Annotated in this window: 56 protein-coding genes, 1 pseudogene and 1 riboswitch (2 of these 58 running past the window's edge); of the genes and pseudogenes, 37 read left to right on the top strand and 20 right to left on the bottom strand. The window is 41.9% G+C overall.

Annotated features, from left to right (window positions below):
• Positions 1-1,997, top strand: the 3' portion of a protein-coding gene (gene sbcC / locus ACSBQP_RS07530; protein ID WP_435028295.1) for an exonuclease subunit SbcC. Its footprint begins 1,399 nt before the window's first position; 1,997 of the gene's 3,396 nt are visible here — the last part of the coding sequence; the start codon falls outside the window, past its left edge; it ends in the stop codon at positions 1,995-1,997.
• Positions 1,998-2,014: 17 nt separating this feature from the next.
• Positions 2,015-2,314, top strand: a complete 300-nt coding sequence (locus tag ACSBQP_RS07525) for a hypothetical protein (RefSeq protein WP_017360217.1) — start codon at positions 2,015-2,017, stop codon at positions 2,312-2,314.
• A gap of 47 nt (positions 2,315-2,361) precedes the next feature.
• Here ACSBQP_RS07525 and ACSBQP_RS07520 read toward each other — a convergent pair whose 3' ends face one another.
• The 8 genes from ACSBQP_RS07520 to ACSBQP_RS07485 all read right to left on the bottom strand — a co-directional run bounded on the left by ACSBQP_RS07520 (position 2,362) and on the right by ACSBQP_RS07485 (position 5,831).
• Positions 2,362-2,580, bottom strand: a complete 219-nt coding sequence (locus ACSBQP_RS07520; RefSeq protein ID WP_003211468.1) for a spore germination protein — start codon at positions 2,578-2,580, stop codon at positions 2,362-2,364.
• A gap of 22 nt (positions 2,581-2,602) precedes the next feature.
• Positions 2,603-3,037, bottom strand: coding sequence for a spore germination protein GerPE (locus tag ACSBQP_RS07515; RefSeq protein WP_024720023.1), 435 nt, complete (start codon positions 3,035-3,037; stop codon positions 2,603-2,605).
• Positions 3,037-3,213 carry a germination protein GerPD gene (locus ACSBQP_RS07510; protein ID WP_003210893.1) on the bottom strand — a complete coding sequence of 59 codons (177 nt, stop codon included), beginning with the start codon at positions 3,211-3,213 and terminating at the stop codon, positions 3,037-3,039. The genes ACSBQP_RS07515 and ACSBQP_RS07510 overlap by 1 nt, the downstream gene beginning before the upstream one ends.
• Complete coding sequence (locus ACSBQP_RS07505; protein WP_008348607.1) at positions 3,210-3,824, bottom strand: spore germination protein GerPC; 615 nt, start codon at positions 3,822-3,824, stop codon at positions 3,210-3,212. The genes ACSBQP_RS07510 and ACSBQP_RS07505 overlap by 4 nt, the downstream gene beginning before the upstream one ends.
• A 31-nt stretch (positions 3,825-3,855) precedes the next feature.
• On the bottom strand, positions 3,856-4,089 hold the full coding sequence (locus ACSBQP_RS07500) for a spore germination protein GerPB (protein WP_003210877.1): 234 nt from the start codon (positions 4,087-4,089) through the stop codon (positions 3,856-3,858).
• A gap of 14 nt (positions 4,090-4,103) precedes the next feature.
• The gene (locus tag ACSBQP_RS07495; RefSeq protein WP_003211745.1) at positions 4,104-4,325 is read right to left on the bottom strand and encodes a spore germination protein; all 222 of its coding nucleotides are present in this window, start codon (positions 4,323-4,325) and stop codon (positions 4,104-4,106) included.
• Between the two features lie 127 nt (positions 4,326-4,452).
• Positions 4,453-4,614: an aspartyl-phosphate phosphatase Spo0E family protein gene (locus tag ACSBQP_RS07490; protein WP_008348605.1), complete on the bottom strand. Its 162-nt coding sequence runs from the start codon at positions 4,612-4,614 to the stop codon at positions 4,453-4,455.
• A 122-nt stretch (positions 4,615-4,736) separates the two neighbouring features.
• On the bottom strand, positions 4,737-5,831 hold the full coding sequence (locus tag ACSBQP_RS07485; RefSeq protein ID WP_435028294.1) for a CotH kinase family protein: 1,095 nt from the start codon (positions 5,829-5,831) through the stop codon (positions 4,737-4,739).
• Between the two features lie 203 nt (positions 5,832-6,034).
• On the opposite strand from ACSBQP_RS07485, the pseudogene ACSBQP_RS07480 reads away from it, so the two are divergent.
• The 4 genes and pseudogenes from ACSBQP_RS07480 to ACSBQP_RS07465 form a co-directional block, all read left to right on the top strand.
• A pseudogene (locus ACSBQP_RS07480) lies at positions 6,035-6,514 on the top strand (CotG/ExsB N-terminal domain-containing protein); the annotation flags it as partial.
• On the top strand, positions 6,399-6,686 hold the full coding sequence (locus ACSBQP_RS07475) for a hypothetical protein (protein WP_370648321.1): 288 nt from the start codon (positions 6,399-6,401) through the stop codon (positions 6,684-6,686). The pseudogene ACSBQP_RS07480 and the gene ACSBQP_RS07475, both read left to right, overlap by 116 nt.
• 18 nt (positions 6,687-6,704) lie before the next feature.
• Positions 6,705-7,610 (top strand): fumarylacetoacetate hydrolase family protein, encoded by a 906-nt coding sequence (locus ACSBQP_RS07470; protein ID WP_099496425.1) that lies wholly within the window; start codon positions 6,705-6,707, stop codon positions 7,608-7,610.
• Between the two features lie 91 nt (positions 7,611-7,701).
• On the top strand, positions 7,702-8,070 hold the full coding sequence (locus ACSBQP_RS07465) for a YisL family protein (RefSeq protein ID WP_007499115.1): 369 nt from the start codon (positions 7,702-7,704) through the stop codon (positions 8,068-8,070).
• 38 nt (positions 8,071-8,108) lie between these two features.
• Here the strand turns inward: ACSBQP_RS07465 and ACSBQP_RS07460 are convergent, their stop codons facing one another.
• Positions 8,109-8,636, bottom strand: coding sequence for a DUF2777 family protein (locus ACSBQP_RS07460; RefSeq protein WP_025207116.1), 528 nt, complete (start codon positions 8,634-8,636; stop codon positions 8,109-8,111).
• 156 nt (positions 8,637-8,792) lie between these two features.
• On the opposite strand from ACSBQP_RS07460, the gene asnB reads away from it, so the two are divergent.
• The 4 genes from asnB (at position 8,793) to ACSBQP_RS07440 (ending at position 14,603) form a co-directional block, all read left to right on the top strand.
• Entirely contained in the window at positions 8,793-10,634 is a 1,842-nt protein-coding gene (gene asnB / locus ACSBQP_RS07455) for an asparagine synthase (glutamine-hydrolyzing) (RefSeq protein WP_024720029.1), read from the top strand.
• Positions 10,635-10,781: 147 nt separating this feature from the next.
• The gene (locus ACSBQP_RS07450) at positions 10,782-12,299 is read left to right on the top strand and encodes a phytoene desaturase family protein (protein ID WP_058213991.1); all 1,518 of its coding nucleotides are present in this window, start codon (positions 10,782-10,784) and stop codon (positions 12,297-12,299) included.
• Positions 12,296-13,771, top strand: coding sequence for a phytoene desaturase family protein (locus ACSBQP_RS07445; protein ID WP_435028293.1), 1,476 nt, complete (start codon positions 12,296-12,298; stop codon positions 13,769-13,771). Before ACSBQP_RS07450 ends, ACSBQP_RS07445 begins: the two co-directional genes overlap by 4 nt.
• Entirely contained in the window at positions 13,764-14,603 is an 840-nt protein-coding gene (locus tag ACSBQP_RS07440) for a phytoene/squalene synthase family protein (RefSeq protein WP_435028292.1), read from the top strand. The genes ACSBQP_RS07445 and ACSBQP_RS07440 overlap by 8 nt, the downstream gene beginning before the upstream one ends.
• Positions 14,604-14,847: 244 nt before the next feature.
• Here the strand turns inward: ACSBQP_RS07440 and ACSBQP_RS07435 are convergent, their stop codons facing one another.
• A complete protein-coding gene (locus ACSBQP_RS07435; RefSeq protein ID WP_046343142.1) occupies positions 14,848-16,224 on the bottom strand; it encodes an MATE family efflux transporter in 1,377 nt (458 codons plus the stop codon).
• Positions 16,225-16,337: 113 nt separating this feature from the next.
• On the opposite strand from ACSBQP_RS07435, the gene ACSBQP_RS07430 reads away from it, so the two are divergent.
• The 3 genes from ACSBQP_RS07430 to ACSBQP_RS07420 all read left to right on the top strand — a co-directional run bounded on the left by ACSBQP_RS07430 (position 16,338) and on the right by ACSBQP_RS07420 (position 18,118).
• Positions 16,338-17,204, top strand: coding sequence for an AraC family transcriptional regulator (locus ACSBQP_RS07430; RefSeq protein ID WP_429623841.1), 867 nt, complete (start codon positions 16,338-16,340; stop codon positions 17,202-17,204).
• Positions 17,205-17,218: 14 nt separating this feature from the next.
• Positions 17,219-17,779 (top strand): GNAT family N-acetyltransferase, encoded by a 561-nt coding sequence (locus ACSBQP_RS07425; protein WP_136944460.1) that lies wholly within the window; start codon positions 17,219-17,221, stop codon positions 17,777-17,779.
• A gap of 63 nt (positions 17,780-17,842) precedes the next feature.
• Positions 17,843-18,118, top strand: coding sequence for a hypothetical protein (locus ACSBQP_RS07420; RefSeq protein ID WP_035392471.1), 276 nt, complete (start codon positions 17,843-17,845; stop codon positions 18,116-18,118).
• A gap of 168 nt (positions 18,119-18,286) precedes the next feature.
• On the opposite strand, the gene ACSBQP_RS07415 is transcribed toward ACSBQP_RS07420, so the two are convergent.
• Entirely contained in the window at positions 18,287-18,823 is a 537-nt protein-coding gene (locus ACSBQP_RS07415) for a serine O-acetyltransferase (RefSeq protein WP_017360201.1), read from the bottom strand.
• 386 nt (positions 18,824-19,209) lie between these two features.
• Here ACSBQP_RS07415 and ACSBQP_RS07410 point away from each other — a divergent pair, with 386 nt between their 5' ends.
• From ACSBQP_RS07410 to ACSBQP_RS07385, 6 genes are read left to right on the top strand one after another with little or no spacing between them, the layout of a single operon-like run.
• Entirely contained in the window at positions 19,210-20,556 is a 1,347-nt protein-coding gene (locus ACSBQP_RS07410; RefSeq protein WP_008348573.1) for an aspartate aminotransferase family protein, read from the top strand.
• On the top strand, positions 20,543-22,039 hold the full coding sequence (locus tag ACSBQP_RS07405) for a pyridoxal phosphate-dependent decarboxylase family protein (RefSeq protein WP_435028291.1): 1,497 nt from the start codon (positions 20,543-20,545) through the stop codon (positions 22,037-22,039). The genes ACSBQP_RS07410 and ACSBQP_RS07405 overlap by 14 nt, the downstream gene beginning before the upstream one ends.
• Positions 22,036-23,817, top strand: a complete 1,782-nt coding sequence (locus tag ACSBQP_RS07400) for an IucA/IucC family protein (protein WP_435028290.1) — start codon at positions 22,036-22,038, stop codon at positions 23,815-23,817. The genes ACSBQP_RS07405 and ACSBQP_RS07400 overlap by 4 nt, the downstream gene beginning before the upstream one ends.
• Positions 23,814-24,368, top strand: coding sequence for a GNAT family N-acetyltransferase (locus ACSBQP_RS07395; RefSeq protein ID WP_008348567.1), 555 nt, complete (start codon positions 23,814-23,816; stop codon positions 24,366-24,368). The genes ACSBQP_RS07400 and ACSBQP_RS07395 overlap by 4 nt, the downstream gene beginning before the upstream one ends.
• On the top strand, positions 24,343-25,692 hold the full coding sequence (locus ACSBQP_RS07390) for a lysine N(6)-hydroxylase/L-ornithine N(5)-oxygenase family protein (protein WP_435028289.1): 1,350 nt from the start codon (positions 24,343-24,345) through the stop codon (positions 25,690-25,692). The genes ACSBQP_RS07395 and ACSBQP_RS07390 overlap by 26 nt, the downstream gene beginning before the upstream one ends.
• Positions 25,693-25,705: 13 nt before the next feature.
• A complete protein-coding gene (locus ACSBQP_RS07385) occupies positions 25,706-27,520 on the top strand; it encodes an IucA/IucC family protein (protein WP_435028288.1) in 1,815 nt (604 codons plus the stop codon).
• 45 nt (positions 27,521-27,565) lie between these two features.
• Here the strand turns inward: ACSBQP_RS07385 and ACSBQP_RS07380 are convergent, their stop codons facing one another.
• From ACSBQP_RS07380 to ACSBQP_RS07360, 5 genes are all read right to left on the bottom strand, one after another.
• The gene (locus ACSBQP_RS07380) at positions 27,566-28,423 is read right to left on the bottom strand and encodes a GNAT family N-acetyltransferase (RefSeq protein WP_435028287.1); all 858 of its coding nucleotides are present in this window, start codon (positions 28,421-28,423) and stop codon (positions 27,566-27,568) included.
• 97 nt (positions 28,424-28,520) lie between these two features.
• Positions 28,521-29,456: a hypothetical protein gene (locus ACSBQP_RS07375; protein WP_008348558.1), complete on the bottom strand. Its 936-nt coding sequence runs from the start codon at positions 29,454-29,456 to the stop codon at positions 28,521-28,523.
• A 119-nt stretch (positions 29,457-29,575) separates the two neighbouring features.
• On the bottom strand, positions 29,576-33,004 hold the full coding sequence (metH, locus tag ACSBQP_RS07370) for a methionine synthase (protein WP_435028286.1): 3,429 nt from the start codon (positions 33,002-33,004) through the stop codon (positions 29,576-29,578).
• Positions 32,988-34,829 carry a bifunctional homocysteine S-methyltransferase/methylenetetrahydrofolate reductase gene (locus tag ACSBQP_RS07365; RefSeq protein WP_099496431.1) on the bottom strand — a complete coding sequence of 614 codons (1,842 nt, stop codon included), beginning with the start codon at positions 34,827-34,829 and terminating at the stop codon, positions 32,988-32,990. Before ACSBQP_RS07365 ends, metH begins: the two co-directional genes overlap by 17 nt.
• A gap of 78 nt (positions 34,830-34,907) precedes the next feature.
• Positions 34,908-35,026: riboswitch (SAM riboswitch) on the bottom strand.
• Positions 35,027-35,107: 81 nt separating this feature from the next.
• Positions 35,108-35,599, bottom strand: coding sequence for a YajQ family cyclic di-GMP-binding protein (locus ACSBQP_RS07360; RefSeq protein ID WP_076821901.1), 492 nt, complete (start codon positions 35,597-35,599; stop codon positions 35,108-35,110).
• Positions 35,600-35,825: 226 nt separating this feature from the next.
• Here ACSBQP_RS07360 and ACSBQP_RS07355 point away from each other — a divergent pair, with 226 nt between their 5' ends.
• The 3 genes from ACSBQP_RS07355 (at position 35,826) to ACSBQP_RS07345 (ending at position 39,455) form a co-directional block, all read left to right on the top strand.
• Positions 35,826-36,674: a CvfB family protein gene (locus tag ACSBQP_RS07355; RefSeq protein WP_017360190.1), complete on the top strand. Its 849-nt coding sequence runs from the start codon at positions 35,826-35,828 to the stop codon at positions 36,672-36,674.
• A gap of 157 nt (positions 36,675-36,831) precedes the next feature.
• On the top strand, positions 36,832-37,809 hold the full coding sequence (locus ACSBQP_RS07350; RefSeq protein ID WP_435028285.1) for a BMP family lipoprotein: 978 nt from the start codon (positions 36,832-36,834) through the stop codon (positions 37,807-37,809).
• Positions 37,806-39,455 (top strand): methyl-accepting chemotaxis protein, encoded by a 1,650-nt coding sequence (locus ACSBQP_RS07345; RefSeq protein WP_435028284.1) that lies wholly within the window; start codon positions 37,806-37,808, stop codon positions 39,453-39,455. Before ACSBQP_RS07350 ends, ACSBQP_RS07345 begins: the two co-directional genes overlap by 4 nt.
• Positions 39,456-39,496: 41 nt before the next feature.
• Here the strand turns inward: ACSBQP_RS07345 and ACSBQP_RS07340 are convergent, their stop codons facing one another.
• Positions 39,497-40,354: a DegV family protein gene (locus ACSBQP_RS07340; RefSeq protein ID WP_148780246.1), complete on the bottom strand. Its 858-nt coding sequence runs from the start codon at positions 40,352-40,354 to the stop codon at positions 39,497-39,499.
• A 141-nt stretch (positions 40,355-40,495) separates the two neighbouring features.
• Here ACSBQP_RS07340 and ACSBQP_RS07335 point away from each other — a divergent pair, with 141 nt between their 5' ends.
• Together ACSBQP_RS07335 and ACSBQP_RS07330 are read left to right on the top strand one after the other, a co-directional pair.
• Complete coding sequence (locus ACSBQP_RS07335; protein ID WP_007499067.1) at positions 40,496-41,338, top strand: YitT family protein; 843 nt, start codon at positions 40,496-40,498, stop codon at positions 41,336-41,338.
• A 14-nt stretch (positions 41,339-41,352) separates the two neighbouring features.
• Complete coding sequence (locus tag ACSBQP_RS07330) at positions 41,353-41,808, top strand: BsuPI-related putative proteinase inhibitor (RefSeq protein ID WP_008348542.1); 456 nt, start codon at positions 41,353-41,355, stop codon at positions 41,806-41,808.
• 40 nt (positions 41,809-41,848) lie between these two features.
• On the opposite strand, the gene ACSBQP_RS07325 is transcribed toward ACSBQP_RS07330, so the two are convergent.
• The 3 genes from ACSBQP_RS07325 to ACSBQP_RS07315 form a co-directional block, all read right to left on the bottom strand.
• Positions 41,849-42,040, bottom strand: a complete 192-nt coding sequence (locus ACSBQP_RS07325; protein WP_008348541.1) for a DUF3813 domain-containing protein — start codon at positions 42,038-42,040, stop codon at positions 41,849-41,851.
• Complete coding sequence (locus ACSBQP_RS07320) at positions 42,037-42,189, bottom strand: hypothetical protein (RefSeq protein ID WP_008348539.1); 153 nt, start codon at positions 42,187-42,189, stop codon at positions 42,037-42,039. The genes ACSBQP_RS07325 and ACSBQP_RS07320 overlap by 4 nt, the downstream gene beginning before the upstream one ends.
• Positions 42,190-42,277: 88 nt before the next feature.
• The gene (locus ACSBQP_RS07315; RefSeq protein ID WP_079920107.1) at positions 42,278-43,090 is read right to left on the bottom strand and encodes a Cof-type HAD-IIB family hydrolase; all 813 of its coding nucleotides are present in this window, start codon (positions 43,088-43,090) and stop codon (positions 42,278-42,280) included.
• Between the two features lie 137 nt (positions 43,091-43,227).
• Here ACSBQP_RS07315 and yjfP point away from each other — a divergent pair, with 137 nt between their 5' ends.
• From yjfP to ACSBQP_RS07250, 13 genes are all read left to right on the top strand, one after another.
• Positions 43,228-44,013, top strand: coding sequence for an esterase (yjfP, locus tag ACSBQP_RS07310; RefSeq protein ID WP_138825528.1), 786 nt, complete (start codon positions 43,228-43,230; stop codon positions 44,011-44,013).
• A gap of 46 nt (positions 44,014-44,059) precedes the next feature.
• Positions 44,060-44,368 carry a metal-sulfur cluster assembly factor gene (locus ACSBQP_RS07305; RefSeq protein WP_003211530.1) on the top strand — a complete coding sequence of 103 codons (309 nt, stop codon included), beginning with the start codon at positions 44,060-44,062 and terminating at the stop codon, positions 44,366-44,368.
• 116 nt (positions 44,369-44,484) lie between these two features.
• Positions 44,485-45,930, top strand: a complete 1,446-nt coding sequence (locus ACSBQP_RS07300; protein WP_048001696.1) for an FAD-binding oxidoreductase — start codon at positions 44,485-44,487, stop codon at positions 45,928-45,930.
• Positions 45,927-46,475, top strand: coding sequence for an MFS transporter (locus ACSBQP_RS07295; protein ID WP_048001695.1), 549 nt, complete (start codon positions 45,927-45,929; stop codon positions 46,473-46,475). The genes ACSBQP_RS07300 and ACSBQP_RS07295 overlap by 4 nt, the downstream gene beginning before the upstream one ends.
• 138 nt (positions 46,476-46,613) lie before the next feature.
• Entirely contained in the window at positions 46,614-47,651 is a 1,038-nt protein-coding gene (argC, locus tag ACSBQP_RS07290) for an N-acetyl-gamma-glutamyl-phosphate reductase (RefSeq protein ID WP_048001745.1), read from the top strand.
• 20 nt (positions 47,652-47,671) lie between these two features.
• Positions 47,672-48,892 carry a bifunctional ornithine acetyltransferase/N-acetylglutamate synthase gene (gene argJ, locus ACSBQP_RS07285; RefSeq protein ID WP_007499060.1) on the top strand — a complete coding sequence of 407 codons (1,221 nt, stop codon included), beginning with the start codon at positions 47,672-47,674 and terminating at the stop codon, positions 48,890-48,892.
• 14 nt (positions 48,893-48,906) lie between these two features.
• Positions 48,907-49,683, top strand: coding sequence for an acetylglutamate kinase (gene argB / locus ACSBQP_RS07280; protein WP_017360181.1), 777 nt, complete (start codon positions 48,907-48,909; stop codon positions 49,681-49,683).
• On the top strand, positions 49,680-50,831 hold the full coding sequence (locus ACSBQP_RS07275) for an acetylornithine transaminase (protein ID WP_216099307.1): 1,152 nt from the start codon (positions 49,680-49,682) through the stop codon (positions 50,829-50,831). The genes argB and ACSBQP_RS07275 overlap by 4 nt, the downstream gene beginning before the upstream one ends.
• A 69-nt stretch (positions 50,832-50,900) precedes the next feature.
• On the top strand, positions 50,901-51,962 hold the full coding sequence (locus tag ACSBQP_RS07270; RefSeq protein ID WP_017367005.1) for a carbamoyl phosphate synthase small subunit: 1,062 nt from the start codon (positions 50,901-50,903) through the stop codon (positions 51,960-51,962).
• Positions 51,955-55,035 (top strand): carbamoyl phosphate synthase large subunit, encoded by a 3,081-nt coding sequence (locus tag ACSBQP_RS07265; RefSeq protein ID WP_435028283.1) that lies wholly within the window; start codon positions 51,955-51,957, stop codon positions 55,033-55,035. The genes ACSBQP_RS07270 and ACSBQP_RS07265 overlap by 8 nt, the downstream gene beginning before the upstream one ends.
• A complete protein-coding gene (gene argF, locus ACSBQP_RS07260; protein WP_116306708.1) occupies positions 55,032-55,982 on the top strand; it encodes an ornithine carbamoyltransferase in 951 nt (316 codons plus the stop codon). Before ACSBQP_RS07265 ends, argF begins: the two co-directional genes overlap by 4 nt.
• A gap of 103 nt (positions 55,983-56,085) precedes the next feature.
• Complete coding sequence (locus ACSBQP_RS07255) at positions 56,086-56,265, top strand: YjzC family protein (RefSeq protein ID WP_008348517.1); 180 nt, start codon at positions 56,086-56,088, stop codon at positions 56,263-56,265.
• A 169-nt stretch (positions 56,266-56,434) separates the two neighbouring features.
• Positions 56,435-57,671, top strand: partial view of an MFS transporter gene (locus ACSBQP_RS07250; protein ID WP_007499050.1) — the 5' portion only. Its footprint extends 29 nt past the window's final position; the window shows 1,237 of its 1,266 coding nt (coding positions 1-1,237); its start codon is at positions 56,435-56,437; its stop codon lies off the right edge, out of view.

Here is a 57,671-nt window from a genome sequence, read left to right as displayed (position 1 = left end):
AACAGCAAAAAGATCATCATGAAAAAATAAATCAATCGTTTCAAGCGATAGAGCAATTGTATTTTTATGTATGTGAATTTGAACGAGGTCTTACAGAATGGAGTCATAAAGAGCAGGACAAAAAACAAGAAAAATTAAAACAGCGTGATGTTGTCAGATCGGCAGAATTAAGAAAAGAATTAGCGGCAGAGCTAGTAGACGGTGAACCATGTCCTGTTTGTGGATCGATTCATCATGATCCAAAGGCTGTGATAGACAATGATCATGAAGAAACGGTTGCCCAAATTGATGAATGGATTGTAAAAATGGATAAAGAGCTCAAGCTGGCAGAGGAATATGCTAGAGACATGTTTGTTGCAAAGCAGCTGCTTGAAACGCATGCCAATCAATTAGTTAAACAGTTCTCCTTTTTATCTCAAAAAGCCCCCGATTCGGAAGTAGCTGCAGCAGTAGAAGCAGTACAGAATCCGCAGTCTTTGCACCAGCTGATTCAAGAATGGAAAGGCGTAAAACAAGATATTCAAGCAATCGAAAGCAAACGAGCTCGTTTAATGGACGTCACTTATGATCAAGCGGCAGAAATGAGCAAAGTCAAAGATCAACTGACATTTGAGCAGCAGCGCATACAAGAACTAGACATGCTGATCAAGGAGCTTCGATCTGAGCTTTCCGAACAACTGACGCAATTTGAACAGACCTTTCCTCACCTGACAATCAACCAAGTGCAGGAAATGCAGCAACAAATTGATGAAAAGGATCAACAAGCGGAAGGTTATCAAGAGCGTATTGAGAAGAGTATTTCTTTTCTAGAGGAAAAACAGCAGGCAAAAGAGCATCTGCAAACAGCCATATACGATCTAGAGAAGGAACTCGATAAGCTGGCGCATCAGCTGGGAAGCCAGCAACACCTGATCGATCAATATGAAACAGATTTACAGCGATATCCTTTAAAAGCCGCTTCTCTTTCTGATGAACTGGACGAAGTTCAACAATCTCTTGCTCATTTAAATGAAAAAGAACAGCAATCGTACGAGCAATTCAAGCATGCACAGCAATTATTTAGTGAGGCGCAAAGCCATTTCTCAAGCAGTGAACGTCAGCTCCAAGAGGCGAAGCGGCGAAAACAAGAAGCTGAGGAAGCGTGGCAAAAAGAAACAGGACCTACTCCTTTTGATCAGCCGCAGGAGATAGCACCTGCTTTAATGGATCGATCTGTACGTCTTACAGTCAAACAGGAAATTGAGGAATTTGAGGATAAAAGAAAGCAATGTGCAGCAAACTTAAAGCGAATTTCTGAACTGTTAAAAGGTGAGTCGCTGGATGAAGACGAGTGGACAGACATTCAACTAAAAAAAGAAGCGGCGGAAAAAGCGCTTGAAGAAGCGACAGCGCTGAGTGGATCTGCACAAGAGCATCTGCGAGTGATTGAAGCAAACCATCAGCGCTTTGCAAGCATTCATGAACGCCTTGAAGAACTGCAGCAAGAAATTGACCGGCTGGATAAGCTTCAAACTGTGTTTAAAGGGAATACATTTGTTGAGTTCCTAGCAGAAGAACAGCTAGAAAGTGTCAGCCGTGATGCTTCTCATCGTCTTGGGATTTTGACAAGACAAAGGTATGCCATTGAAGTCGATTCAGAGGGCGGTTTTGTGATGCGGGATGATGCCAATGGAGGTGTCAGACGTCCGGTATCCAGCTTGTCTGGGGGAGAAACTTTCCTGACGTCTTTAGCACTTGCCCTTGCTCTGTCTGCACAAATTCAGCTGAGAGGTGAGTTCCCGCTGCAATTCTTCTTCTTAGATGAAGGATTTGGTACGCTCGATCAAGACTTGTTAGATACGGTGATTACAGCATTAGAGAAGCTACAGTCTCAAAATTTGGCCGTTGGTGTGATTAGCCATGTGGAAGAATTAAAGATGAGACTGCCAAAGAAACTGATTGTCCACCCAGCAGATCCAAGCGGGAAAGGAACAACAGTCTCGATGGAATTAATGTAAAGTGAGGTGATCTCAGGATGGCAAAGCAAACGATTGGATTATGTGAGCTGTGCGGAAGACAAGAGGTCGTCCTTACGGAACATCACTTGACGCCAAGAGAAGAGGGAGGGGCCTTTCTACCGACTGCCTTCCTGTGTATCCCTTGCCATAAACAAGTACATGCTCTTTATACAAACCAGGAGCTTGCCGCACGTTTGAATACGCTGGATGCACTAAGACAAGATGAAAAGCTTGTTCCGTACATCAAATGGATTCGAAAGCAGCCGGCAAGCAAGCTGGTCAAAACAAAGAAATCAAGACAACGCAGAAAGAAATAAACATAAAAAAGCGCTCCTCTAAATGAAATGAGTGAAGAGGAGCCGCTTTATGCATTGCCTACCATATTCTGATCATTTAAGTCAGGATCCACATAGTTGGTGGCGCTAATGCCATTATTTAAAATCAAGAAATCTCCGGTATTCCCCGCTCCAGAGCCTAAAGCAGATTTTGAAGAACTTTTAGGCGAAAGATAAAATGAGTCACCGACGTTTACGACGCCCCCAGAAATCGAGTTAATGTAAATGGGTCCGACAATTGCTGGCATAATCGACATCCTTTATTCGAAGTCATATCACCATCATATGCGCAGGTAGGTCCAATTGTGAGTTTGGCGGATGTTCGTCATTGTTGCTAAATAACTCTCGAATATGCTTCACTCGCGCAACGGCATTTATTCCGCACGTAGAGCCAATTTGATAGATAGAGGAGGAAGAGACCCCTTCTACATGAATGGACGACACTTTAATGAGAGGCTTTTCATGATAAAAGGCCGTTCTAACCGCTCGTTCTGGCAGCATCAATGGGATCGGCTCATAATACACTTCAAATTCTTTTGCATCTAGGTTTTCAGCTTCATTTCCATAAAACAAACTAATGGTTCGCTGAACAGCTAACACCTTCACGTTCGGACATAGCTCTTGTGTATCACCAATTTGAACAACACTTGAAATCCCGACAGAATTCACCTTCGAGAACTTCACTTGAGATGTGCGCTTGATCATTATCGAGGGGCTAGAGGAACAAACGGTCCAATAATTAATGATTCTGGCGGTGTATCGAAAATCGATGACAGTTGTACATGGTCCGTGTCCCCGATAATAAATAGGGAAGAGGACGATACCCCAACTACTTTAATGCTTCCGGTTTCGATGTTGCGGTTGACGACTGTGAAATTCATCCGTTTTCCTCTCCTTTCGTTTCATTTGGAATATGGGCTAAAAAGTGCTCGATTGCCCGTTTGACATCATGTTTCACATATTCAGCAATTTGCTCGGAACGTTGAAGCGGGGTCATATCTTCCCTTTGTGGCAGCTGCCCCGCATAATATTTGATTCTGCTGTCTATTTGTTTTCGAATGTCCTCAATGATATGGTGTTTGTTGCTTTCATCAAGCGAGCCTTCGTATCGCTGCTCTAGTTCTTCAAGAAGCTGCGGTGCTTCTTCATTTAAGAATGCATCGACAAGCTGGCGTGTTTGATTGAAAAATTGATCAGCCATTTCTTGCTGCATCATTCCAATTCCCGGGGTTGTTGTTTGGCCCACTTCAAAATTTTGAACACTATTTGGATCAGATGGATTGAGGCCGATATTTAATGTGCCTTCCAGCCGCTCGATTTTCAGTTGATCAAATTGATAATCAATTCGTTCAATCGTTGTTGTCGGTTTATCTTTGATCATTTGCATTTCCTGCTGAAGCTCGTTAAGCCTTTTTTCAAGCATCATGATTTGCTGTGTTTGCTTTTGAATGATGCCATACATTTGTGAAGCGCTGTTTTGATAGTCATACATATGCATACACCTCCGGGGATTGCAGATGAACTTATGTTGTTGGTGACTGAAGCGGTACAAAAGGTGCCGTGCTTGCGCCCTGAGACTCTTCAATTCCTTGTGTGCCTGCTGCGGCAGGTGCTGCTTCTACGTAGCTACCAGTGTTATACAGATTGGAGAGTGCTTTGATTGATCCAGCACTGCCGATTTGCAGAACGGATGAGTTACTCACAGACTCCACACGTAAGTAATTAATTTGTATCGCTTGATTAATATAGAAGTTCAATGGATTCTCACTCCTTACAAGTTACCAACAAGCGGTTGATCAATGACATCACTATCATACGTATTTGTCACACTTTTATAGTTGCTAATGCGTAATTGATCACCAGTGTTAAAACTGCCTGCGCCGGCAAACGTTTTAACCTGACTATTTGGAGAAATGGTGATGCAATCTCCAACATGAACGACTCCGCTCGTTCCGACGGCATTTACTTTAAAGGCTCCAACAATAGCCGGCATAGCGGTGCACATCCTTTAGAAAAATAGGGCACTTCGTTTTTGGGCGTTTCACCATAGCTTATGATGGGTCTTTTAATATGTGATTGTCTTTTTGAAGAACTTTGATGAGAGGAATGAAGTGTATGGTTTACCCTTTATTCGAGCATTCTTTAGAGGTGGTTTTGATGCCTTTATTTAAGAGTGTGTCAAGCTCTTGACTGCACCTGATGGTTTCTTCGGCATTCATTCCGAATTTTTTTGCGGTCTCAATTAAATGTAATCTTTTTTGTTCAATTTCATAATTGATCATAACGGACGCCAACTCTCACATTTTTTATCAAATAGAAGGATATGGTTAGTATACCCTATTTTTCTATAAAAAAAGCTCTTTCGTCAATATGAGAACTAAAGTGACAAAATTCGAAAGTGTCTTTACAGGCGCGATGTCTCTTTTTTAATCTCAGTTTGTAAATAACGTCGTCTTTTGTTGATATACTGTCGGATTAATTCTCGCTCTGAACGCAGCATGTCTTGTCGGTTTTTCGTATATGGATCATCTCCAATTCGCTGCTCAATCGAAGCATGCCATGTCTCAATGATGGGGAGAAGCCGTTTTTCTAAAAAATGTGTATCTAGTACGTGCTGGAAAAGGGCATAATAGTCTCTTTTAAATGCAGGGATGTCTAGTAATCTAGCGGTTAATGTATTGAAACCGCTGACTGGAATATAATCAAACGCCATTTCTTCTCCGTGAATATCACGACCCCAAGTCGCATCATAATCCCAAGGCATTACTTGAAACCTTCCTTGATCATTCACATAAAGGGCATAGTTATGAACAAAGCCATCAAAATTTTGGGTACACACGACACCAATGAGCCAGCGGAAATATTGTGTCACATCAAGATACTGCTCAATCTTATTTGCAAACGTGTCGTCCCTTGCGGTGTTCAAAAAGTAAATAAATTCACTCAGCTGCTTGTCGTGTTCAGGAGTTCCCGTTTTTTTCTCATAACCGAGAAGAAGATGTTTTTTTGGCTTTTTATCAAATGAACTTAAAAGAGAGAAATTGGCGTCATCATCTACAGCATAATAAATGCCGCCACCATGCAGCTGTCGTTTTTGGAGGAACAGCTCATCTACAGATTCTATTTTTAAATATATGCCTTCTTTTCTTCCATTAATGGTCAGAAACACATGAGAAGCGGACGGGCTGAACACACCCATTTGTTCAAAGAAATAAAAAGACAGCCTGTTGCGAATGAAAGAAGGATCATTGTACTCTGCATTTAAGTGAAAAAGGGATTCGCCCTGTCTTTGCTTTGGTTTTCGATATTCAATTTGATAGGATTTTTTCTTGAGCTTTCGGATGTGTGATCCTCGGTATGAGGCATAAATATGTGACTTCGTTTGGCCGGTTTTCAGAATGGCCTCGACGGGTTCATCGTTCCATACGTCCTTTTTTAAATCCATGAGATCTTTTGGATGAATCCAGATATCCAGTTGTTTTAAAGGTTCTGTGTCCATGCGTTCATCACCCTCCTATATCTCCTCCACTATATGAAAATGAAGGAATGTCCTGTACCTGCTGGTAGGTATTCATGGAGTTTTCTAAGAAAGAGGCATTCGCCAAGAACACTTGTCTATCGAGTCTCGTAACATAAAGCAGAGAAGATAAACAGCTTTGTCTGTTTGTTTTGTCAGAGCACAGATTGGGAGGGGAATTGTTCGTGAGCACATTTGATCATTCGCATATTGAACATGCAGTTGATTCACTTCGAAGTGAGGGGCGTGATCATCACTTAGATCGTGAACCAGAATCGGGACATTCGCACAAATCATCTCGTTCTCGTCATTCAAATCGCCGTCACTGGTTCTTTGGTGGAGGAGGCTGCCGTAAGTCACATCGCAGCAAAAAAAGCCATAAAAGCTATCGTTCTAAAAAAAGCTATCGCTCTAAAAAAAGTCGCTGCTCAAAAAAAAGTGTAAAGAGCGAGAAACCATGCAAAAGTAAAAAGTCGTATAAAAGCAAAAAGTCTTGCCGCAGCAAAAAGAGTGAACCAAAAAAATCATGCCGCAGCAAACACAGATCACATCATAAGAAAAGCTGCCGCAAATCACACCGCAGCCATCGATCTAAACGTTCTCATCACCATAAACGGAGTCACTCTTGCCGAAGATGCGGGAAGAAAAAACATCATTCCCGCCATCAAGGAAATGTTGATCGTAAATGGGATCAAGGGAATATGTGGGAGTATCGACGCTACCGCTAAATGTCAGGTCTTCATTTTTGAAACCCTTTTTAAAAGAGAGTATGATAAAAAAGGGTTTTTTTTATTTCGTAGAGAAATAAAAATGAGACATCATAATGTATTGAAATGAAGATTGTGAGGGGAAAACATGAAGTTTTTTACAGGTGAGATACATAACAGATTGTTTATCGGGGTCGTCATTGATGATGAATGGGTGATGGACGTCAAAAAGGCAGAAGCAAAACTATTTGAGCTAGAAACATTGCCAAACTCTTTATCTGAATGCATCAACATGGGGGACAAGTTTGTCGAACACGTCAAACAGCTTCTTGATTGGGCGGAGAAAAAAGAAGAAGACCGCGGCTCTTATGTCTATCCGCTTTCGGACGTGACACTCCATGCACCGATTCCAAAACCAACGAAAAACATCATGTGTGTTGGGAAAAACTATCAAGATCACGTCATGGAAATGGGAAGTGCGGCAGATATTCCTAAAGACGTGATGATCTTTACAAAGGCGCCTACCTCTGTTGTAGGGCATGAAGCGGACATTCTTCTCCATGAAGATGTGACAAGTGAATTGGATTACGAAGGGGAGCTTGCCATTGTCATTGGCAAAACAGGAAAGAATATTGCTCCTGAAGAGGTCCAAGATTACATTTTCGGTTACACCATTTTAAATGATATAACCGCAAGAGATTTGCAGAAAAAACACAAACAATTTTTCATCGGAAAAAGCTTAGATACAACTTGTCCAATGGGACCTTATATCGTTCACAAGTCAGTGATCGAGGATCATGGAGCACTCCATGTGGAAACAAAGGTAAACGGAGAGGTTCGTCAGTCTGCGAGTACGGAATTAATGATCTTCCCAATTGAAGACATTGTGTCAACTCTTTCAAAAGGGATGACGCTGGAAGCGGGAGACATCATTGCAACAGGTACACCTTCTGGAGTCGGCAAAGGTTTTGAACCGCCAAAATTTTTAGCCTCAGGCGATCAGATTGAAGTAACAATTGAACCAATTGGGACGTTATCAAATCGTGTCAAATAAAGGCGTGTTGACACAGGATTGTCGCTTTGTGTTCGACTTATTTCGTGGTACGATGAGAAGGTAATTGTTCTGATAAAGGGGGAAATCACAAATGGGAACACATTTACATATTACAGCGTGGGTGCTAGGTATTATTCTATTTTTCGTTGCCTTTGCATTAGCAGGTAAAAACGATAAAGGCGCTAAAATTGTGCATATGATCGTACGCCTATTTTACTTGATTATTATTGCAACGGGTGTAGAGCTGTATGTTCGCACAGGAATGAAAATCCCGGGTTACGGGGGCGAGTATGTTGGAAAAATGATACTTGGTATTCTTGTGATTGGTTTCATGGAAATGGTCCTGGTACGCAAGAAAAAAGGAAAATCGGTGACGGGTGTATTCATTGGTTTTATCGTGGTTGCTATTGTGACCATTCTTCTCGGCTTACGTCTGCCGATCGGTTTCCATATCTTTTAAGATAAAAAGGGCATTGCTTATCAAAAGCAGTGCCCTTTTTATGTGAGATCAAACTGAGACATCAGCCGGTGACCGTCAGACGTCGTCCATTCCAATTGAACTTGATTTGCGTCCGAATGATGGTGGCATTGAAGGGCAAGTGATTGCATGTCTCCTGAAAACTGAAAAAAAGACACGCGATGAGAAGGATGGAAGGAAGAGAAGACACAATCATAGACGGAAAAGCCAAGCTGTTCTACATAGTCAATGATCTGATAAAAGACGCTTTCCGGTACGAACATGAGCAAATCAAGCCACCCTTTAGAAAGAGACGCTGTATATTGAATGCGTTCACCGCCTTTTACCTCCATCAACTTCCCATTCTCACAAAGAACGACAGACCCGAGCAATTCTCCTTTTGTCCATCGATCCTTTTCTTTCAAACAGATCATAGAACTTTGAAGGCTTTCAGGCATCATGATGTCTCCTTCTTCGTCTTCAATCAGACAATGACCGTTTTCCATCAGTAAGTATCCGTTACACCATTTTGGGTGGTTTTGCTGAAGATATGTCATGCGGTTCTCCATTCGCAAAACCTCCTTTCCTCTTTCTTTTCTTACCAAATGAAGCTTGTCCTATACACAGGAGGAAAAAAGGACAAATCAACTATCAAGGAGACGATGCATAAACTAAGAAAGGCTAAATGAGAACACTTGATGAAAAACGGATGGGAGCTGATGATGATGTGTGGAATAACAGGCTGGGCAGACTTTAAAAAGCAGCTCATCCAACAGGATCATGTAATCAATCAAATGACAGATACATTATCTAAACGAGGGCCGGATGATACAAATACGTGGAAAAGTGAGCACGTTCTTTTCGGCCATAAACGGTTAGCCGTTGTCGATGTTGAAGGCGGAAAGCAGCCGATGACATATACCCATCAACACCATGATTATACGGTGGTATACAATGGAGAACTCTATAACACAGAGGATATACGAAAAGAATTATTCAAAAGGGGGCACCGCTTTCTTGGGCATTCTGATACAGAGGTTCTTCTTCACGCCTATACAGAATGGAAGGAAGAGTGTGTGACCCATTTTAATGGAATTTTTGCATTTGTCATTTGGGATAGTGAGCGTGAATTATTATTTGCAGCGAGAGACCGGCTCGGTGTCAAGCCATTTTTCTATACAGAACGTCATCATTCCTTTTTGTTTGGCTCAGAAATCAAAGCACTTCTGGCTCATCCTGAGATGAAAGCCAAAGTCGATCATGAAGGCTTATCAGAAATTTTTGGCCTAGGGCCGTCTAGAACACCAGGGCAAGGTGTATTTAAAGGGGTGAAAGAGCTGAGACCTGCTCATGCCTTAACCTTCTCAAAAGATGGTTTGCGTGTGTGGAGGTACTGGAATGTCAAAAGTAAGCAGCATACAGATTCGCTTGATGACACCGCTCAGCACGTGAAGGAACTCTTTACGGATGCTGTTACAAGACAGCTCGTCTCTGATGTGCCTGTATGTACGTTTTTATCGGGTGGAGTGGATTCTAGTGCCATTACAGCTATTGCCGCCAAGCACTTTGAGAAAATAGGGAAAGCCCCGCTGCATACGTATTCCGTTGATTACGACGGAAATGATCAATTCTTTGAAGCAAGTCAATTCCAGCCCAATGCTGACGGGCCGTGGATTGATCGAATGACCAAAGCGTTTCAAACGAATCATCACAGCTGTATCATTGGGCAAAAAGAGCTGGCTTCTTATTTGAAAGAAGCGGTTGAAGTGCGAGATTTGCCGGGGATGGCAGATATTGATTCTTCTTTGCTATGGTTCTGCCGAGAAATTAAAAAGGATTTTGTTGTCGGTTTATCAGGTGAATGTGCAGATGAAATTTTTGGAGGTTACCCATGGTTTCACATGGCAAGCGAAACCAATGGATTTCCGTGGATGAGATCAACGGAAGCACGCATTCAGCTTCTTCAAGACTCATGGCAAAAGAAATTATCACTGAAGGAATATGCGCAAAGCAAATATGAAGAAACCGTGGCAGAAACCCCTCTTTTAGATGGGGAAACTGGAGTAGATAAAGCCCGAAGAGAACTTTTTTACTTAAATATGATTTGGTTTATGACAACACTGCTGGATCGAAAAGATCGTATGAGCATGGGTGCGAGCCTTGAGGTACGTGTACCATTCGCAGATCATCGTCTTGTTGAGTATGTATGGAATATTCCTTGGGAAATGAAAATGTATGGAAATCGGGAAAAAGGGGTTTTGAGAAAAGCATTAGAGGGAATTTTACCGAATGAAGTGCTTTATCGCAAGAAGAGCCCTTATCCGAAAACACATCATCCTGCTTATACTCAGGCGGTAAAAGAGATGTTAACAGATTGTCTCGCGCAAAAGGATTCTGTGCTTCATGAATTTTTAGATCCACATCAATTAAAACAGCTGATTGAAACAGAAGGGGCTTCTTTCCAGGTTCCTTGGTATGGTCAGTTAATGAAAGGCCCACAGCTCATTGCCCATTTGGCACAGATTCATCATTGGTTTGAAACATATCGAATTGATATAGAAGCATAACAAAGGGTCGGCTTTCTTGCACTTGTTGAAAGGAAGTCGGCTTTTTTGCTACATAACATGAGACTTTTAGAGCACATCAAAAGTTGATCTAACCGCTTCAATTTGTATAATTAACTTAAAGTGAATTAATTTGGAGGAAAAAGGATAATGAAAATCATTGTGATCGGAGCAGGACCAGGGGGACTTGCAGCAGCTATGATGTTGCAAAGCAAAGGACATGATGTTCATATATATGAAAAACAGTCCTTTGTTGGCGGACGTAACTCTAAGTTTCAACTTGGTGATTTCACGTTTGATACAGGTCCTACTTTTCTCAGTATGATTCATATTGCAGAGGAACTGTTCACCTTTGCCGGTAAAAATCTCTATGATTATATAGATGTGATTGAATTAAAAGAAATGTATAGATTAATTTTTCAAGATGAGAAGCTTGATATGATTCGAGATCGAGACGAAATGTACAAACGGCTAGAAGCCTTTGCACCTGGTGAGGGCGAGGGGTATGTACGTTTTATGAATGATACAAAACGAAAAATGGACCGCCTAACGCCGATTCTACAAAGTAAAATGGATCGTTTCCATCATTATTTGCGTCCAAAAGTCATCAAAGCACTTCCTCAGCTCTCATTAAATAAAAGCTTATATGATGTGCTGTCGGATTATTTCTCAAATGAATCAGTGAAATATGCCTTTACATTCCAATCAAAATATTTAGGGATGTCACCTTGGGAATGCCCAGGAGCGTTCTCAATTCTTTCCTTTATGGAGCATGACACAGGCGTTTATCATCCGAAAGGCGGAGTGAATCAGCTGTCAGAAGCGATGGCAAAGGCAGCTGTTGAATCTGGGGCTACCCTTCATCTATCAACTGGAGTTGACAAGTTGCTGACGGAAGGCAGGAAAGTGAAGGGCATTCGCTTAGAAACTGGTGAAGAAATACAAGCAGATGAGGTGGTCGTAAATGGTGATTTTGCACACGTGATGACAAAGCTTGTAGAGCCGGGTCTTTTAAAGAAATATAGCGAGAAGAAACTGAAAAAGAAAAAATTCTCATGTTCCACCTTTATGCTGTACCTAGGTTTAGATACGATATATGATGAGCCGCATCATACCATCGTTTTTTCCGATGACTATGCGAAGTTCGTCAAAGAGATTACGAAAACCTTTGAGCTGCCGGATGATCCATCCATTTATATTCAAAATGCAAGTGTGACAGATGATTCGCTTGCGCCAAAAGGCAAGTCCGCTCTTTATGTGTTAGCACCCGTTGCCAATAATCAAAGCGGTATTGACTGGGAAGCGCATCAAGAAGAATTTAGAGAGCTTGTGCTGGATACGCTGGAGCGGAAAACGGGCTTTAAGAATATCAGGCAGCATATTGAAGTCGAGCGGATGATCACGCCGAAGCATTGGGAAGAAGAGCTGTATGTATATGAAGGAGCTACATTTAATCTGGGTCATCAGTTGACGCAGATGATGGTACTCAGGCCGCATAATGAATTTGATGAGTTGAAACACTGCTGGCTCGTTGGTGGAGGAACCCACCCAGGCAGTGGATTGCCAACCATTTTAGAATCAGCGCGTATTACGACAAATGCGATTCTGGCAAAAGAGAAACATACGCACAAAAGAGTGCCACATCAAGAAAAGGGGAGCGCCTCATGAAAAAACATATATTGATTGCTGGCGGCGGTATTGGCGGAATGATCTCAGCCCTCTATTTAAAAAAAGCTGGACATGATGTCACCCTTGTTGAAAAAAATGAACGGCTCGGCGGGAGACTTGCTTTTGTACGTGAGAAAGGATATAAAGTAGATGAAGGTCCGACCATTGTCCTACTTCCTGATATGTTAAGAGGCATTTTACATGACGTAGGCATTGATGAAACATCTCTTGATCTCTTGCAGCTCGATCCGCTGTATACGATCCACTATCAAGATGGAACTTCCTACACGAAATACTCTGATACACGGCGACAACTAGAAGAAATCAAACGTGTATTTCCAAAGGAAGAACAGGGATATTTAACATTTATGCAAGAAATGACGGATCGGTTTCAAGAAGGGCAGGAAGCTTTTCTAGAAAAATCATTTCATGAAAAACGAACCTTTTTTACAAAAGCGAACATGAAGATTTTAATGAAATTAAAAGCATATCGAACCGTTCAAAGTTCTCTCAAAAAATATTTTTCAGATGAGCGCCTCCGAGATGCATATGCACTTCAAACCCTCTATGTCGGAGGAAATCCGTATGAAGCATCCGCCATTTATTCGCTTGTTTCATATAGTGAGCACGCACACGGAATTTACTATTTAAAAGGCGGATATGCGAGTTTAGTAGATATATTGGAGAGACAGCTCTTAAAGACGGGTGTACACATAAGAAAAAGTGAAGAAGTCGCACAATTTGAGTTTGAGGGGAAACGTGTGGTCAAGGCAAAAATAAATGATGAGCACATAGCAGCTGATGCATTTGTGATGAACGGAGATTATCCAGCGGCGTTAAAACAGCTTGGTTTAGGTGAACAAGACCGGCGTAAATACGTTCCATCCTCCGGCTGCGTGATGGTGTATCTAGGGTTAAACAAAGTATACGATGAAGCACCTGTTCATCAATTTTTCATGGGAGAACACTTTGATCAGCATATGAGAGAGGTGTTCCAAACGAAAACGATACCTCAAGATCCATCATTTTATACGTTTAATCCATCGACCATCGATCCATCCCTTGCCCCAGAAGGCAGCAGTGTCCTATATATGCTCATTCCTGTTCCATCAGGAGATCACATCAATTGGGAACAAGAGATAGACTTTGTGGATAAAATGGTGGAGCGTCTTGAGAAAAGAGGCTTTCCACAGCTGCGAGAGGCGGTTGTCTGGAAAAAGGTGAGAACACCGAATGATTCAATGCGAGAAGGATTGTTTGAAGGCGGCAGCTTTGGCCTCGCTCCTAATTTGTTTCAATCAGGTGTGTTTCGCCCACAAGTAAAGGTTGCAGATGTAGACAATCTATATGCGGTAGGTGCTTCCATCCATCCCGGCGGCGGGGTACCGATCGTGATGCAAAGTGCAAAGCTCATGGCTTCTGTACTGCTTAAAGATCTGAACAACAGAAAGGAAGTGAAGCTAAGTGGTTGATGTGCAAACAGCATTGAAAATATGTGAAGAGACCATTCAAACCCATTCAAAAACGTTTTATCGTGCCTTTTCCATGCTGCCTAAAAAGAAAAGACAGGCTGTTTGGGCTGTTTATTCTTTTTGTAGGAGAGCGGATGACATTGTAGATGAGTCTCCTTCACCAAAGGAAGAACTGACGTCTTTTCAGGAGGCATTTGATCGTTTCTTGCAAGGAGAAGTAGATCGTGATGATCCAATGTGGGTGGCGCTGGAGTATACATTTCAACAGTTTCGTATGGATGAATCCCCATTCCGTGACCTGCTGCGAGGACAGGAGATGGATTTAGAGCAGCACCGGTATGAAACGTTAGATGAACTGCTCATCTATTCCTATCATGTCGCAAGTACAGTTGGATTAATGCTGCTTCCGATCATTGCACCGCGTAAAAAAGAACAGCTAAAAGAAGCCGCGATTTCCCTTGGGATTGGCATGCAGTTGACCAATATTCTTCGAGACATTGGTGAGGATAAGGCGGAAAGGAACCGCATTTATTTGCCAAAACAAGTCATGGATCAATTTGGGTATACAGAGCAAGAATTACAAGAAGGGATCGTCAATCAAGCCTTCCAGCATGTATGGGAATATATTGCGTTTGAGGCAGAGGCGTACTATGAGGAATTTTTTGACCATCTCCATGAATTCCCACTTTATTCAAGGATACCAGTGAAAGCAGCTGCTCACTTTTATAAGGCTATTTTAGATAAAACTAGAGAAAACGAATACCGCGTCTTTACGGAGCGGTCATATATTTCAACACAAGAAAAAGCACTTATTTTAGAAGATATTACGTAATGAAAAGAAGACAAAGGGGTAAAATAAAGTTCGTTTTAGCCCTTTCAGCGTGTAGACAAACCCTCGCATTCGGTGTCAGTCCTGCGCTTCGGTGCTCACGAATGTTAAATTCGCTCCGCGCCGATGCTCGTCCTTCCTAGACTGCAAAGGTTTTCTATCACGCTGAAAAGAAGACAAAGGGCTAAAATAAAGTTCATTTTAGCCCTTTGTCAACAATCTGAAAGGACTGCACCCGCAGTCCTTTTTATGTGGAAGTAAACCGGTACTCCGTCCACACTCTTGAACGCCACCGCCTATACATGAAGATACCTCTTACCCATTCATCCACGATAAAAGAAATCCAAACCCCGATCAGGCCCATCTCAAGTTGAATGCCTAATAAATAAGCGATCGGAAGGCCGATGCCCCACATTGAAATCATCGCCATATAGACTGGAAACTTCGCGTCACCAGCTGCCCGCAAGGAGTTGATGATGACCATATTAAAAGAACGTCCAGGCTCTAAAATAATCGTCAATATGAGGAGGAGGCTCGCGATTTGAATGATCTCACTGTTGCTAGTGAAAAAAGTAAGTAAATGCGTCGATGATAAAGATAAAGCAGTAGAAGAAAGAAGTGAGATGGCAATGGCCCAGTATAAGCTTTTCATGCATCTTCGATAGGCCGCATCAAATTCTTTCGCCCCGATCAGGCGCCCAATTAAGATTTGCGTTCCTTGGCTAATGGCGGCACCAAATAACATAATGAACATCATCAAATTCTGGGTATAGACTTTTGCTGCCAGTGCTTGCGTGCCCATAAATGTGATAAACAGCGTAATAATCATTTGAGAGCCATTATAAGAAAGCTGTTCTCCAGCAGAAGGAATGCCGATTTTTAGCAGTTTTTTTAAATGCGTTCGCTGGATGTAAAACATTCGCTTGAATGAAAACTGCAATCCAATGCGGTGTCGAACAATGAGGATCATGGCTGTTAGACCGATCAACCGTGCAAATGATGTGGAAAGAGCAACACCCATGACACCTAATACAGGGAAGCCAAATGGTCCGAAGATGACCAAATAATTACCAGCAACGTTTAACAGATTCATACCGATGGTGACATACATCGTATCTCTCGTGAATCCATAGCTTTTTAAAATAGCACTATAGGTCATAATGAGCGCCTGAATAAAAGAAAGCAGGCCGACAATCTGTAAAAAGACGGTTGCATCTGGCATGAGCTCGCTTGATAATCCCATCATATGCAGGATGGGCACAGCTAACACAAACATAAGAAGACTGATCACAAAGCTAATGAGGAAGTTGGTGCCTAGTGATACATAGGCAACTTGGGTCGCTTCCTGCTTGCGGCCCGCTCCTAAAAGCTGCGCAATGACAATCGTCGTCCCAGTCGTAATGAAGCTGAACATCACAATCAATAGATTTAATAGCTGATTGCTTACCCCTACTGCGGCAACACTATTGTCAGAATACTGGCTGAGCATCAGTGTATCTGCGCTGCCCATCAGCATATATAAAGAGATTTCGATAAAAATAGGCCAAGTTAATGCAAATAATGAAGGGTGGGATTTTTCACTTTTGGCTTGAACCTTTTGTATTGTTAGTGCTTGTGGTTTCATCACATCGCCTTCTTTCGTATAAATCCGATTTATAGTGTACCTTGCATCGACTATAATAAGAAGAGATGAAACCGAAACTTATTGGAGAAATCCGACTTCATAAGGGGATGAATATGGGTCCGTTTATTACATTTACTGTACCGCCATTTCCAGTCTATATTGCTTCAGGCAAAGGTGTATTCCATCCAGGAGAACGACATATCTCCAGAATTTTCACCGTATTTGATCTTCTTTATGTCACGAAAGGGGAACTATGGATCACAGAAGACGAGGTGCCTCATCACGTAAAAGAGGGAGAATATATCATCTTATCACCGGGACTTGCCCATGGTGGACATGTGCCATGCAAAGAAAAAACACTTTACGAGTGGCTGCATTTCTCAATTGATCCATTTGAGTTTACAGATCGGCCGAGAGAACACTGGTTTGACATGAAGCAAAATCAAGCCACTTTTGAAAAAGCAGCAAGCTATGAATTTCGTCTGCCCCGAAAAGGAAAAGTGAAAGGGGGAAGCGTGCTACAGAAGCATCTTTTAGCGATGCGCGCTTTAAATGATGATGCGTCTGAACTTCAGCTCAAAAAGCAGCTTCAATTTGAGGAAATGCTCATCCATTTACAAAAAGAAGCATTTCATATTCCAAGTGCAAAGGAGACTGTCGCTTCAGAAGTGGTTTACTATCTTGAACGTCATTTTACGCAAAAATTACAGATGGAGAAGCTGGCAGAGATTCTTCATTATCATCCTGATTACATGACAAGGTGCATGCAGACCGTGTACGGACTGACGCCGAGCCAGTACATCAATCGACTCAAAATCGAAAAAGCCAAAAGCCTACTTGCTTCAACGAATGAAAAAATAGCTCTCATTGCAGAACATGTAGGCATTGATGACCCTACTTATTTTTCAAAGCTGTTTCGGCAAAATGAAGGCATGACGCCTATCGAGTATCGTCATCTTGCTAAAAGAACGACAAAGTAAAGGAACGTGAACAGATGAAAGGAAAAAAAGAAGAGATTGTGAGCATACGTCCATTAGACGAAACCGATTTAGAAGTGGTATGGCATTTAAGGTTTAAAGCACCAGACCAGGCCTATCGAAAGTGGAATGCACCGTATTTTATTGAACATGACATATCGCTTGCTGCATTTAAAAAACGCTATTTACAGGATGAATCTGTCCTGCCAAAACTATTTGGCATTGATGTAGGAGGTGAATTAAAGGGCACAGTTTCTTATTATTGGGAGAATGAACGCACACGCTGGCTGGAGTGCGGGATTCTTATTTATGACTCACGTTTTTGGAATGGAGGCGTTGGAACAAAGGCATTGCGTCTATGGATCGATGAACTCTTTTCACACATTGATATCCCACGCATCGGTCTGACCACCTGGTCTGGAAATGAACGCATGATGCGTTGCGCAGAGAAATGCGGGTTTATCCTTGAGGGAAGACTGCGTAAGGTTCGTTACTATCAAGGGGAGTATTATGATTCGATGCGGTATGGCATGCTGAGAGAAGAATGGCAAAGCCTTCCGAATCATTCATTTGAATAGTTATTTTTAAGATTAGGAAAAAAGTATAGTAAGATTCAATAAATTGAAAAAGAAGGGTGGCGGATGAATGTGAAATGGATTACAGGTTGGTTTGTATCCATATTAGTCGCAATCTACCTATTCGTTGATGCACCAAAACACGGGAAAAATAAATGGTTATGGGCCATCTTAGGCCTTTTACTTGGGCTCTTTACACTTGGAATATATCTCATTCAAACAGGAAGAAAAGGGTTGGGCTGGACAGTACTGATTGTGTCCATTTTCATCTATGCGATTGCCATCCTCGTCTTTGTCTTGTACTTCCTCATGCTAGTCTTCGGGTACTCCAACGCAAATTAGAGAGTACGGGTGTGGTGATTTGTTTCACTTCAAATTGCTACCGATTGATGGTTTGATTGCGCAAAAGCATCTTAGGATCAATGGTGATGGGGCGCGGTCAAGATGATCCTCATGTTTAACCATCTTATTTTATCTCATGTGGCTCACTGCTTTGGTCAAGTAAGTCCTTCATAAAGAAGGGCTTTTTTCTTTTATTTTTTGAGCAGGGACACCTGCAATGACAATCCGCTCTTCATGAAAGGAGCGATTCACTACTGCATTTGCTCCGATGGAAATATGATTCGCAATATAAATGTTTCCAAACAGTTTAGCGCCAGGGCCGATCCATACATGATCTCCGATGACGGGCACATCTTTTTCATGATGGTTTTGACCGATATTCACACCTTGATGAATATCACAAAACGCGCCGATTTTGGCATGCTTGTTCACAATCAACAGCCCAGTATGGTTGATTCTGAGCCCAGGTCCAAATACACCAATTGGGATATCAAAGCCAAGCTGCATGCCTTTCTTTTTATGTAAGTAACGATAAAACCATTTGCGTAACGTAGCACCGCTATTCGTATAGTACTCATATTTTCGTAAATATCTTTGATATTTCCAAATATCATCCCCAAGCCACTTTGGTCTTTTTCGATTGATGGCAAGTGCTTTCTGATCTTGTGCCAAGTAGTGGTGAAGGTCATGCTTCGTTAAAATCATCAGATCTCCCTCGATTCCCTTTCGTTTCAGAGAAATTATACCATCATAACCATTTATATCAAGATAAAATAACGTTCATTTTTTGTTTTACTACATTCACTTCATTCGGCCGTCCCGTATCAAATAAGGGAGCTACAACGAATAGAGCAAAAGAACCAGGAGAATTGATTTGTAATTTTTTTCAATATTTTTCATACTCAAACGTTACATCGCCTTATGGCTGTAGATGTTTGTAATAAATACACGAAATTACTCGTTAAAAAGAGAATATAGCATTCATATGCTTTTAGAATCATCTTTTTGAATACAATTGACTTTCGTATCTTACATCCTCTAGGCTAGTAAATGAAAATGATAATCTTTATCAATTGGAGGAGTGTTTTATTATGTCCATCAAAACCGTTTCTAAAAATCAGCAATTTTTAGAGCAACAAAGTCAAAGAGAATCTAATGCAAGGTCTTACCCGAGACGGTTCCCATTAGCCATGCAAAAAGCCGAAGGTATGATCGTGACAGATGCAGATGGTAGAGAATTTTATGACTGCCTAGCAGGTGCAGGAACACTTGCCCTTGGTCACAATCACCCGGTTGTTATAGATGCTATTGAACGTATGCTTCATGAAAAAAGACCGTTGCATACGCTGGACATCACTTCAGAGATTAAAGAAGAATTTGTGAATGAGATTTTTTCTCACTTACCAGAAGAGTTTGCAAAAAGAGCAAAAATTCAATTTTGTGGACCAACTGGTGGTGATGCTATAGAAGCAGCAATTAAATTAGTCAAGACAGCGACGGGAAATCGTTCCATTCTATCATTCCACGGAGCATATCATGGTGCTACACATGGCACGATGTCATTAAGCGGCAACTTATCGCCAAAAGAAAAAGTACAAGGATTAATGCCAGATGTTCACTTCCTGCCTTATCCATATGAATACCGCTGCCCATTTGGAATCGGCGGTAAAGACTCACATCGCATTTCCAGTTCTTATATTGAGCGTGTATTAAATGATCCTGAGAGTGGAATTCTCCCGCCAGCAGGCATGATCTTTGAAGCGGTGCAAGGGGAGGGCGGCTCCATCCCGGCATCAATTGAATGGATACAAGAAATGAGACGAATCACAAAAGAAAAAGGAATTCCACTTATTATTGATGAGGTTCAATCAGGCATCGGCCGAACGGGTAAGATGTTTGCCTTTGAACATGCTGGTATTGTGCCAGATGTCATTGTGTTATCAAAAGCAATTGGGGGAAGCCTGCCACTATCAGTTGTGATTTATGACAAAGACTTAGATCAATGGAATCCAGGTGCGCATATTGGCACGTTTAGAGGAAATCAAATGGCGATGGCAGCTGGAACTGCTACGCTTAAATTTATAAAAGAAACCAATCTGCTTGATCATGTAGAAGCACTTGGTCAGCGTATGCAGGCCAATCTAAAAGACATTCAAAAACAAGTGCCTGCTCTCGGTGATGTGCGAGGAAGAGGATTAATGATTGGTGTTGAAGTTGTGAATCCAGATGAGAAACAGGATGTGGACGGCAGTTATCCAGCAAATCCAGAGCTAGCTAGTCTCATTCAAAAGAATTGTTTTGATAAAGGCTTAATTGTGGAGACAGGAGGCCGTTTTGGAAGTGTGATTCGATTCTTACCGCCTTTGATCATGACAGAAGAACAGCTTGAAAAAGTCATCACGATTTTTAAAGAGGCAGTTTACGATGCAGTCAACTAAACCATCTGTCGATTCATTATTTATTCAACAAAGCCAGCTTGGGAGGGAGTCCTTCCAAGCGGCTCTCTACACATCCATCGACAGTTTACTGGCAGAGTGGCAAACAAGCAGAGGACCGTATAGCGGAATATTGCCTGGGAAATTAGCGACTCATGTCGAATCGTTATTCCAGATTCAACCGGCTGGTGAATCCATTGAGTCTGTTTTTCAAGATATAAAAAATCACCTTTTACCGCATTTAGTTGATGTGTCACATCCTAAATGCCTGGCACATTTGCATTGCCCACCTCTTATCCCTGCTCTGGCAGCAGAGGTGATCGTAAGTTCCTTTAACCAATCAATGGATTCCTTTGATCAAAGCGGCATTGCATCTTTGGTTGAGGAGGAAATCCTCAAGTGGTTATGTGAAAAGTTTTCTTATGGAGAACGAGCAGATGGGACCTTTACGAGCGGTGGAACCCAATCTAACTACATGGGACTGCTTTTAGCAAGAGATGCATTTTGCGAAAACACATGGCAATGGAATGTACAGCAGAAAGGGTTGCCGAGCGAGGCAAACCGTATGCGGATTCTTTGCTCCAAGAATGCCCATTTCACTGTGAAAAAATCAGCATCTCAGCTAGGTTTAGGCGAACAGGCTGTTGTGTTAGTTGAGACGGACGAACATCACCGAATGGACCTGCATGATTTGCAGAAGAAGCTTATGGAGCTTAAAGAGCAGGATTTGCTTCCATTTGCAGTCGTGGCGACTTGCGGGACAACTGATTTTGGCAGTATTGATCCTGTACGTGACATATATGACATGGTGAAGCCTTTCGGTTTGTGGATTCATGCAGATGCTGCCTATGGAGGAGCGCTTGTATTAAGCAAAACGTTCCGAGGAAAATTAGATGGCATCGAGCTTGCTGATTCGATCACGATCGACTTTCATAAGCAATTTTATCAGCCGATCTCCTGCGGGGCATTTTTACTAAAGGATAAGAGACATTTTGGTTTGATTGATTACCACGCAGATTATCTCAATCCAAAGGAAGATGAACTGGAAGGCATTCTGCATCTCGTGAATAAATCTGTTCAGACGACGCGCCGGTTTGATGCGCTAAAACTCCTTCTCTCTCTGCGTATGATTGGAGAAGAAGGATTTGCAAGTATCATTGACCATACCATCCAATTTGCGAAAGATGTGGCTACGTTGATTGAGAAAAATGAGCATCTTGAGGTGATCAATCCTGATCCAGAAATCAATGCAGTCGTGTTCCGTTTTATAGATGATCACCAAGCAGAGGACATCAATAAAATCATTCATCGCACACTTTTCCAAACAGGAACGGCTGTCGTAGCAAAAACAGTGGCCAATGGTCAAACATGCTTAAAATTCACTTTGTTAAATCCGAGAACGACTATTACACATATTGAGGAAATCCTTTCTGACATTGTTGATATCGGGATCGCTCATATTCAATCCGGGAGGGTACTACGTTGAGTCAATATAAACAAATGGCTGAAAATGCAACGATGCAAAGTTTTTTAAATTGTTTTTTACGTGAAACAGGAATTGATCGATCTGCAAAGAAAGAGACAAAAGCAGACGGCTCACTTGTATTTGTAGCAGCATTAGCAAAACAAGATCTTGAGCTTGTCATTCCGATTCGATATTTTTCGCCTGTAGGCCGTCATCTCTTTGATTTTCCCGTTCGCTTTCGCCCGCAAGGCAGTGAGCAACAGGGAACGATCATCGATTACACCACACTTGTTGCTTTATGTTCAAAGGAACTTCTCATTGAATATGGCCGCACAGATGCAGAGGATGAGTTCATGCTTCGCATCATTTTAAGCTGCCGGAATATTGAACGATTCATCAGAGAGAGAGAAAGTGATCGAGCAGCTCTTTCTTCAGCTGATTTTGAATATATCGAAGCGGAGCAGTCACTCCTTCTTGGGCATTTAACGCATCCTACACCAAAAAGCAGACAAGGAATGACAGAAGAGGAGGAAGCTATTTATTCTCCTGAGCTGAAAGGCTCTTTCCAGCTTCATTACTTTAAAGCACATCCGTCAATTGTGCTTCAGGATTCTTCAATTTCACAGTCTGCGGCAAGCCTCATGTTTGAGGAGCTCATGCGACAGATGCCAGAAGAAAAAGAGAGACTGACGACGTTAACAGAAGGCGGTCAATATGTCCTGATTCCGATTCATCCGCTACAAGTCCAAGTGGTCATGGAGAAAGCGTTCGTCAAGCGTTATATAGAGGACGGAATGCTGACGTATTTAGGGCCGCTAGGATCTGAATACACAGCGACATCTTCCTTTAGAACGGTCTATCAAAAAGACTCTGCGTACATGCTTAAATTCTCTGTCCCTGTAAAGATCACAAACTCTTTACGCGTTAACAAACAAAAGGAACTTGATCGTGGAGTTGAGATGTCTCGTATCTTAAAAACAGAATTAGGCGTTTCATTATATGACAAATTCTCTGGATTCCGTGTGATTGAAGATCCTGCGTATCTATCTATTCAAGGGGATGAGGCGGAATCTGGCTTTGAAGTCGTCATTCGTCAAAATCCATTTTTGCATCATGAAAAAGGGGCAAGCTTAATTGCAGGGCTATGTCAGGATCATGCATACGGAGAAAAATCACGCCTTTCAGGCATTATTCATGAATTAGCAGACGCTGAAGGCAGATCAACAGAAGATGTCAGCCGTGATTGGTTCACACAATATTTATCGATTTCGTTAGAGCCGATGCTTTGGCTGTTTGAAACGTATGGTCTTGCCCTTGAAGCCCATCAGCAAAATGCTGTTGTACAGCTAAAGAATGGATATCCGCACACATTCTATTATCGTGACAATCAAGGCTACTATTATAGCGAATCGAAAAAGGATCAGCTTGCGAAGCTTGTTCAAAACTTAAGCGTCAGAAGTGAGACCATTTGTGCAGACGATGTAGCGGTTGAGAGACTGCGTTACTATTTCTTCTTTAATCATTTGTTTGGTCTTGTGAATGGTTTTGGTACAGAGGGGCTTGCACAAGAAGAAGATTTATTAGCCCTGATTAGAGACACACTGCTTGCGCATGAAGAGACATATGGTGCATCAGAGCTGACGAACAGTCTTCTCCGGTCACAGGAGCTGCCTTCAAAAGCGAACTTACTCACTCGGTTTGAAGATATGGATGAGCTGACGGGTTCTTTAGAAACTCAATCCAGGTACACGTCTGTATTGAATCCGCTCTTTTTACATAAGGAGGCGCTGATTGGATGAGGCATCGAATTGGGTTCATTCGCGCTGAATATGAACGGGACGTCCAGCTTGTCCACAAGTGGATGCAAGAAGAGTATGTCCACCCATTTTGGCATTTGAATATTCCATTTCCTGCTTTTGAAAAGCACTTTTATCAGGCCATTCATGATCCGCATCAAACCCTTTATTTAGGAACCATTGATGGCACGCCGATGAGCTATTTTGAAGCATACAATGTGAAAGGGGATATCATTGAATCGTACTATCAGCCTTCTCCGCATGATCAAGGCATTCACCTGTTAATTGGAGAGCCAGATTATGTAGGGAAAGGATTTGCGGCTCCGCTGCTTCAAGCCATGACAGCATTTCAGTTTGAGCAGAACAAACGAACAGAAAAAATCGTGGCTGAGCCAGATATTCGGAACGAAAAAATGATTCATGTCTTTGAAAAGTGTGGATTCGAACGTGTGAAACCAGTTACTTTACCAGATAAAACAGGTCTTTTAATGTTTTGTCATCGAGATCGATTTGAAAGGAAGTATAACCATGACGCGGTTCAACAAGCAAAATAATGTAGTGGATGTCATTGGGATTGGCATTGGACCATTTAACCTAGGGCTTGCTGCATTATCTGAAGAAGTAAACGAAATTGACGCTTTGTTTTTTGAAAGAAGTGAAGCGTTCCACTGGCATCCAGGTATGCTCATTGAAGGGACAACACTTCAAGTCCCCTTTTTAGCGGATCTTGTCAGTATGGCGGATGTGAAAAGCAAATATAGCTTTCTCAACTATTTGCAGGAACAAAACCGTTTGTATTCATTTTACTTTCTAGAAGACTTCCATATCCCGCGCAAGGAATATAGTCATTATTGCCGCTGGGTCGCGGATCAATTAGATTCTTGCCGATTTGGCATGAATGTCGAATCTGTCTCCATCGTTGAAAAAGCTGGAGAAAAACGATATGAAGTGCATGTCCGTCATGTGAAAGATCAAACGGTAGAGGTGTTTGAAAGTAAGCATCTTGTTTTAGGTATCGGCACACAGCCTGCGGTACCAGTATCTCTTCAGCCAGCTTTAGGGGATCGGGTGTTTCATTCTGCTGATTACTTGAAACGAAAGAAAGAAGGCTGTTTTAAAGGAAAATCCGTGACGGTCATCGGTTCTGGTCAAAGTGCGGCAGAAGTATTCTATGACATTTTATCAGACGATGAGGCGAAGGATATTCATTGGTTTACACGCTCTAAAGGGTTTTTCCCAATGGAATATTCAAATTTGGGTCTTGAGTATTTCTCTCCAGACTATATTGATTTCTTTTATGAGCTTCCTCAGCCTAAAAAAGATGCGCTATTAAAGCAGCAAGATTTGCTGTATAAAGGCATCAGCTCAGCGATGATCCGAGATATTTATCACTTGCTTTATGAACGTTCTGCTTGCGGAGAGCAGCTGAACACCGTGCTGCAGGCGATGACGGAGGTCAATTTGATTGAGGAAACGAGGGACGGCTTATCGCTTTCATGCAATCAATGGGTCAAAGAGGAATCCTTTACGCATGAGACAGACATTGTCGTCTTGGCAACGGGCTATCAATCTGTATTACCGCCATTTATTGATCCGATTTCCCATCATATTCAGTGGGATCATCAAGGACGCTTCCAGGTTGAACGTGAATATCGATTGAAAACAAATACATTAGGTGAAAATGATATTTTTGTACAAAATGCAGAGCTTCATACACATGGAGTAGGCGCACCAGATTTAGGGCTAGGGGCGTACCGAAACAGTGTCATTATCAATGAACTGGCTCGTCGACCTGTGTATTCACTTTATCAAAAGCATGTTTTCCAGACATTCGGTACACATAAACACGCAAACACATTTGAAGAAATCAAAGGGTAAGGAGGATGAACCGATGAGTGTACAAGATGAATTGAAAAAAGCGGTCAATCCTGCTGCTTGGAAAAAAGCAAACCAGCGAATGGTGGCAAAAATGCTGTCCGAATATATGTATGAGGATATGCTTCATCCCGTTCAGCTAAATCATCAAGATGGCATCGCCCAATATGAATTAATCATTCACGAACAGAAGAAATATCGTTATCTCGCAAAACCTCGTTTGTTTGATAGTTTTGATACGATTGCTGAATCGATCGAGTGCTGTCAAGACGGAACGTGGACAAAGGATGTTAGTGCCATTGTGTTTTTACTAGACATTCAGCCGATCATCCCAATGTCTTCTGAAACAACTGGCCATCTGATCAAAGAGCTTCACCATACCTTGTTAGCGGATGTTCATTTGCTGTCGAAAAAAGCACTTCGTGCAGATGAGCTGACGGATACAGATTATGCATGGATTGAAGGCGAGATGACTGGTCATCCGTGGATCGTCTATAACAAAGGGCGTATTGGGTTCAGCTACGATGATTACTTAGCCTATGCACCTGAAAGGCAGGAATGTGTGCAGCTGTCTTGGATTGCTGTTCACCGAGAACTTGCGACTTTCCATGCGGTCGATCATGAGAACTATGAGCACATCATTGCCAAGGAATTAGACGAAGTCACGATTCGTCAATTCCAACGTGTGTTAAAGGATGAAGGGCTAAATGCGGCTGATTATTATATGATGCCTGTTCATAAATGGCAGTGGACGCATATGATCATCCAGCATTTCCCTGAAGATTTAGCCATGCGCCGTATTGTGTATTTAGGAGAAGGGCTGGATCAATATATTCCACAGCAATCGATCAGAACCTTTACAAACATCTCAAATAAAGGCAAGCATCATATTAAACTGCCAATGAGTATTTTAAATACGCTAGTGTACCGGGGACTCCCATCAGAACGTACGGTGATTGCACCTCGTATTACAGCACATATTAAAGGAATCGCCGATCAAGACGCCTTTTTATCCGATGTATGCCGCGTGATTTTACCAGGTGAGAATGCGAGTATCAATGTTGATCATCCTTATTACAGCAAGCTACCTGGTGCGCCATATCAATACCTTGAAATGCTTGGGGTCATTTTTAGAGAAAGCATTTATACGTATTTGGATGAAGGGGAGAGCCCTGTTACGTTGGCGGCACTGACGTATGAAGATCATGAAGGCGAGCCTTATCTGAAGCAGCTCATTGAAAAATCGGGTCTGTCAGCAAAAGAATGGATGGCGTCATTCTTCCACGTTGTCATGCCGCCGCTTCTGCACTTTATGTATCAATATGGCACGGTGTTTTCACCGCACGGACAAAATACAATTCTTGTATTAAAAGATCATAAGCCGCATCGTTTGGCGATCAAAGATTTTGTTGATGATGTGAACATTAGTGATCAACCGCTGCCTGAATTGGCTTCATTAGAAGAAGATCTAAAGGAAGTGCTGCGTAGTGAGCCGCCTGAGGGTCTTGTACAATTTATTTTTACGGGCCTGTTTATTTGCAATCTTCGTTACGTGTCAAACGTGTTAGACAAACACAATCTGTTAGATGAAACGACGCTTTGGCGCTTGCTTGTAGAAGAAATTCAGCAGTATCAAAAGCAATTTCCACAGCTAAAAGATCGTTTTGCTTTATTTGATCTATTCCAGCCTCAGCTGACAAAGCTTTGCTTAAACCGTAATCGCATGATTGATTATGGCTATGGAGATGGAGATGACCGGCCGCATGCATCAGAGCATGGCAAGGTCACAAATGCACTCGCTCAAGTTCTCTCATCCGTAGGCGAAAAATAAAAAAGAAAAGCTGTAGACAACATCTGTCTACAGCTTTTTGATTTTTTAAGAAAATGCTTGTGAGGCCAGGAAATAGAGAAGCGCAGGATCGTTCTGCTTTTCGTTCCCGCGAATCATCATAAAATGTGCGACGTTTGTTTTCGTAAATCCTGCTTCTACAAGTGATGCATGCAGGCGTTCAGCTGTTTCTTCCTGCATATCTATACGAAAGGCGCCAGAATAAGACGTGAGAAGTGATTGAATGAGTGCTAGCGCCGTTTGTTCATCGTTTGCTACAAGCGGGCCAATCATCAGATTAGCTGGTGTTTCCACACCAAACGCAAAGCCGGTGATTTCGTGGTGTTCATCCTTTGCGATCAGTTTAAATGCTGCTCGCTCCATTCGTTTTATTAAGAAGTTTGATCGATTGGTTCCTGCGCCTTTTTCATCCAGTCTTTCAATAGACGGGAGGTGCGTTTCATCAGCGGGAAAAAGATGAATCTGATGTGACGGATGAAGCGCACTAGGATTTGTTTTTTGTGCTTTGTATGTATGAATATAACCGGCTGTCTGAAAGCCGATTTTTTCATAGACTGGCTGTCCTTGTACAGTAGCCGTTAAAACGACAGGGACACTTGGATCACTATGACGAAGCAGTGTGTCAATCATTTGACGGGCAAGACCGAGGCCTCGATGTGTCTCAGATACAATGACCGCTCCAATTGATGCCACACTGTCATACTGAAAAAGTCCAGCGCATGAAATGACTTGTCCGTCAGTTGTTGTAAAACCGGTAAAATGTCCATTTGTTAAAAGAGATGTGAGCTCTTCCGCATTGTAATCAGGCCAATCGACCTCTTTTGACAATGCGACAAGGTCTGGTATGTCATCAAGGGTTAAAGATCGTTGAATAACGTTTGGCAATACACGCAACTCCTTCTTAGCTGATTTCTCTCTATGTATCGTACCATAAGAACGCATAAGAAAAAGGAAAAGGGGATACCTTTTCCTTTTGTATAGTTTAATAATTGAGGTCACGGTTGTATTCATATTCAAAGGTGAGCTGTAAGTTCTTAATTGAGACAACGCCTACTTTGATTAACCGTCCACCGATCAATTGAGGAACCTCGGTTGCATTAAAAGAAACAAAAAAGCGGTCTTTTGCCGGCACTTGACTTGTTTTATAAGAAGAGATGTCAACTTTTTGACCGTTCCAAGGTACGTTCACTGTTCCGCCTTTTAAGGAAGAGACGGTGAATACATAATTATATGCATTTGTACTACCTTTTTCAGCTTCTAATGACAGTCCAGTGACAACGGCATCCTGCGGCAAGCTGCTTAAATCAAAAGAAGAATTGGGAGATCCGGCTTCATTGAAACTATTCAATGTGGCAGGTGATCCATATCGTTTCGTTGTGCCCTTTTCAATACTTTTATCAAAGACAATACGATACATGTTGTCCTCTTCATTTAATAATTGCTTTGGTTTGACGGCTAAATAGTAGTCAGTACTGGCGGCAATTTTCGGCATATGGATGATTTCATTTTGGTTGTTTGTTCGCACAGAGGAAGACACGAGTGACCCGCTCTGATTGTAAAGATAAAGATCGAAATCATTTCCAGCTTTCACATTGACGAGTTTGATAGAAAAGCGGCCATCTGCTCCATCAAATTTAGAGCTGGTGAACCGATAAAAATCAATGTCATTCATAGAAGAGATACTGCCTTCGTGATATAAATAGGTCTTGTTTAGATGAAGAGAGTGCTGTAAGAATTGAGCTTTGTCCATCGTATCATTGTTTGCATAATCACTGTCTGGATACAGATGCTCCAATTCTTCTGTATAATATTTTGTTTGTTTCGTAGACGTTTCACTTGCTTGAGCAGGTGATTGGAAAAGAGGGCTAGCGATAAAGAGGCCTGTAAGCAATAAAACCCCGATCTTCTTTTTGAACATGACAAACATCTCCTTTTAAGTAAATAACTTTCATTTGTAATATCGGTAAATAAACGTAATTTTTCATATTTATGTCATTTTTAATGATAAAAAGAACCTCCTGGAATGGAGGTTCTTTGTTAGTGAACGTTAAAATATCGAGCTTCAGGATGAGAAACGACAATGGCTGAAACGGATGCTTCAGGCTCCATCATAAACCCTTCTGTGAGATGAATCCCGATTTTTTCTGGCTGCAGCAGGTGGAATAGTTTTTCTTGGTCTTCTAGATTAGGGCACGCTGGATAACCAAAGGAATAGCGCTGACCTTGATATTTGGCTTGGAATCGTTTCTCCATCGTGAAATCGACTGGGTCTGGGAATCCCCATTTATCACGAATTACTTGGTGCGTTCGTTCAGCCAATCCTTCTGCAAGCTCAAGTGCTAAAGCTTGGACAGCATGCATTTTTAAATAGTCGCCCTCTTGTTTAAATTGCTGCGCAACTTCTCGTATGCGGGCACCAGCCGTCACTGCAAATAAGGCGATATAATCTTTCTCGTTCTCTCCGCTTTTCCGCACATAATCAGAAATAGACCGGTACGGAAGTTTTTCCTGTCTTGGAAATTGGAATGTCTCAATGACGCGGTCAGGCGCTTCTGGATCATAGATATGCAGATCATTCCCATTTGAACTGGCAGGGAAGAATTGATAGACGAATGCAGGTGCAAACCAGTTTTTCTCTCTGCCTTCTTGAAGAAGATCTGTGATCAGCTGTTTTAATTCCAATGCTTTTGGATGCTGTTCAGCCAATAGCTTTTTGACCTTTCCTTTTAAACCGAGGTGATGGCCGATCAGCATTTGCTCATTGACATAGGGCATAATGTGGTGCAAATCAATATCCCGTACATAATGGCGTTTCGTACTTTCTGGCGTGAAAATCGCTGCCTCAGGAAGTGTCGCGCGTTTTTCTAGTAATTCAATCACGGCTTTTGGCTGCGTTGTTTCTTTTTCCTTATGGAGTGTTTCTTGATCCTCTAAGGGTTTTGTTTGAAATTGAAGAGGGTTCGCTCTTAATTCATTCGCTAAAGACAGGCCGTCCATTGCATCTTTGGCGTAAAGGACGGGGCCATCATATTGAGGCGAAATTTTCATCTTCGTAAACTTCCGGGAAAGCGCCGCGCCGCCCACCAAAATGGGAACAGAGATGTTTGCTTTTTGTAAATCTTGAGCGGTCAAGACCATTTGCTGTGCTGATTTGACAAGTAAACCTGATAATCCAATCATATCTGGCTTTTCTTTTTGCACCGCTTCAATCAATGTTTGTGGGGTTACTTTGATTCCGAGATCGACGACGTGAAAGCCATTATTGCTCAAAATGATGTCGACCAGGTTTTTCCCTATATCATGGACATCGCCTTTGACGGTGGCGAGGAGAATCTTCCCTTTGCCGCTTGCGTCCTTTTTCTCCATAAATTGCTCAAGGTATGAAACAGATGCTTTCATGACCTCAGCGGATTGGAGGACTTCAGCTACAATCAATTCGTTTTGATTAAAAAGGCGCCCAACCTCTGACATTCCCTGCATTAATGGTCCATTGATGACATGAAGAGGTGATTCAAATTTCTCCAAAGCAAGGGCCAAATCATCAATCAGTCCTTCTTTCGTCCCTTCGACGACATAGAGTGCCAGCCTTTCATCAAGTGATAAGGAGATCTTTGGTTTCTTCTCTGTTTTCTTTTTCCCGCGATAAAATTGTGTGAACTCAGCAAGGGTTTGATCATTTGTTTCATAAAGTAAAGTTTCAGCCAGCTTGATTTCTTCCTTTGGAATTGAAGCGAAGCGTTCAAGCTTTTCAGTATTCACGATCGCATAATCAAGCCCTGCTTTGACGCAGTGATACAAATAAACGGCATTCAATATTTCTCTACCAACTGGCGGGAGTCCGAAAGACACGTTACTAATGCCTAAAATGGTGAGACATTCAGGCAGTACTGCTTTGATTCGCTCAATGCCTTTAATCGTCTCTTCAGCAGCACCAATATACTGTTCGTCTCCAGTACCTACTGGAAAGACAAGCGGGTCAAAAATGATATCACTCGCAGGGATTCCATATTTTTTCGTGAGCAGGTCATGGGATCTTACGGCAATTTCAAGTTTTCGATCTGCTGTGACGGCCATCCCTGTTTCATCGATTGTTCCAACAACAAGTGCGCCGCCATATAGCTTGACAAGCGGAAGAATCTCTTCAAAGCGCTCTTCTCCATCCTCTAAATTAATAGAATTAATAATGGCTTTTCCTTGAGAATACATGAGTGCTTTTTCGATGACATGTTTATCGGTTGAATCAATGACAAAAGGAGCTTTCACTTTTTTCATGGCTTCTTTTAAAAAGCCTTCCATGTCTGCTATCTCATCACGATCAGGGTCTGCTAAACACACATCAATGACGTGAGCGCCATTTTTCACTTGAGCACGGGCAATTTCTGCTGCCTCTTCAAACTTTTGTTCTGCGATGAGCCGTTTGAATTTGCGTGAACCAATGACATTTGTGCGCTCACCAACAAAGAGGGGGCGCATCGCTTCTTCATAAATGAGGGGCTCGATTCCTGATACGGTATGCGGTGATGACTCATGCGACATGCTGCGGGGCTGAAGCAGACGTACTTCATCTGATAATGCCTGAATATGTGCAGGCGTTGTACCGCAGCAGCCACCGACGATATTTAACCAGCCTTCTTTTGCAAAAGCGGCAATTTTTTTAGCAAGCGAAGCAGGGGATTCGTGATATTGTCCTTCTTCATCAGGGAGACCAGCGTTTGGATAGCAACTGACAGCCGACTTTGCGATGGAGGAGAGTGTACGGATATGGTCTGTCATAAATTCTGGACCAGTTGCACAGTTTAGTCCGACGCTGATTGGTTTCATATGCTCAAGTGAGATATAAAAGGCTTCAATATCTTGACCGGCAAGGGTAGTGCCCATCGGCTCAATCGTCCCTGACACCATCAGTGGTAGCTCAATACCGGTTGCGTGAAAGGCTTCTTGAATGCCTTTAAATCCAGCTTTGACATTCAGCATGTCTTGACTCGTTTCTAAAAGAAGAGCATCACATTTCCCATCAATCAGGGCGCGGGCTTGTTCTTCATAATTTGCAACGAGCTCTTCAAACGTTGTGCCGCCTGTCACGGATAATGTTTTTGTGGTGGGCCCCATTGCGCCTACAACAAAGCGGGGCCAGTCTGGTGTCGACAAACGGTCTGCTTCACGCTTTGCCAGCTGAGCTGCTTTTACGTTCAATTCATAGGCGAGATGGCCAAGTCCATATTCATCGAGAACGAGCTTCGTCGCGCCGAATGTATTTGTTTCGATTAAATCTGCACTTGCTTCAAGATATTGCCGGTGAATCGTGGAGATAATATGAGGGGCTGTGACGTTCAAATATTCGTTACAGCCCTCATACTCTTCTCCGCCGAAATCCTCTGCTGTGAGATCGGCGTTTTGAATCATTGTGCCCATTGCACCGTCAAGGACGAGGATGCGTTTTTTGAGCTGTTCAGTGATAGTTGGCATGGATGTTTGGCTCCTTTTCTTTCTGATGGATGTAAGTTGTCAGTTCTGCTGTTAAATCTGATCGAAGGAAAGGGGTAATTAAATAGATACCATTAAACAATTCGCAGGCTGTATCTAATAAAGAGCGGGCAATCGCTAACCCTTCTGTCCGCTGCTTTTCTTTATCTTCGCCTGCCTTGGCCATAATCTCACGAATCGAGTCAGATAATTTAATGCCGGGAATTTCATGATGAATAAACTCAGCATTTCGGCTGCTTGTTAGCGGCATAATACCGATGTAAATCGGTTTATCCAAATGTCGGCTTTCTTCATGAATCTTCACAAGCTGTTCCTCAGAGTAAACAGGTTGTGAAATAAAATAATCGGCACCGTATTCGATTTTCTTCTCGAGGCGTTTGACCGCTTTATCAATATGACGGACATTTGGATTAAACGCGCCAGCCACTGAAAAATTGGTCTTTTTCCCGAGCGGTTTCCCGGAGAAAGATAGTCCCTCGTTAAATTGTTTGATCAGACGGATCAAATCAAAGGAGGTTAAATCATACACAGATGTCGCACCTGGGAAGTCTCCAATTTTAGACGGATCGCCTGTGATGGCTAAAATATCGGTTAGTCCAAGCGTGTCCAGCCCCATTAAATGAGATTGGAGTCCAATCAAATTGCGATCACGACATGTGATATGGACAAGTGAACGCATATCAAGCTGCTGTTTTAATAAAGCGCCGCATGCCACATTACTAATACGTGGGGTAGCTAGAGAGTTATCGGCCAGTGTGAGGGCATCAATGCCTGCACTTTTTAATTCGTTCGCTGCGATAAGGAATTTTTCAAAGTTCAGCTTCTTCGGCGGGTCCAGCTCGACGATAATCGAACGTTTTTTCACAGCCAGCTCGTCAAGACCTGGTTCTGTTCGTTGATCTTGGATGGAAATGATTTCTTCTTTTAATACTTTCACTTCTTTTTCGGTGATAGGTGCTAAATCTTTGACCGCCTCAGCCATGGCGCTTATATGCTGAGGGGTTGTTCCGCAGCAGCCTCCAATGATTCGTGCGCCCTGATTTCTAAACTCAAGTGCACTTTTTCGGAAATAATCATTATCTGTATCATAGACGAGTCTGCCTTCTTCAAGGGAGGGAAGACTGCTATTTGGATAGACAGATAAATGCGAATTTTCCAAAAGTGGAACACCTTCAAGTGCCTGAATCATATGATAAGGGCCTAATCGGCAGTTAATGCCGACGACATCAGCGCCAAGTGAGGATAATTCAGATAAACCGTCTTTTAGTGGCGTACCGTCCTGCAATACACCTTGCTCATGCATGGAGACGTTCATGACAATCGGAAGCACTGTTTCTTTGCGAGCAATCTCAAGAACGGCTTTTGCTTCTTCAATATCGTAATATGTTTCAAGCAGTAATCCATCAGGCTCTTCATTTAAAAGGATATAGAGCTGTTCTCTAAAACTCCGTTTAATCTCGTCTAAAGAGTAGGCATTTTTGTTAAATGTTCGAATGCCACCGATCGTTCCAAGGACATAAGCTGAGCCAGCGGCTGCTTTGGCAATTTGTACAGCTTTTGTGTTAATGCGTTTTGTTTCTTCCTCTAAACCGTAGCGGGATAGTTTAATATAATTCGCACCGTATGTGTTCGTTTGAATAATGTCCGCTCCAGCTTGCACATATGCCTCGTGCACTCTTTTGACTTCATCTTCTTTTGATAAATTTAATTCTTCAAAGCAGCGGTCAATGCCATAAGAGTATAAAAGTGTTCCCATTGCTCCATCAGCAATCAGTACGCGATTTTGTAAGTCTTGTAATAGGCCCATTGGTTTCCTCCTTATTTCTATGTAACAAAAAAAGCCTTCTGATAAGAAGAAGACTTTTTGGCTGTATTGAAATTCTTCTCCTTATCTTCCAAGCAGTTGCTTGCTGGATTTAGCACCTTGGTCATAGAAAATAGATTTCTACTACACCGGTTGCTGAGGCTTCACAGGGCCAGTCCCTCTGCCTCTCTTGATAAGAAAGCGATATGAACATGTCAATGAATTGAACTTCCATCAACTGTATCGAAAAAATCGGAAATAATCAATGGAAAATTTGAAATTTATCGAAAATTTATAAATTGGACGTCAATCGGTAAATCTGCCTTGCGCATGAGCGCCATCACTTCTTGTAAATCATCTTTATTTTTTCCTGTCACACGCACTTGGTCATCTTGAAATTGCGACTTTACCTTTATACCAGATTGTTTGATCAAGGCATTGATCTTTTTGGCATTGTCCTTATCAATCCCGCTTATCAGCTTTGCACGCTGGCGAACGGTTCCACCTAGGGCATGTTCTGTTTTTCCGTAGTCAATGTTTTTAGTCGGTACGTTTCGTTTAATCAGTTTTGTCACAAGGACATCCTTTAGCTGCTCCAGCTTGAAGTCATCATCAGAAATGAGAACGAGTTCTTCTTTTTCTAGTGAAATATCACTTTTACTTCCTTTAAAATCATAACGGTTTTTAATTTCTTTCAGTGCTGCTTGAATGGCGTTTTGCACCTCTGGCAGCTCCACCTTCGATACAATATCAAATGAACTTTCTTTTGCCATCACATATGACCTCCAACTATAGATATTGCGTCTATTTTATCATGCCCATAGGGGAAGAAGAAACTTTATCGAGGAGAGTTCAGATGCATGCGGTATAATTCAAGTACAGTTTGTCCACTTTAGCTAACAGAACTAGAGATGTTCATGATGACAGAAGTATAGTAGAATAAAGTGAATCAAAAGATGAACGAACGCTCTTTTAAGGGCAGATAGGAAGGAAGAGAACATGAGACCAGGTGAGCAACTGACCTTGCAAATAGATAACGAGATGGAATACGGCTACTTTTTAACAGATGGCGAAGATTCTGTCCTCCTACATCGCAGTGAGATGACAGAGGATATTGGAGATCGTGATGAAGTAGAGGTCTACTTATATGTAGATCATGAGGAAAGACTGGCAGCGACGATGAAAATTCCTAAAATCAATGCACATACATACGACTGGGTAGAAGTCGTAGACGTTGTAGAAGATATGGGTGCTTTTGTCGATATAGGTTTGTCAAAGGATGCACTTGTTGCAACTGAACACCTCCCGCCTTTTGAGGAAGCGTGGCCGAAAAAAGGCGACAAACTATACTGTATGCTCAAAGTGACAAGTTACGGGAGAATGTTCGCAAAACCAGCCACTGAAGATGTGATCAGTGAATTGTTTACTGAAGCGCCAGAAACGTTAATGAACAAAGAAATTACTGGAACAATCTATCGCTTAATTGCGACAGGTTCTTTTATGCTGACAGATACAGGCGTGCGTGGATTTATCCACCGCACGGAACGAAAGGAAGAGCCTAGATTAGGATCGACCGTGACAGGACGCGTCATTGCAGTGAAAGAGGACGGAACCGTGAACGTTTCTCTGCTTCCTAGAAAACAGGATGCATTATCTGTCGATGCAGAAGAAATCTTAACTTACATGAGAACGAGAAACGGTGCAATGCCTTACGGGGATAAAAGTGATCCAGAAGATATCCGGGAAAGATTTCAAATGAGCAAAGCAGCCTTCAAACGAGCATTAGGTCATCTGATGAAAAATGATCTTGTTTACCAAAAAGAAGGATGGACATACGAGAAAAAGTGAGCATTTGCTCGCTTTTTTTATTTTTGTCATAAATAATGGTTTTTTTCAGTGAAAAAAGTCATGAAAAAAGCTGAAAATCCTTCACTTTATCATTGAAACAATGACTCTCAAATCCGATAAATAAGGGGTAAGGATGATAAAAGGAGTGTGTTTTTGGATGAAAGTGAAGATTTCATTACTTCTGATGGCAGCGATGATCATGGTACTCGCCTCATGCAGCAATCAGCAGGGAGGACCACCGATATCAAATGCGAAGCATATTGGTGTCATGCTGACGGATGATGGTCTTGGTGATCAATCATTTAACGATTCATCATTTAAAGGATTAGAAAAAGCACGTGATGAGCTTGGCATTGAATTTGATTATAGAGAAATTGCAGAAACCGATACATATGAAAAAGGGCTGACCGAGCTTGTGAAAGATGGAAATGACCTGATCATCGGTGTAGGTTTCAGTATGCAAGAAGACTTAGAAAAGGTAGCGAAAAAATATCCGAAAAAGCAATTTTTACTCATTGATGCTGTGTCTGAACTGAAAAATGTCACATCAGTGACTTTTAAAGAAGAGCAGGGCAGCTATTTAGCGGGAGCACTTGCTGCCATGACAACAAAAAGTGATGTCATTGGTTTTGTGGGCGGAGTCGATGCAGAGGTGATCCACCGATTTGAACAAGGCTATCAAAAAGGCGCAAAATCAGTGAATCCGAAAATCAAGGTCGTATCCACGTATGCTGGCACATTTAGTGATGCAGGCAAAGGCAGTAAAATAGCGAAAGACATGATCAAAAAGAAAGCAGATGTTTTATATGCTGCAGCCGGTTATACGGGTGTTGGTGTATTAAAAGAAGCGCAGACGCAAGGCAAATATGCAATCGGCGTGGACAGCGATCAGTATTATACAGCTGAAAAAGCCGTTATTTCGTCTATGGTCAAAAAAGTAGATGAAGTCGTTTATCAATTCAGCGAACAGCTCGTCAAAAGCAGCAAAATCAAAAGCGGGCATATCGTTTATGACTTAAGTAATGACGGAATCGATATGGCAAGAATCCGGGTGCTCAAAGATGCTGAGAAATTGACCAAAAAATTAAATGGACTGAAGCAGACACTTCTGGAAGAAGAGGGGGCAGCATCATGAGCTTACGCATCAAAATTTTGCTCAACTCACTCATTTCACTTCTTTTAGCGGTTGGCGTAATTGCCTTTATTATTGTGAGTATGACAAAGATTCAGTCATCAAGCGAAACAGAAGTTCAAACATTACTGAACGTACAAAAAACGAAGGCCAGCTTTGAAAGTGTCGAACAAGCCATGACCAATTATTCCATGACCCTTTCAGATGAACAGCTAGAGGTCGTTCAAAGCGATATATCGACAGCGAAAAAACAGCTGCAAATGTTAAACAAAAACGCAGGAAATATGAACAAAGAAGCCCTAACACGGTTAAATTCAAAGTTTGACACATGGACGCAAGAAGCAAACAATGCCATTGGTGAAAAAAATGCCTCTGATGCCAGACGAGTGGCTGCCAGAATTGACGGTGTTTTAAACGACGTGCATACGATGAATAAAAGAGCACAAGAAGCGTATGAATACCATTTAGAGGAGGCGGCAGACAATGTGCAAAGGATCATCACAAGCGCATCTGTCGCAGCCCTCACGCTGATTGTCATTGCCGTCTTTTTAAATATTGGGTTAACGAGATCCATTGTGACGCCAATCAAATCCCTTTCTTACCGGGCAAAACAGATTGCCGAAGGAAACCTCGCTGTGGAGCGGATGGACATCAAGCGGAAAGATGAAATCGGTGGCTTAAATGAGTCGTTCAATCAAATGACGGATCAGCTGATTAGCTTGATTCAAGAAATCAGCCATGTATCAAGCCAAGTAGAATCATTCTCGGTTCAGTTAGATGATGAAAACAAAAAGCTTATGGAATCGGCCAATCAAGTGTCTGTATCGACAGACGAAATGGCGAATGGTTCACAAGCGATTTCAGAAGACCTTCAGCATGGCGTTAGTTTGATTGAAAAAATGGATTCACATGGCCGTAAGAATTCCGAAAGATCACATACAGTCATCCGTAGTACAGAGGATGCCATTGAAGCGGTGGAAAGCGGAAAGCACACGTTAACAGAAACAAAAGCAGCCATTGAAAAAAATACACGTGCGACGAGACAAATTGAAGAGTCTGCAGGAGAATTCACTCAGTACGCAAGCGGAATCTCCGCAATGGCCAAAACGGTTTCTGATATTGCGGACCAGACAAACCTCCTCTCGCTCAATGCGGCGATTGAAGCGGCAAGAGCAGGAGAAGCTGGCAAAGGGTTTGCCGTCGTAGCGGACGAAATTCGTAAGCTGGCAGATGAATCGTCTCGTGCAACAAGACAAATTTTTGACATGGTGAGTCATATTGAAAAAGGCATTCAATCCATTAGCCAAACTGTACAAGAAGGGGTCAAGCTATCACTTCAGCAGCAAGATGCAATGGACAAAACCTCACACTCCTTTGAAGATATAGAAACAAAAGCACAACATATTAAGCAAGAAATGGCGGTCTTAAATGACCAAATTATTCAATCAACAGAGCTTGGCGGACAAGTGCTGCACTCGATTGAAAATATTAGTGCCGTTGTAGAAGAAACGGCAGCGGGCAGCGAAGAAATTTCTGCCTCGGCAAACGAACAACTGCAATCTTTCCATCAAATGAACAAACAAGTAGAAGAACTGATGAGTATGACGGCAAGGTTAAACGAAACCGTTCACCGATTTAAGCTATCATAAGAAAAGCACCCTTCCCGTGATGTTTCAGGGAAGGGTGCTTTTTATGATGGGCTGCCTGTAAAGAAGATGGCAAGTGTGCTAGGGCCTGAGTGGGACCCGACAGCCGCGCCGATGACCTGGATGTCGATTTTTTTTGGATGAAATTCGGCTTCGATTAATTGTCTCATTTCTTCTGCAAGTGCAGGGTCGTCTCCATGACTAATGCCAACAGTTTGACTAGACCAGTCAGATCCGCGTTCTTTCATCAGCTCGATAATGCGTTTCAATAATTTTTTACGGCCACGAATTTTTTCAAGGGGTATCAGTTTTCCATCCTCAACGTGTAAAATGGGTTTAATACTTAACAATCCGCCAACAAATGCGGACGCTTTACTGATTCTTCCGCCTCTTGCTAAATACGATAAATCGTCTACAGTAAAAATATGTTGTAAAGATTCACAAAAATGCTTTACAGACGTTTCAATTTCTTGTATTGTATTTCCGTCAATGGCAAGTGATTGAGCGTGTTTGACAGCTAGTCCATAACCAAGTGAAGCACATTTAGAATCAATGATTCGTAAATCGAAATCAGGGTATTCTTCCTTCACTTCGTTTGCCATCATCACAGCGGTTTGGTATGTACCTGAAAGCTCTGATGAAAAGGCAACATAAATAGCGGATGTATGGGTTTGTGCTGCAGAAACAAAGGCTTCTTTGATCCGATTCGGTGAAGCTTGTGATGTTTTTGGACTTGCACCTTGTCTCATCGCATCAAATACTTGTTTTGGTTCAATGGTGATCAAATCCTCAAATTCCTGCTCGCCGAGTAATACACGCAGCGGAATGAGTGTCATGTTTTGTTCATCATAATAAGAAAGAGGCAGATCAGCAGCACTGTCTGCTATGATATGAACAGTCATCAAAATCCCTTCTTTCTAAAAAAATCAACCATATTTTACATCTTTTTAGCCTAACTATATCATAGAAAATCATTTTTTCGTGTTCAAATTCTAAATTTTAGGGAAAACCATAGAGAGAATGGTAAGTGGAGGAATGACAACATGTTCATTGGAGAAGCAAAAAAATTCATCGTCGTCGTCATTGGTGCCTTACTCAATGCGATTGGGCTGAATTTATTTTTAATCCCTGCTGACGTATATGCAAGTGGTTTTACAGGGGTTGCCCAGCTATTATCTAGTTTAATCGATCAATATGCACCGTTTTATTTATCAACAGGAATCCTATTATTTATTTTAAACATTCCGGTCGGCATTTTAGGCTGGATGAAGGTTGGTCGTTCCTTTACTTTGTATAGCATTATTAGTGTGGCACTGACAACGATTTTCCTCGGCATTTTACCAGAGACAAGTGTTTCTGAAGATATTTTATTAAATGCTGTATTTGGCGGAGTCATTTCTGCACTTGGCATTGGGATTACACTGAAATATGGGGCATCTACAGGCGGCCTTGACATTATTGCGATGATTTTAGCGAAATGGAAAGACAAACCAGTCGGCACGTATTTCTTCATTTTAAACGGAATTATCATTTTTACAGCAGGATTGTTACAAGGTTGGGAGAAAGCTTTATATACCCTTGTCACATTATATGTGACGACTAGGGTAATTGATGCTATCCATACGAGACATGAAAAGCTGACTGCCATGATTGTGACAAAGAAAGCAGATGAAATCAAAGAAGCCATTTATGGAAAAATGGTCAGAGGGATTACGACTGTTCCGGCAAAAGGGGCATTTACCAATGAACAAAAAGAAATGATGGTCATTGTCATTACAAGGTATGAGCTGTATGAACTTGAACAAATTATAAAGGAAGTCGATCCAAAAGCCTTTACAAATATTGTTCAAACAACCAATATTCTTGGATTTTTCAGACGAGATTAAAAGGTGGGTAGAAGATGAAAAAAGGGTTAGTGCTTTTTCTCGTTCTATTGGTTTTAACAGCTTGTGGGCAACAAAAAAAGGATGAACCAGACAAGGAGGTATCCGGTCAAATGGGAGAAAAAACCGTTGTACTCACAGTAGACCCCGTCCAAAAAGGTTCTTCGGTTCAATTTCATATGTCACTAAAAAATGAATCAGATCGAGATATTGAATTCACGTTTAACACAAGCCAGAAATTCGAATTGAGTGTGTACGATGAAGATGGAAATGAAAAATACCGTTACTCGAAAGACCGTATGTTCACACAAGCCATCCAATCCTTTGTGCTGAAAGCAGATGAAACATATGACTTCCAAGATACGTGGTCAAACGGTGTGGAGCCGGGAACGTATGAAGCGGTCGTCACATTTAAAGGAAAAGCAGAAGGGCTAAAGCAAATCACTGAGAAGAAAACGTTCCAAGTGAAATAAGCATAAGAAAAGCTGTCCACAAAGCGGACAGCTTTTTTCGTTAAAGATCATCAAGCAGGTCTTGGAACGTATGCAGCTGGTTTCTTTCTGCATCTGTCGAATTAGCAAATGCAGATGATACGGCGTTTTTAGCTCGCTGAACTGCTTGTTGACGCTCTAAACCAGATGGAAATGAAGAAGTAAGGGCTTCTTCAGTAAATGATTTGGCTTGATCAAAAAGTTCGTTTCTCACAATGAACCTCCAGAAGCATCAGTCTTCATATTTCCCCTGTCCTCCGCAGCTTCTTCAAGTGTGGAACGATACGGAAAACGTGCGTCATGCAGACTGACTGAATCTTTACCTTGTTGTATAAAGCGTTTCGATTTGCTTCTTTTACCCATTCGGAATCCGCCCCTTTACACAAGCTGACAGGACAACCTGTCTAACGGTAGTATGCCCGCTTCGACCTGCTATGTATGAATGGAAAAATTAAAGCGAGAAGTAATTCGTTAGGAATTTTGCAATCCCATCTTGTTCGTTCGTATCTGTCACTTCATTAGAGACGCGTTTAACTGCATCAATTCCGTTGCCCATGGCAACCCCGCATCCAGCAAACTCAAGCATTTCTAAATCATTGTCTTCATCTCCGAATGCCACAATCCGCTCCTGAGGCACACCGTAATAATCACTGATCTTTTGCAGTCCAACGGCTTTATTCATACCTGTTTTAATGATTTCAATGACGTGCCACGGAGCAGCCCAGCGTCTGTGATCAATGACTTCTGCATGAACATCTGTCAAATAGCTCCGGATCGCTCCGACGTCTTCTTCTTTTGCGTGAATTAAGACGCTTGTGACATTCTCTCCAAGATTGTTCCGAAGGTCTCCAACGGTCACTTTGTTTGCATTCATATTAAATATATCAATGAGCTTTTCATCATGATAATGGAAATACAAATCGTCTAGCACTTCAGCTAACACATTGTGTACTTTATATTCCTCACTAATATCCACAAGCTGTTTCACGACTTGAAGATCAAGTGATGTGTGAAATCTGCCCCATTTTTCATCAAGAGGATGATGGACAAACGCTCCATTAAAGTTCACAATCGGTGAATCGAGCTGCAATTGCTGATAATAAGGAGAGCTGGAACGAAATGGCCGGCCAGTTGAAATACAGACATGATGCCCGCTGTCTTTCACTTTTTGAATGACATCAAGTGTGCGAGTTGAAATCGTTTTATCGTCTTTTAATAACGTGCCATCCAGGTCAAGTGCGATTAGATAAGGTTTAGTCTCCATAAAATCTCCTTTGATCTGTAAGTAATAGGAGGCAGCTAGTGCGGGTGCCTCCACCTATAGTGTATCTTTATCACATCTTCGTTGTCTACATGTTAAAATAAACAAAGACGGGAATGATAAAGGAGGATTCATAGGCTGTGATCACCATTGATGAGCAAATGACGCACGATATTCCATTTTTACATATCGTAAAAGCTGAAAATAAAGACAAACCACTGCCACTTGTATTTTTTATACATGGATTTACAAGTGCACGCGAGCACAACTTACACTTCGCCTTTCATTTGGCGGAAAAAGGCATGAGAGTCATTTTGCCTGACTGTGCTTATCATGGTGTAAGATCAGAAAACCTCAGCTTAGAGGAACTGGCATCAAAGTTTTGGGAAATCGTCCTAAACGAAATACGTGAAATCGATATACTTAAGACACATTTTCAAGAAAAACAATTGATTGAAGCCGACCTAATAGGCGTTGCAGGTACTTCCATGGGAGGCATCACGACCTTTGGTGCACTCGCAAAACATGATTGGATTAAAGCGGCAGTCAGCTTGATGGGCAGTCCGAAATATACGACATTCCTACAAGCACAAATTATGGACATGCGGCACAAAGGGTTGATGAAAGAGATTACAGATGAAGAGGTTCATCAGCAATTAGACGCGCTGCGTCCTTATGATTTAACGCTACAAACAGATCGATTAAACAAAAGACCGCTGTTATTCTGGCATGCAGAAAACGATCCAGTTGTCCCATATCGCCATGCAAAAGCGTTATATGACGAGCTAGCGGCAACCCAATATAAGCAAGATCAGGACCTCCTTCGGTTTATTACAGATAAGCAGGCGGGTCACAAAGTCACAAGACAAGCGATGTTTGAAACCATTGACTGGTTTGTGACACATCTGAAAAGCACAAACGTTTAGCCAAAAGGAAAAGTACGTTATACTAGTTGAAAAAGGAGTGGATATCATGGATGAAGCATTGAAAGAAAATATTTTAGGCGCCCTAGAACAGGTGATTGACCCTGAGTTAAACGTAGACATCGTCAACCTTGGACTTGTCTATGATGTCGATCTTGATGAGAATGGAAAAGCGGATATCACGATGACTTTAACATCAATGGGGTGTCCCCTTGCACCAGTTATCGTGGATGAAGTGAAAAAAGCATTGAGCGACTTGCCTGAAGTGAAGGAAACTGAAGTTCACATCGTATGGAATCCACCTTGGACACGTGACAAAATGTCAAGATACGCTAAAATTGCGCTTGGTATTCAATAAGTAAATACGACCTGGTATGAGTAGAACTCGTACCAGGTTTTTTTATGAAAAATTAAGGTAGAGGAGGAGTATGGCTTGATATAATGGATGTAATTTTATAGAACGGAGTACCTATAATGAAGCGAAAGTGGATATGGATCGTCCTTTTGATGGGATATGGTGCTGCCTTTTTTGCATCAGTCTCTATACGTGAAGATCAAGCACACAAAAGACAAGGACTTGAGGCGTTTACAGATGTGAGTCACCTCATGCCGGTCAAAATAAAAAAAGTCGTGCAAGGAAAAGAAATAGAATCTTTAAAAGAAGTATTAGAAGAAGCAAAAGAGAAGAATCTGCCCATTTCAATCGCCGGAAAGCAGCATAGTATGGGCGGCCACACGTATTATGAAAATGGCATTGTACTAGACATGACGAAATTTCGCCGAATCGTATCATTTAATGAAAAAAAGAAGACCATTCGGGTCCAGAGCGGCGCCACATGGGATGATATTCAAACATATGTGAACCCATATGGTCTTGCAGTAAAGGTGATGCAATCTCAAAACATCTTTACGATTGGTGGCTCGTTAAGTGCAAATGCACATGGACGTGACATTCGCTACGGCTCACTTATTGACACTGTGCGCTCTTTCACACTGTTAAAAGCAGATGGAGAGATCATCACAGTAAAGCCTAGCGATGATTTATTTACTGCCGTGATTGGAGGATACGGCTTATTCGGTGTCATTTTAGATGTTGAGCTGTCCTTAACAAAGGATGAATTATATAAAATGGAGACAACCTCTCTACACTTCGATGAATACACTGATTATTTTCAAAAGCATGTAAAGAACAATAAAGAAGTGCGCATGCATCTCGCAAGAATCTCTACAGCGAAAACAAATTTTTTGAAAGAGATGTATGTGACGAATTATTCACTTACTTCTGATCAACAGATCGATCCATACCGCGAGCTCAAAGAAGATCAGCTCGTCATCCCTTTAAAATTTATGCTCGGCCTTTCGAGAAGATTTGATATGGGGAAAGATTTGCTATGGAACTTGCAAAAGAAGTATTTTCAAAGTCAAAATGACCAGCTGATCACAAGAAATAACGTGATGCGGTCTGATTCTGCTTTTTTAGAATATGAAAATGAGTCAGATACCGATGTGCTTCAAGAATACTTTGTTCCAGTTGATCGTTTTCGTGCGTATATCGATGACATGAGAGGGTTTTTACAACAGGAAGAATTGAATTTAATGAACATCACGATCCGCTACGTACAAAAAAATGAAAAAGCGGATCTCTCATATGCGAAAGAAGATATGTTTGCACTTGTTTTGTTAGTGAATTATGGTTTTGAGAAAGAAGAGAAGGCAGAAGCAGAGCGGGTCATCCGGCAAATGACAGATATCACCTTGCGGCACCATGGAAGCTATTACTTACCATACATGCCTTATCAAACGAAAGCACAAATGAAACAAGCGTATCCAAAAACCGATCTATTCTTTCAAAAGAAAAAGCAAGCAGATCCAGATGGCAGATTTATCAACTACTTTTATGAAAGGTACAATACACAATGAATGCTAAAGCAATGAAATGGTTCGTCTATTCACAAAGTCTACTGTTTTTCGCCAGTAGTCTCATTTTCCCTTTTTATATTCTTTTTATTAAAAATGTTGGGTCGAGCTATTCTCAATTTGGTCTTGCTTATGGTCTGTTTGGTTTGAGCGGTGCGTTCATTCATTTATTATTAGGAAAACTTCCTGAAACGACCGACAGGCGTCTCTTTTTAATCATTCATTCGTTTGGTATGGCGTTTCTTCTTCTCCTTTTTCCACATATCACAGAAGTAGAGCAAGTTTATATGATTCAGATTGCCTTAGGTGTGCTAGGTGGTGTTCAGAAGCACGGAGAGAAACTGCTCGTCACCGAACTCACAAATGAGAAGAAGCGAATGAAAGAAGTTGGGCACTATCATTTTTGGACAGCGCTTTTTTCATCTATCGCCATCATGCTTGGCGGCCTGTTTGCTGATTTTTTCACCATTCATTTGATTTTTTATGCAAGTTCCCTATTATATTTATGCAGTGCGCTTTTGGTTCTCAATATGAAGAACAATAGATAAAATCCGCATGTCTCACGAAGATATGTGGATTTTTTTATGAAAAAAAATGAAAACAAATATTAAATATACAATTGAATTAATTTTTATACATGTTATAATGTTAAATAATTTCACAAAGATCAAGAGGGTGTATTGACGTTGAAAATAGGTATTATAGGTGCTACAGGGTACGGTGGTGCGGAATTAGTTCGTATCTTTAAGCAGCATCCACATGTGGAGGAATGTATATTGTATTCATCAAGTGGTGATGGGCAATTATACAGTCAATCTTATCCGCATCTGACAACGATTACTGACCAAACATTAAAAGCCATTGATCCGGCTGCCATTGTGCAAGAAACAGATGCTGTGTTTTTAGCGACACCAGCAGGCGTTTCAAGTGAACTCACACCGAAGCTCATGAATCAAGGGGTGCCAATTATTGATTTATCAGGTGACTTGCGCATTCAAGATGGGGCCGTTTATGAAGCGTGGTATAAACGAAGGGCAGCGGATGATGCATCGGTTCAACAAGCTGTATACGGATTATCTGAATTGAATCGTGATACCATTAAGCAAGCGGAAGTCATTGCAAACCCAGGCTGCTTTCCTACTGCAGTTCTTCTAGGTTTAGCACCGCTGATGAAACAGAATTTAATCGATGAATCTATGATCATAATAGATGCAAAAACCGGGGTGTCCGGTGCAGGACGATCAGCCTCACTTGGCACACATTTTTCAGAGCTGAACGATAACTTTAAAATTTATAAGGTGAATGAACATCAGCACACACCTGAAATAGAACAAGTACTTAGAGAATGGAACCCGCAAACGGCGAACATCACATTTTCAACACATCTTGTCCCGATGACAAGAGGGATTATGGCGACGATGTATACACAATTGAAAGCAGATGTCACAAAAGTAGAATTAATGAAACGGATGAAGGACTTTTATGAAGATTCCTATTTTGTAAGAGTGAGAGATCATGGGATATATCCGCAAACAAAAGAAGTATACGGCAGTAACTTCTGTGACATTGGTTTTCATTTAGATGAGCGAACAGGCAGACTGACGATTGTATCTGTCATAGATAATCTCATGAAAGGCGCAGCCGGCCAAGCGGTTCAAAACTTCAATATCATCAAAGGCTTACATGAAGAGGCGGGCCTCACAATGACACCTCTCTATCCATAAGAACAGGGGAGACAACAAACATGATCGAATTGAATGAAAAAAGTATTGTCAAAATAGACGGGGACGTATCATCACCAAAAGGTTTTGAAGCAAAGGGGATTCATATAGGATTACGCTATTCAAAAAAAGACCTTGGCTTGATCATCAGTGAAGTACCAGCAGCGAGTGCAGCGGTATACACTCAAAGTCACTTTCAAGCTGCGCCTCTTCAAGTCACACAAAAAAGCTTGAAAAAGACGGGCAAACTAAAAGGTGTCATTGTCAATAGTGCGATCGCCAACGCATGTACAGGTGAGCAGGGATTAAAAGATGCATACGACATGCAGGCAGCCTGTGCAGACATGTTAGGGACAGAGCCTGATTACATTGCTGTTTCTTCTACTGGTGTCATTGGAGAGTGTCTGGATATGGATAAAATCAAAACAGGCATCGCTCAGCTAAAAGAAGCAAAAGCAGGAAATGGCCACTTTGAAGAAGCGATTCTAACAACAGATACAGTCATTAAAAATACGACATACTCCTTGACGATAGACGGGAAAGAGATTCTCATTTCTGGTGCAGCAAAGGGCTCTGGTATGATTCATCCGAACATGGCAACAATGCTCGGGTTTGTCACAACCGATGCAAATGTCGAACAAGAAGCTTTGCAAAATGCTCTTCGTGACATTACAGATGTGACGTTTAATCAAATTACCGTCGATGGAGAAACATCAACTAACGATATGGTGCTTGTGATGGCAAATGGAATGGCAGAAAACCAGGCACTGAATGAAGAACATCCAGAATGGCCATTGTTTAAAGAAGGATTAAAACTAGCCTGCGAAGATCTAGCAAAAGAGATTGCAAGAGACGGAGAAGGCGCAACTAAATTAATCGAAGCGAAAGTTGTTGGTGCAAAAAACAACTTAGAAGCTGGTATTATTGCAAAAAAAATCGTAGGTTCAAGTCTTGTGAAAACAGCCGTATACGGTACGGACGCCAACTGGGGCCGGATTGTCGGAGCAATCGGTCATAGCGCAGCTTCTGTCACGCCAGAAGAGGTTGAAGTTTACTTAGGCGGGCAATGTCTGTTTAAACATAATGAACCCCAGTCTTTCTCAGAAGAGGAAGCAAAAGCGTATCTAGAGCAGGATGAGATTACGATTTTCATTCAAATGAATGAAGGAAATGGTGAAGCGGCCGCATGGGGCTGTGACCTTACCTATGATTATGTGAAAATTAACGCGAGCTATCGCACATAATGAAGGAGATAGACATGGATAAAACGATCGTGTTCAAGTGTGGAGGCAGTGTCATTCGAGAACTTTCCGATACCTTTTATGAAAATGTCCGCTCACTTCAAGCTGCTGGATTTAAACTGGCTATCGTACATGGCGGAGGTCCTGAAATTACGAGCATGCTGCAAAAATTAGAAGTGAAAACGGAATTTGTAGATGGACAGCGCAAAACAACAAAGCCGGTGTTAGAGGTAGCCGAAATGGTCCTTTCAGGAACGGTGAATAAATACTTTGTTTCAGAGCTGGCAAAGCATGATATATCATCTGTCGGTGTATCTGGTAAAGATGGACAGATGCTTGTCGCCGATTTTCTCGATCAAGATGTATATGGGTACGTTGGCGAAATCAAAGAAGTCAATCCAGAGATGGCAGAAGCACTAATGGAGAAACAATTCATTCCCGTCATTGCGCCGCTATCTATGACCGAAGAATGCCAAACGTTAAATGTAAATGCTGATCTTGCAGCATCAGCAGTCGCAGGAGCTATGAAAGCTGATAAGCTCATGTTTGTCACAGATGTGGAAGGAATTTTAAAAAATGGTGAGCTGTTAGACGTTGTCACCGAACAAGAAGCGCTCAAGCTCATCGATGAAGGTATTATTTCCGGGGGAATGATTCCAAAAGTGCAATCTGCGCTAAGTGCTTTATCAGGAGATGTGGATGAAGTCATGATTGTGAATGGAAAAGGTAGTATTTTTACAGGAGATACCTTTAAAGGAACTCGAATTGTAAAACAAAAGGAGGCGGTCCTGTGAGTCATCTCTTTCAAACGTACGGACGGTGGAATGTTGAAATTAAAGAGGCAGAAGGTTCTTGGGCAGTTGATACAACTGGGAAAAAATATTTAGACTTTATACAAGGCATTGCGGTGACGAATTTAGGTCACAATCATCCAAAGGTCAATCAAGCCATCAAGAAGCAGCTTGACGAGGTCTGGCACGTATCAAATCTATTTGAAAATGGACTGCAAGAAAAAGCAGCGGAAAAGCTGGCAGCCAACAGTTCAGGAGATCTCGTATTTTTCTGCAACAGCGGGGCTGAAGCGAATGAAGGGGCTATCAAATTGGCCCGAAAAGCAACAGGTAAAACAAATATTGTGACGTTTTTGCACTCTTTCCATGGGCGTACGTATGCTGGTATGGCTGCCACAGGTCAAGATAAAATCAAAACTGGTTTTGGACCGATGCTGGAAGGCTTTCATTATGTACCGTTTAATGACCCTGAAGCGATCACAGCGTGTGAAATCGATGATGTCGCAGCGGTCATGCTGGAAGTGGTGCAAGGTGAAGGTGGAGTGAATCCAGCTACAGCTGAATTTCTAGAAGCCGTTCAAACGTTTTGCAAAAAACATCAAGCACTGCTGATTGTAGATGAAATCCAAACGGGTATTGGGCGAACAGGGACAGCATTTGCCTATGAGCAATCGGGACTTGATCCTGATATTATTTCAGCCGCAAAAGGTTTAGGAAATGGATTTCCAGTCGGTGCAGTGATAGGGAAAAAAGCTTTAGGGGATGCATTTTCTCCAGGCTCTCATGGCACAACATTTGGTGGCAATATGCTCGCTATGTCAGCTGTGAACGCAACCCTTGATGTAATATTCAAAGAAGACTTTCTTTCAGAAGTGAAAGAAAAGGGTGCGTACCTTTTAAAGAGACTGCAAGAAGTCAAACAGCTGAACATCGTGAAAGAAGTACGGGGCAAAGGATTAATGGCAGGAATTGAGTGTCATCAGCCAGTAGGTGATTACATCACAGCCCTTCGAGCGCAAGGTTTGCTGGTGCTTCCAGCTGGTCCGAATGTCATTCGTTTATTACCTCCGCTGAATGTCAAAAAAGTTGAATTGGATCAAGCCATTGAAGCAATCATTCAAGTGTTAGCAAATGAAGCAGTAACGGTCTAAATTTTTTTACACCAGAACGCATAAACATGCATTTATATTATTAATTATTCAATATGGGGTGACACAAGCATGAAAGGTTATTTAAATTTAGAAGATGGAGCCTCTTTTGAAGGAGATCTGACAGGAGAAGCTGGCATGACAGGTGAAGTGGTCTTTTTTACAGGGATGACAGGTTATCAAGAGGTGCTCACAGATCCTTCTTATAAAGGACAAATCATTGTCTTCACATATCCGCTCATCGGAAATTACGGCATCAATCATGAAGACTTTGAGAGCAAAAAACCACAAGTAAAAGCGGTCGTTGTCTATGAGGCGGCTGACCATTTTTCTCATCACCTTGCAGCCGTAAGCTTAAAAGATTATTTACAGAAGTGGAATATTCCGCTTCTTACACATACAGATACTCGCGCAGTCGTGCAGAACATTCGAGCAAATGGAACGATGAATGCAGTGCTTAGTTTAGACGAAAATGAAACGCCACCTGCAATGAAGCAAGACAATGTGGTTGAGCAGGTCACAGAAGATGAAGTATACACACAAGGCAGCGGCGAGGATCATGTAGCGCTCATTGATTTTGGCTTTAAAAAATCAATTGCGGACTCACTCGAAGCGCGCGGCTGTAAAGTCACAGTGATTCCGTACAAACAAATGGAAAAGGTATTTGATATCAAGCCAGATGCGATCCTTTTGTCAAATGGACCTGGAGATCCAAAAACAATGAAGCCATATTTAAAAACCATTCATGACATCATGATGACCTTCCCGACACTAGGCATTTGCTTAGGTCATCAATTAATTGCTCTTGCGCTTGGCGGGGATACGTATAAGCTTCCTTTTGGCCACCGCGGGGCGAATCATCCGGTACAAGATACAGAATCAAAACGTGTCTTTATGACAAGCCAAAATCATAGCTATGTGGTCAATGAAAAAAGCATGAATGACAAAGAAGTGGACGTCAAATTCCTCCACGTGAATGACGGATCTGTTGAAGGATTCATTCATAAAGAGAAGCTGATAATGTCTGTTCAATTTCATCCAGAAGCACATCCAGGCCCTGCAGAAAGTGAATGGGTATTCGATGATTTTATTGAGAAAGTGAAACAAGCAAGGAGAGAAGTCGCACATGCCTAAAGATCAAAGCATACAAACCATTCTAGTCATCGGTTCCGGTCCAATCATCATTGGTCAGGCAGCAGAATTTGATTACTCAGGAACACAAGGTTGTATGGCCTTAAAAGAAGAAGGCTACAACGTCATCTTAGTGAATAACAACCCAGCAACCATTATGACAGACGAGTCATTTGCTGATGAAATTTATTTTGAACCGCTTTCAGTTGATTCAGTGACAAGAATCATTGAAAAAGAGAAACCAGATGGTCTTTTAGCCAATCTTGGCGGACAGACGGCTTTAAACCTTGCTGTCGAGCTGGAAAAAGCCGGTGTGCTGAAAAAGCATGGGGTAAAACTGCTCGGAACGTCAGTTGAAACAATTGAAAACGGTGAAGATCGTGAGAAATTCCGTGCTCTCATGAAGCATTTGAATGAACCTGTACCAGAAAGTGAAATTGTGGATAATGCGAAAGACGCCCTTCAATTTGCAAAAGAAGTGGGCTTTCCCGTCATTCTTCGACCAGCCTACACACTTGGTGGTAAAGGGGGAGGCATCGCTTTAAATGAAGAGGCTTTTAAACCGCTGATTGAAGGTGCTCTTCTAGCGAGTCCGATTCATCAGTGCTTAGTTGAAAAAAGCATTGCTGGCTTTAAAGAAGTCGAGTATGAGGTCATGAGAGATCGTCAAAATACGTGTATCACTGTATGTAACATGGAAAATATCGATCCAGTTGGTGTGCATACAGGTGACTCGATTGTCGTTGCACCGTCACAGACATTAACGGATCAGGATTATCAAATGCTCCGTTCAGCGAGCTTAAAAATTATTTCAGCGCTTGATGTCGTTGGCGGCTGTAATATCCAGTTCGCTCTTGATCCACTTAGCAAAGAATATTTTGTCATTGAGGTCAACCCTCGGGTCAGCCGGTCTTCTGCTCTTGCATCGAAAGCAACAGGCTATCCGATTGCCAAAATGGCGGCAAAACTTGCGGTCGGTTATACACTAGATGAATTGAAAAATCCGCTTACAGGAACAACGTATGCTAGCTTTGAGCCGGCACTCGATTATGTCGTGGTGAAATTCCCGCGTTGGCCGTTCGATAAATTTAAACAGGCAGACCGGAAATTAGGCACAAAAATGAAGGCGACTGGTGAAGTCATGGCGATTGACCGTAATTTAGAATCTGCCATTCAAAAAGCCGTCGCATCACTTGAAATCAAAACAAAGGGCTTCCACTTGCCTGAACTGAAAGAACATTCGACTGAACAGTTATTTGAATTAATCAAAACACCGGACGATCGCCGTTTCTTTGCTGTCATGGAGCTGCTTTCCAGACAAGAAACCGTTGAAACGATTCATGAAACGACGAAGATTGATCTGTTTTTCTTACATGTCTTCAAGAATATGATCACACTCGAACAAGAATTGAAGAATCATCAGGGGACGCTATCCAAAGACACCTTAAGAAAGGTGAAGGAAAAAGGCTTCCTTGATGAAACAATCGCTTCTCTGACGGATCGCAGTGAACAAGATATCAGACAGCTTCGCCAAGAATATGGCATTGCCGCTTCATTTAAAATTGTCGATACATGTGCGGCTGAATTCGATGCAAAAACGAATTACTTCTATTCTACGTACTTTGGCAAAAGTGATGGAGAGCATCAAGAGAAAACAAAGCAGCGTGCACTCATCATTGGCTCCGGTCCGATTCGAATTGGTCAGGGAGTCGAGTTTGATTATAGTGCCGTTCACGGCGTTCTTACTCTACAAAAGCTTGGATTTGAAACCATCATGATGAACAACAATCCAGAAACGGTTAGTACCGATTATGAGATTGCAGATCGTTTATACTTTGAGCCGATCACGTTAGAACATATTTTAAACGTAGTTGAAGCGGAGCAAATTGATTTTGTCATCGTTCAATTTGGCGGGCAGACAGCAATCAATGTGGCGGAAGGTTTAGAAAAAGCCGGCGTTACCTTGTTAGGCACGTCCTTTGACACACTAGATGCATTAGAAGATCGCGATTTATTCTATCAGCTTCTTGATGAACTGAATCTTCCTCATGCAAAAGGAGATACAGCACATTCAAAAGAAGAAGCACTGGAGCATGCTGCAAGCATCGGGTACCCTGTTCTTATTCGTCCATCATATGTCATTGGTGGAATGGGCATGATCGTTGTTCATACAGAAGCTCAATTGGCAGAACTACTTGATCAGCCAGATCATTTACCTTATCCGATCTTAATTGATGAGTATGTCACTGGAAAAGAAGTGGAAGTGGATCTTATTTCAGACGGACAAACGACATTCATTCCAACAATTGTTGAGCATATTGAAAAAGCGGGCGTACACTCAGGTGACAGCTTTGCCATCTTACCAAGTGTCTCTATTAGTGAAGACATCAAAGAGCAGGTGTATAACGCTTCTGAACAAATCGCAAAGAAATTAGCTTTTAAAGGCATTATGAATATTCAATTTGTGATAAAAGGGAACCAGGCGCTCGTATTAGAGGTGAATCCTCGGGCAAGCCGGACTGTCCCAGTTGTAAGTAAAGTCATGGGTGTTGACATGATCCCAATGGCGACTCAGCTGTTAGCTGGTGCAACGCTTGAAGAATTGAAACCGGCAACGAAGAATAAGGGGGGCACAGCTGTTAAATTCCCGGTCTTCTCCTCACATGCCATTCAAGATATCGATTTAAAGCTCACACCTGAAATGAAGGCGACGGGTGAAGGAATGTGTGTAGGAAAGAACGTCGAAAGCGCCTTGAAAAAAGTGTTTGCACCGATCTGGAAACAGAAAGGAAGCCTCTTTATACAAGGCAGTGAATTATTCGTAGATGAAGCAAAACGAGCAGGCTTTGACGTCTGGACTGGCAGCTTTGAATCGTGGCTGCAACAAGACGATAAATCGCTTCACATTCATTTAGGTGATGATGAAGAGGCAAAAGAACAGCGTGTAAAAGCACTCACACATGGTGTTCAAGTTCTAACCGAATATGAAACGGCGCAAGCGTTCCTGCAAGGAAAAGATGGAGATGTATCACCAGTATCTCTCCACGAATTATATAAAAAGGAAGTGACGGCATGAGCCAAGTCGACGTGCAACCGGCATTATACGGAAAAGACTTTTTATCGTTAAAAGACTTTTCGATCAATGACATTGCGTACTTAATTGAAAAAGCAGAAGAAATGAAACAACATCCATATCAAGATTTATTCAAAGGAAAAACATTAGCGATGATCTTTGAAAAATCTTCAACTAGAACCCGTGTCTCGTTTGAAGCGGGCATGACGCAGCTAGGCGGACATGCGCTCTTCCTCAGCTCAAATGATCTGCAAATTGGCAGAGGAGAAACGATTGGTGATACAGCGCAGGTGCTCTCTGGGTATGTAGATGGCATTATGATTCGAACCTTTGAACATGAGAAGGTAGAAGAACTTGCAAAATACGCCACTATTCCAGTGATCAACGGACTAACGGACTACTCTCATCCATGTCAGGCACTGGCTGATTTACTGACGATTAAAGAAGCAAAAGGCAAACTAAAAGGTGTGAAAGTGGCGTACATCGGTGATGGGAATAATGTGGCTCATTCCTTAATGGTCGGTTGTGCGCAGTTAGGCTGTGACATTGCCGTTGCATCACCAAAAGGCTATGAACCTCTTCAAGAAGTGACAGACACTGCCCGGGCGTTTGCAAAACAATCAGGCGCAGAAGTCATCGTCACAACAGATCCAGTAGCTGCTGTTCAGGATGCAGATGTCATTTATTCAGACGTATTTACAAGCATGGGACAGGAAGCTGAAACAGAGAAACGTCTAGCTGAATTTAAAGAATATCAAGTCAATGAGGAACTCATGCAACATGCAGCAGCAGATTATATCTTCCTTCATTGTCTGCCGGCACATCGCGGAGAAGAAGTGACGGCTGATATCATTGATGGACCACACTCTAAAGTATTCCAGCAAGCAGAAAATCGCCTGCATGTGCAAAAAGCGTTAATCAAAGAGCTCATGTATCAACAACCTAAATAAATCACAAGTGTCCCTGTCTCGACTGAGCAGGGACTTTTTACATATTGGATTGGAGAGGCAATGGACGGGACATAATAACATCAATCGAGAAAGGAGGATGGAAATGGGTCAACAGCATCAGTTTAAATCTGGTAATAAGGCACCTAATAATGGTGTTTATATCGAAATCGGTGAGACCGGTAGTATGGTGAAAGATCCTTTAAAGATAAAGCTTAAAGCAGGAGACGTCTTTCCGGATAACTCGAACCATAACCGTGTTTGGACTTACCAAAGAAAGCCGTAAGCAATTGACTAAGAGTCCATATGAATAAGTCTTTAGAGGCATGTGTCATGCCTCTTTTTTCTTTATAATAAAAAACAATTAAGTTCCAATTTTCAAATAAATAGTATGAAAAAAAGAAAGATTAAGGTAAAATATGTAAGAATAGTATAAGGTTGAAAGGATTTGTGTGATGGAAAAGATGAATCTCAGTGAAAGTGTTTGGAATAAACGCTTCACCTCATTGTTCATATCAAGACTCATAAAAAATACAGGAGAAAGTTTTGCTTTTACATCCGTTCTTTGGTTATTGATTTTAAGAGGGGATGGAGCGCTCGGTACCGGACTTCTTCTAGCAGTGACAGTTCTTCCTTCATCATTGTTGGCCCCAATACTAGGACCTCTTATGAAAAGACATCATTTATCTAAATGGATGTTTGCTTCAGATGTCATTCGAGCAACCATTGTACTCATTATTCCACTACTGCATTTTTCGCACATATTGCCTCTATGGTTATTGATCTCATTAATGGTTATTCAATCGGCAACAGGTGCAGCATATAACCCGGCTTCTGTGGCCATCCTGCCGCAGATTGTTCCAAAGCATCTCATTCAAAAAGCAAATGCGATCCTGCAATCATCTTTTGAAATTGTCGCACTTGCTGCGGTGATGGTCGCTGGTCTTTTGGTCAAATTAATTGGCCCTGCAGATACGCTCCTGATCACCACTGCTTTATTTATAATATCGGGCTTGTTCATTATTGGCGTTAAACTCCAAAAGTCAGATGCAGAAAAAGCAGCAGACATTAAACAAGCAAAGAATACATATCTGTATAACTTAAAAAGAGGCTTTCTAGTCGTTAAAAATCATCATATTTTATTTGCACTGACCCTTTATTGTATTTTAATGAATGTCGCCGCAGCTCCGTGGCAGGCATTATCCGCTGTATATGTAGCAGAAGCGCTGCAAAGTGATTCAATGGTGTATTCCATTTTAAGAGGTGTCGCCGCAGTCGGTGCATTTATGATGGGCTTTGCACTGGCGAAGGTGAAAATCAAAAGATTCGGCTTGTTCTTTATTGTCGCAGGCATGATTGAAGGAGCTGCATTCTTTATCACTGGAATGAGTACATGGCTACCAGTCGTTCTTCTAGCTTCCTTTATTTTTGGTGCAGCCGTCAGTGCGATCAATGTTCCAGAGATGGTCATTATTCAAACGTCTGTTGACCAAGAAGATCAGCCGCAAGTATATGCCGTGATCAATGCGTCATCAAATGTCTTTCTCCCGCTTGCAGCCGTCATATCGGGCGTCCTGGCAGAACGCTTTGGAGCAGGACCTGTCATTGCGGGGGGCGGTGTGCTTGAAATTTTATCGGGCATCGCGATCTTCCTGTTCACAGGGCTTGCGAAAAGCCATTTGTCAGCAGACA

This window comes from Bacillus sp. G402 (assembly GCF_051172515.1).
Classification (GTDB): Bacteria; Bacillota; Bacilli; order Bacillales; family Bacillaceae; genus Bacillus; species Bacillus altitudinis.
Note: the sequence above shows the minus strand (reverse complement) of the source record. Positions and strands in the feature narration are given on the sequence as shown.

What these genes read in the sequence shown, in the direction of transcription:
- ACSBQP_RS07350 (WP_435028285.1), top strand. Translation starts at nt 36,832, where the DNA reads ATGAAAGTGAAGATTTCATTACTTCTGATGGCAGCGATGATCATGGTA.
- ACSBQP_RS07425 (WP_136944460.1), top strand. Translation starts at nt 17,219, where the DNA reads ATGAAAGGAAAAAAAGAAGAGATTGTGAGCATACGTCCATTAGACGAA.
- ACSBQP_RS07485 (WP_435028294.1), bottom strand. Translation starts at nt 5,831, where the DNA reads ATGGACACAGAACCTTTAAAACAACTGGATATCTGGATTCATCCAAAA.
- ACSBQP_RS07305 (WP_003211530.1), top strand. Translation starts at nt 44,060, where the DNA reads ATGGATGAAGCATTGAAAGAAAATATTTTAGGCGCCCTAGAACAGGTG.
- ACSBQP_RS07270 (WP_017367005.1), top strand. Translation starts at nt 50,901, where the DNA reads ATGAAAGGTTATTTAAATTTAGAAGATGGAGCCTCTTTTGAAGGAGAT.
- ACSBQP_RS07255 (WP_008348517.1), top strand. Translation starts at nt 56,086, where the DNA reads ATGGGTCAACAGCATCAGTTTAAATCTGGTAATAAGGCACCTAATAAT.
- ACSBQP_RS07470 (WP_099496425.1), top strand. Translation starts at nt 6,705, where the DNA reads ATGAAGTTTTTTACAGGTGAGATACATAACAGATTGTTTATCGGGGTC.
- ACSBQP_RS07415 (WP_017360201.1), bottom strand. Translation starts at nt 18,823, where the DNA reads ATGATTTTAACGAAGCATGACCTTCACCACTACTTGGCACAAGATCAG.
- ACSBQP_RS07315 (WP_079920107.1), bottom strand. Translation starts at nt 43,090, where the DNA reads ATGGAGACTAAACCTTATCTAATCGCACTTGACCTGGATGGCACGTTA.
- ACSBQP_RS07410 (WP_008348573.1), top strand. Translation starts at nt 19,210, where the DNA reads ATGTCCATCAAAACCGTTTCTAAAAATCAGCAATTTTTAGAGCAACAA.
- ACSBQP_RS07490 (WP_008348605.1), bottom strand. Translation starts at nt 4,614, where the DNA reads ATGATCAATTATGAAATTGAACAAAAAAGATTACATTTAATTGAGACC.
- asnB (WP_024720029.1), top strand. Translation starts at nt 8,793, where the DNA reads ATGTGTGGAATAACAGGCTGGGCAGACTTTAAAAAGCAGCTCATCCAA.
- argJ (WP_007499060.1), top strand. Translation starts at nt 47,672, where the DNA reads ATGATCGAATTGAATGAAAAAAGTATTGTCAAAATAGACGGGGACGTA.
- ACSBQP_RS07430 (WP_429623841.1), top strand. Translation starts at nt 16,338, where the DNA reads ATGGGTCCGTTTATTACATTTACTGTACCGCCATTTCCAGTCTATATT.
- ACSBQP_RS07345 (WP_435028284.1), top strand. Translation starts at nt 37,806, where the DNA reads ATGAGCTTACGCATCAAAATTTTGCTCAACTCACTCATTTCACTTCTT.
- ACSBQP_RS07320 (WP_008348539.1), bottom strand. Translation starts at nt 42,189, where the DNA reads ATGGGTAAAAGAAGCAAATCGAAACGCTTTATACAACAAGGTAAAGAT.
- ACSBQP_RS07520 (WP_003211468.1), bottom strand. Translation starts at nt 2,580, where the DNA reads ATGCCAGCAATTGTCGGACCCATTTACATTAACTCGATTTCTGGGGGC.
- ACSBQP_RS07510 (WP_003210893.1), bottom strand. Translation starts at nt 3,213, where the DNA reads ATGAATTTCACAGTCGTCAACCGCAACATCGAAACCGGAAGCATTAAA.
- ACSBQP_RS07450 (WP_058213991.1), top strand. Translation starts at nt 10,782, where the DNA reads ATGAAAATCATTGTGATCGGAGCAGGACCAGGGGGACTTGCAGCAGCT.
- ACSBQP_RS07390 (WP_435028289.1), top strand. Translation starts at nt 24,343, where the DNA reads ATGACGCGGTTCAACAAGCAAAATAATGTAGTGGATGTCATTGGGATT.
- argF (WP_116306708.1), top strand. Translation starts at nt 55,032, where the DNA reads ATGAGCCAAGTCGACGTGCAACCGGCATTATACGGAAAAGACTTTTTA.
- ACSBQP_RS07385 (WP_435028288.1), top strand. Translation starts at nt 25,706, where the DNA reads ATGAGTGTACAAGATGAATTGAAAAAAGCGGTCAATCCTGCTGCTTGG.
- ACSBQP_RS07340 (WP_148780246.1), bottom strand. Translation starts at nt 40,354, where the DNA reads ATGACTGTTCATATCATAGCAGACAGTGCTGCTGATCTGCCTCTTTCT.
- ACSBQP_RS07460 (WP_025207116.1), bottom strand. Translation starts at nt 8,636, where the DNA reads ATGGAGAACCGCATGACATATCTTCAGCAAAACCACCCAAAATGGTGT.
- ACSBQP_RS07445 (WP_435028293.1), top strand. Translation starts at nt 12,296, where the DNA reads ATGAAAAAACATATATTGATTGCTGGCGGCGGTATTGGCGGAATGATC.
- ACSBQP_RS07405 (WP_435028291.1), top strand. Translation starts at nt 20,543, where the DNA reads ATGCAGTCAACTAAACCATCTGTCGATTCATTATTTATTCAACAAAGC.
- ACSBQP_RS07365 (WP_099496431.1), bottom strand. Translation starts at nt 34,829, where the DNA reads ATGGGCCTATTACAAGACTTACAAAATCGCGTACTGATTGCTGATGGA.
- ACSBQP_RS07525 (WP_017360217.1), top strand. Translation starts at nt 2,015, where the DNA reads ATGGCAAAGCAAACGATTGGATTATGTGAGCTGTGCGGAAGACAAGAG.
- ACSBQP_RS07335 (WP_007499067.1), top strand. Translation starts at nt 40,496, where the DNA reads ATGTTCATTGGAGAAGCAAAAAAATTCATCGTCGTCGTCATTGGTGCC.
- ACSBQP_RS07420 (WP_035392471.1), top strand. Translation starts at nt 17,843, where the DNA reads ATGAATGTGAAATGGATTACAGGTTGGTTTGTATCCATATTAGTCGCA.
- ACSBQP_RS07355 (WP_017360190.1), top strand. Translation starts at nt 35,826, where the DNA reads ATGAGACCAGGTGAGCAACTGACCTTGCAAATAGATAACGAGATGGAA.
- metH (WP_435028286.1), bottom strand. Translation starts at nt 33,004, where the DNA reads ATGCCAACTATCACTGAACAGCTCAAAAAACGCATCCTCGTCCTTGAC.
- ACSBQP_RS07300 (WP_048001696.1), top strand. Translation starts at nt 44,485, where the DNA reads ATGAAGCGAAAGTGGATATGGATCGTCCTTTTGATGGGATATGGTGCT.
- ACSBQP_RS07465 (WP_007499115.1), top strand. Translation starts at nt 7,702, where the DNA reads ATGGGAACACATTTACATATTACAGCGTGGGTGCTAGGTATTATTCTA.
- argB (WP_017360181.1), top strand. Translation starts at nt 48,907, where the DNA reads ATGGATAAAACGATCGTGTTCAAGTGTGGAGGCAGTGTCATTCGAGAA.
- ACSBQP_RS07375 (WP_008348558.1), bottom strand. Translation starts at nt 29,456, where the DNA reads ATGTTCAAAAAGAAGATCGGGGTTTTATTGCTTACAGGCCTCTTTATC.
- ACSBQP_RS07495 (WP_003211745.1), bottom strand. Translation starts at nt 4,325, where the DNA reads ATGCCGGCTATTGTTGGAGCCTTTAAAGTAAATGCCGTCGGAACGAGC.
- ACSBQP_RS07360 (WP_076821901.1), bottom strand. Translation starts at nt 35,599, where the DNA reads ATGGCAAAAGAAAGTTCATTTGATATTGTATCGAAGGTGGAGCTGCCA.
- ACSBQP_RS07330 (WP_008348542.1), top strand. Translation starts at nt 41,353, where the DNA reads ATGAAAAAAGGGTTAGTGCTTTTTCTCGTTCTATTGGTTTTAACAGCT.
- ACSBQP_RS07295 (WP_048001695.1), top strand. Translation starts at nt 45,927, where the DNA reads ATGAATGCTAAAGCAATGAAATGGTTCGTCTATTCACAAAGTCTACTG.
- ACSBQP_RS07265 (WP_435028283.1), top strand. Translation starts at nt 51,955, where the DNA reads ATGCCTAAAGATCAAAGCATACAAACCATTCTAGTCATCGGTTCCGGT.
- ACSBQP_RS07435 (WP_046343142.1), bottom strand. Translation starts at nt 16,224, where the DNA reads ATGAAACCACAAGCACTAACAATACAAAAGGTTCAAGCCAAAAGTGAA.
- ACSBQP_RS07515 (WP_024720023.1), bottom strand. Translation starts at nt 3,037, where the DNA reads ATGATCAAGCGCACATCTCAAGTGAAGTTCTCGAAGGTGAATTCTGTC.
- ACSBQP_RS07395 (WP_008348567.1), top strand. Translation starts at nt 23,814, where the DNA reads ATGAGGCATCGAATTGGGTTCATTCGCGCTGAATATGAACGGGACGTC.
- ACSBQP_RS07505 (WP_008348607.1), bottom strand. Translation starts at nt 3,824, where the DNA reads ATGTATGACTATCAAAACAGCGCTTCACAAATGTATGGCATCATTCAA.